This is a genomic window from Paenibacillus methanolicus, assembly GCF_008124765.1.
GTDB lineage: Bacteria > Bacillota > Bacilli > Paenibacillales > Paenibacillaceae > Paenibacillus_Z > Paenibacillus_Z methanolicus.
In genome coordinates this window covers 230,685-288,355 of sequence record NZ_VNHS01000003.1, presented here as the reverse complement: position 1 = coordinate 288,355, position 57,671 = coordinate 230,685, and the positions used below count along the sequence as shown (strand labels likewise).

Annotated in this window: 47 protein-coding genes and 4 pseudogenes (2 of these 51 cut by a window edge); 43 read left to right on the top strand and 8 right to left on the bottom strand. The window is 58.1% G+C overall.

Features of this window, described 5'->3' with window-relative positions; all coding sequences use genetic code 11:
* The 4 genes from BCM02_RS10170 to BCM02_RS10155 form a co-directional block, all read left to right on the top strand.
* On the top strand, positions 1 to 201 hold the final stretch of the coding sequence (locus tag BCM02_RS10170; RefSeq protein WP_148928965.1) for a LytR/AlgR family response regulator transcription factor. Its footprint begins 555 nt before the window's first position; only the last 201 of its 756 coding nucleotides appear in the window; its start codon lies off the left edge, out of view; the stop codon is at positions 199 to 201.
* Complete coding sequence (locus BCM02_RS10165) at positions 188 to 1,477, top strand: sensor histidine kinase (protein ID WP_148928964.1); 1,290 nt, start codon at positions 188 to 190, stop codon at positions 1,475 to 1,477. Before BCM02_RS10170 ends, BCM02_RS10165 begins: the two co-directional genes overlap by 14 nt.
* A 121-nt stretch (positions 1,478 to 1,598) precedes the next feature.
* Positions 1,599 to 3,644 (top strand): serine hydrolase domain-containing protein, encoded by a 2,046-nt coding sequence (locus BCM02_RS10160; protein ID WP_148928963.1) that lies wholly within the window; start codon positions 1,599 to 1,601, stop codon positions 3,642 to 3,644.
* Positions 3,645 to 3,793: 149 nt separating this feature from the next.
* On the top strand, positions 3,794 to 5,428 hold the full coding sequence (locus BCM02_RS10155; protein ID WP_246183299.1) for a DUF6138 family protein: 1,635 nt from the start codon (positions 3,794 to 3,796) through the stop codon (positions 5,426 to 5,428).
* Positions 5,429 to 5,578: 150 nt separating this feature from the next.
* Here the strand turns inward: BCM02_RS10155 and arfA are convergent, their stop codons facing one another.
* On the bottom strand, positions 5,579 to 7,087 hold the full coding sequence (arfA, locus tag BCM02_RS10150) for an arabinosylfuranosidase ArfA (RefSeq protein WP_148928962.1): 1,509 nt from the start codon (positions 7,085 to 7,087) through the stop codon (positions 5,579 to 5,581).
* Positions 7,088 to 7,236: 149 nt separating this feature from the next.
* Here arfA and BCM02_RS10145 point away from each other — a divergent pair, with 149 nt between their 5' ends.
* Positions 7,237 to 8,139 (top strand): ArsR/SmtB family transcription factor, encoded by a 903-nt coding sequence (locus BCM02_RS10145; RefSeq protein ID WP_148928961.1) that lies wholly within the window; start codon positions 7,237 to 7,239, stop codon positions 8,137 to 8,139.
* Positions 8,140 to 8,243: 104 nt separating this feature from the next.
* Here the strand turns inward: BCM02_RS10145 and BCM02_RS10140 are convergent, their stop codons facing one another.
* Positions 8,244 to 8,546, bottom strand: a complete 303-nt coding sequence (locus BCM02_RS10140) for a hypothetical protein (RefSeq protein WP_187434127.1) — start codon at positions 8,544 to 8,546, stop codon at positions 8,244 to 8,246.
* A gap of 236 nt (positions 8,547 to 8,782) precedes the next feature.
* On the opposite strand from BCM02_RS10140, the gene BCM02_RS10135 reads away from it, so the two are divergent.
* Together BCM02_RS10135 and BCM02_RS10130 are read left to right on the top strand one after the other, a co-directional pair.
* The gene (locus tag BCM02_RS10135) at positions 8,783 to 9,091 is read left to right on the top strand and encodes a helix-turn-helix transcriptional regulator (protein WP_148928960.1); all 309 of its coding nucleotides are present in this window, start codon (positions 8,783 to 8,785) and stop codon (positions 9,089 to 9,091) included.
* Positions 9,092 to 9,671: 580 nt separating this feature from the next.
* A complete protein-coding gene (locus tag BCM02_RS10130; RefSeq protein ID WP_187434126.1) occupies positions 9,672 to 15,554 on the top strand; it encodes a rhamnogalacturonan lyase family protein in 5,883 nt (1,960 codons plus the stop codon).
* Positions 15,555 to 15,647: 93 nt separating this feature from the next.
* Here the strand turns inward: BCM02_RS10130 and BCM02_RS10125 are convergent, their stop codons facing one another.
* Complete coding sequence (locus tag BCM02_RS10125) at positions 15,648 to 16,796, bottom strand: glycoside hydrolase family 88/105 protein (protein WP_148928959.1); 1,149 nt, start codon at positions 16,794 to 16,796, stop codon at positions 15,648 to 15,650.
* Between the two features lie 151 nt (positions 16,797 to 16,947).
* On the opposite strand from BCM02_RS10125, the gene BCM02_RS10120 reads away from it, so the two are divergent.
* The 16 genes from BCM02_RS10120 to BCM02_RS10050 all read left to right on the top strand — a co-directional run bounded on the left by BCM02_RS10120 (position 16,948) and on the right by BCM02_RS10050 (position 36,601).
* Positions 16,948 to 17,793, top strand: coding sequence for a helix-turn-helix transcriptional regulator (locus tag BCM02_RS10120; protein ID WP_148928958.1), 846 nt, complete (start codon positions 16,948 to 16,950; stop codon positions 17,791 to 17,793).
* A gap of 101 nt (positions 17,794 to 17,894) precedes the next feature.
* Positions 17,895 to 18,374: a DinB family protein gene (locus BCM02_RS10115; protein WP_148928957.1), complete on the top strand. Its 480-nt coding sequence runs from the start codon at positions 17,895 to 17,897 to the stop codon at positions 18,372 to 18,374.
* A gap of 525 nt (positions 18,375 to 18,899) precedes the next feature.
* Positions 18,900 to 19,127, top strand: a complete 228-nt coding sequence (locus BCM02_RS10110) for an alpha/beta fold hydrolase (protein WP_148928956.1) — start codon at positions 18,900 to 18,902, stop codon at positions 19,125 to 19,127.
* 151 nt (positions 19,128 to 19,278) lie between these two features.
* Complete coding sequence (locus tag BCM02_RS10105; RefSeq protein ID WP_148928955.1) at positions 19,279 to 20,433, top strand: GntR family transcriptional regulator; 1,155 nt, start codon at positions 19,279 to 19,281, stop codon at positions 20,431 to 20,433.
* A 445-nt stretch (positions 20,434 to 20,878) separates the two neighbouring features.
* The gene (locus BCM02_RS10100; protein ID WP_148928954.1) at positions 20,879 to 22,174 is read left to right on the top strand and encodes a glycoside hydrolase family 125 protein; all 1,296 of its coding nucleotides are present in this window, start codon (positions 20,879 to 20,881) and stop codon (positions 22,172 to 22,174) included.
* A 67-nt stretch (positions 22,175 to 22,241) separates the two neighbouring features.
* On the top strand, positions 22,242 to 23,564 hold the full coding sequence (locus BCM02_RS10095) for an ABC transporter substrate-binding protein (RefSeq protein ID WP_425466165.1): 1,323 nt from the start codon (positions 22,242 to 22,244) through the stop codon (positions 23,562 to 23,564).
* Positions 23,565 to 23,708: 144 nt separating this feature from the next.
* On the top strand, positions 23,709 to 24,596 hold the full coding sequence (locus BCM02_RS10090) for a carbohydrate ABC transporter permease (RefSeq protein ID WP_148928953.1): 888 nt from the start codon (positions 23,709 to 23,711) through the stop codon (positions 24,594 to 24,596).
* Positions 24,597 to 24,608: 12 nt separating this feature from the next.
* Positions 24,609 to 25,532 carry a carbohydrate ABC transporter permease gene (locus BCM02_RS10085; protein WP_148928952.1) on the top strand — a complete coding sequence of 308 codons (924 nt, stop codon included), beginning with the start codon at positions 24,609 to 24,611 and terminating at the stop codon, positions 25,530 to 25,532.
* Between the two features lie 150 nt (positions 25,533 to 25,682).
* Positions 25,683 to 27,224 (top strand): glycoside hydrolase family 76 protein, encoded by a 1,542-nt coding sequence (locus BCM02_RS10080; RefSeq protein ID WP_246183339.1) that lies wholly within the window; start codon positions 25,683 to 25,685, stop codon positions 27,222 to 27,224.
* An 82-nt stretch (positions 27,225 to 27,306) separates the two neighbouring features.
* Positions 27,307 to 28,467, top strand: a complete 1,161-nt coding sequence (locus BCM02_RS35215; protein ID WP_246183298.1) for a glycoside hydrolase family 76 protein — start codon at positions 27,307 to 27,309, stop codon at positions 28,465 to 28,467.
* Between the two features lie 28 nt (positions 28,468 to 28,495).
* A complete protein-coding gene (locus BCM02_RS35210; RefSeq protein ID WP_187434163.1) occupies positions 28,496 to 29,566 on the top strand; it encodes a glycoside hydrolase family 76 protein in 1,071 nt (356 codons plus the stop codon).
* Positions 29,563 to 30,612 (top strand): glycoside hydrolase family 76 protein, encoded by a 1,050-nt coding sequence (locus tag BCM02_RS10070; protein ID WP_148928950.1) that lies wholly within the window; start codon positions 29,563 to 29,565, stop codon positions 30,610 to 30,612. Before BCM02_RS35210 ends, BCM02_RS10070 begins: the two co-directional genes overlap by 4 nt.
* A gap of 223 nt (positions 30,613 to 30,835) precedes the next feature.
* Entirely contained in the window at positions 30,836 to 31,570 is a 735-nt protein-coding gene (locus BCM02_RS10065; protein WP_148929231.1) for a class I SAM-dependent methyltransferase, read from the top strand.
* Positions 31,563 to 32,219, top strand: a complete 657-nt coding sequence (locus tag BCM02_RS10060; protein WP_246183296.1) for a dienelactone hydrolase family protein — start codon at positions 31,563 to 31,565, stop codon at positions 32,217 to 32,219. Before BCM02_RS10065 ends, BCM02_RS10060 begins: the two co-directional genes overlap by 8 nt.
* 524 nt (positions 32,220 to 32,743) lie before the next feature.
* Positions 32,744 to 35,197 carry an excinuclease ABC subunit UvrA gene (locus tag BCM02_RS10055; protein WP_148928949.1) on the top strand — a complete coding sequence of 818 codons (2,454 nt, stop codon included), beginning with the start codon at positions 32,744 to 32,746 and terminating at the stop codon, positions 35,195 to 35,197.
* A gap of 183 nt (positions 35,198 to 35,380) precedes the next feature.
* On the top strand, positions 35,381 to 36,601 hold the full coding sequence (locus tag BCM02_RS10050; protein ID WP_148928948.1) for an MFS transporter: 1,221 nt from the start codon (positions 35,381 to 35,383) through the stop codon (positions 36,599 to 36,601).
* Between the two features lie 36 nt (positions 36,602 to 36,637).
* On the opposite strand, the gene BCM02_RS10045 is transcribed toward BCM02_RS10050, so the two are convergent.
* Positions 36,638 to 37,420 carry a helix-turn-helix domain-containing protein gene (locus BCM02_RS10045; RefSeq protein WP_148928947.1) on the bottom strand — a complete coding sequence of 261 codons (783 nt, stop codon included), beginning with the start codon at positions 37,418 to 37,420 and terminating at the stop codon, positions 36,638 to 36,640.
* Between the two features lie 128 nt (positions 37,421 to 37,548).
* On the opposite strand from BCM02_RS10045, the gene BCM02_RS10040 reads away from it, so the two are divergent.
* Together BCM02_RS10040 and BCM02_RS10035 are read left to right on the top strand one after the other, a co-directional pair.
* A complete protein-coding gene (locus BCM02_RS10040) occupies positions 37,549 to 38,685 on the top strand; it encodes a DUF2264 domain-containing protein (RefSeq protein ID WP_148928946.1) in 1,137 nt (378 codons plus the stop codon).
* A gap of 234 nt (positions 38,686 to 38,919) precedes the next feature.
* A complete protein-coding gene (locus BCM02_RS10035; protein ID WP_148929229.1) occupies positions 38,920 to 39,630 on the top strand; it encodes a response regulator transcription factor in 711 nt (236 codons plus the stop codon).
* A gap of 273 nt (positions 39,631 to 39,903) precedes the next feature.
* Here the strand turns inward: BCM02_RS10035 and BCM02_RS10030 are convergent, their stop codons facing one another.
* Positions 39,904 to 40,452, bottom strand: a complete 549-nt coding sequence (locus BCM02_RS10030) for a GrpB family protein (RefSeq protein ID WP_148928945.1) — start codon at positions 40,450 to 40,452, stop codon at positions 39,904 to 39,906.
* 175 nt (positions 40,453 to 40,627) lie between these two features.
* Here BCM02_RS10030 and BCM02_RS36580 point away from each other — a divergent pair.
* A pseudogene (locus tag BCM02_RS36580) lies at positions 40,628 to 40,777 on the top strand (hypothetical protein); the annotation flags it as partial.
* Positions 40,778 to 40,853: 76 nt separating this feature from the next.
* Here the strand turns inward: BCM02_RS36580 and BCM02_RS35205 are convergent.
* Complete coding sequence (locus BCM02_RS35205; RefSeq protein ID WP_187434125.1) at positions 40,854 to 40,991, bottom strand: hypothetical protein; 138 nt, start codon at positions 40,989 to 40,991, stop codon at positions 40,854 to 40,856.
* Positions 40,992 to 41,034: 43 nt separating this feature from the next.
* Here BCM02_RS35205 and BCM02_RS35665 point away from each other — a divergent pair.
* From BCM02_RS35665 to BCM02_RS10010, 5 genes and pseudogenes are all read left to right on the top strand, one after another.
* Positions 41,035 to 41,130: pseudogene (locus BCM02_RS35665) on the top strand (hypothetical protein); the annotation flags it as partial.
* 24 nt (positions 41,131 to 41,154) lie between these two features.
* Positions 41,155 to 41,426, top strand: a pseudogene (locus BCM02_RS10025) (pectate lyase); the annotation flags it as partial.
* Between the two features lie 167 nt (positions 41,427 to 41,593).
* Complete coding sequence (locus tag BCM02_RS10020; RefSeq protein ID WP_246183295.1) at positions 41,594 to 42,703, top strand: GerAB/ArcD/ProY family transporter; 1,110 nt, start codon at positions 41,594 to 41,596, stop codon at positions 42,701 to 42,703.
* A gap of 15 nt (positions 42,704 to 42,718) precedes the next feature.
* A complete protein-coding gene (locus tag BCM02_RS10015) occupies positions 42,719 to 44,323 on the top strand; it encodes a spore germination protein (RefSeq protein ID WP_148928944.1) in 1,605 nt (534 codons plus the stop codon).
* The gene (locus BCM02_RS10010; protein WP_148928943.1) at positions 44,320 to 45,546 is read left to right on the top strand and encodes a Ger(x)C family spore germination protein; all 1,227 of its coding nucleotides are present in this window, start codon (positions 44,320 to 44,322) and stop codon (positions 45,544 to 45,546) included. The genes BCM02_RS10015 and BCM02_RS10010 overlap by 4 nt, the downstream gene beginning before the upstream one ends.
* On the opposite strand, the gene BCM02_RS10005 is transcribed toward BCM02_RS10010, so the two are convergent.
* Positions 45,543 to 45,800: a YczF family membrane protein gene (locus BCM02_RS10005; protein ID WP_148928942.1), complete on the bottom strand. Its 258-nt coding sequence runs from the start codon at positions 45,798 to 45,800 to the stop codon at positions 45,543 to 45,545. The two genes, BCM02_RS10010 and BCM02_RS10005, sit on opposite strands and share 4 nt — an antisense overlap.
* Positions 45,801 to 45,892: 92 nt before the next feature.
* The gene (locus BCM02_RS10000) at positions 45,893 to 46,768 is read right to left on the bottom strand and encodes a LysR family transcriptional regulator (protein ID WP_148928941.1); all 876 of its coding nucleotides are present in this window, start codon (positions 46,766 to 46,768) and stop codon (positions 45,893 to 45,895) included.
* A 117-nt stretch (positions 46,769 to 46,885) separates the two neighbouring features.
* Here BCM02_RS10000 and BCM02_RS09995 point away from each other — a divergent pair, with 117 nt between their 5' ends.
* From BCM02_RS09995 to BCM02_RS09940, 12 genes and pseudogenes are all read left to right on the top strand, one after another.
* A complete protein-coding gene (locus BCM02_RS09995; protein ID WP_148928940.1) occupies positions 46,886 to 48,280 on the top strand; it encodes an MFS transporter in 1,395 nt (464 codons plus the stop codon).
* A 37-nt stretch (positions 48,281 to 48,317) separates the two neighbouring features.
* A pseudogene (ytxJ, locus tag BCM02_RS09990) lies at positions 48,318 to 48,655 on the top strand (bacillithiol system redox-active protein YtxJ).
* Positions 48,656 to 48,846: 191 nt separating this feature from the next.
* Positions 48,847 to 49,329: a nickel-responsive transcriptional regulator NikR gene (gene nikR / locus BCM02_RS09985; protein ID WP_148928939.1), complete on the top strand. Its 483-nt coding sequence runs from the start codon at positions 48,847 to 48,849 to the stop codon at positions 49,327 to 49,329.
* Positions 49,330 to 49,415: 86 nt separating this feature from the next.
* The gene (locus BCM02_RS09980) at positions 49,416 to 51,029 is read left to right on the top strand and encodes an ABC transporter substrate-binding protein (RefSeq protein ID WP_425466170.1); all 1,614 of its coding nucleotides are present in this window, start codon (positions 49,416 to 49,418) and stop codon (positions 51,027 to 51,029) included.
* Complete coding sequence (locus tag BCM02_RS09975) at positions 51,029 to 52,030, top strand: ABC transporter permease (RefSeq protein ID WP_148929226.1); 1,002 nt, start codon at positions 51,029 to 51,031, stop codon at positions 52,028 to 52,030. The genes BCM02_RS09980 and BCM02_RS09975 overlap by 1 nt, the downstream gene beginning before the upstream one ends.
* A complete protein-coding gene (locus BCM02_RS09970; RefSeq protein WP_148928938.1) occupies positions 52,027 to 52,842 on the top strand; it encodes an ABC transporter permease in 816 nt (271 codons plus the stop codon). Before BCM02_RS09975 ends, BCM02_RS09970 begins: the two co-directional genes overlap by 4 nt.
* A 19-nt stretch (positions 52,843 to 52,861) precedes the next feature.
* Positions 52,862 to 53,788 (top strand): ATP-binding cassette domain-containing protein, encoded by a 927-nt coding sequence (locus BCM02_RS09965; RefSeq protein WP_148928937.1) that lies wholly within the window; start codon positions 52,862 to 52,864, stop codon positions 53,786 to 53,788.
* Positions 53,778 to 54,407, top strand: coding sequence for an ABC transporter ATP-binding protein (locus tag BCM02_RS09960; RefSeq protein WP_148928936.1), 630 nt, complete (start codon positions 53,778 to 53,780; stop codon positions 54,405 to 54,407). Before BCM02_RS09965 ends, BCM02_RS09960 begins: the two co-directional genes overlap by 11 nt.
* Before the next feature lie 126 nt (positions 54,408 to 54,533).
* The gene (locus BCM02_RS09955) at positions 54,534 to 54,944 is read left to right on the top strand and encodes a DUF6157 family protein (protein WP_148928935.1); all 411 of its coding nucleotides are present in this window, start codon (positions 54,534 to 54,536) and stop codon (positions 54,942 to 54,944) included.
* 149 nt (positions 54,945 to 55,093) lie between these two features.
* The gene (locus BCM02_RS09950; RefSeq protein ID WP_148928934.1) at positions 55,094 to 55,792 is read left to right on the top strand and encodes a response regulator transcription factor; all 699 of its coding nucleotides are present in this window, start codon (positions 55,094 to 55,096) and stop codon (positions 55,790 to 55,792) included.
* Positions 55,793 to 55,795: 3 nt separating this feature from the next.
* The gene (locus BCM02_RS09945) at positions 55,796 to 56,731 is read left to right on the top strand and encodes a sensor histidine kinase (RefSeq protein WP_148928933.1); all 936 of its coding nucleotides are present in this window, start codon (positions 55,796 to 55,798) and stop codon (positions 56,729 to 56,731) included.
* A gap of 430 nt (positions 56,732 to 57,161) precedes the next feature.
* Positions 57,162 to 57,671 carry the 5' portion of an ABC transporter ATP-binding protein gene (locus BCM02_RS09940; RefSeq protein WP_148928932.1) on the top strand. The gene runs 414 nt beyond the window's last position, so only the first 510 of its 924 coding nucleotides appear in the window; its start codon is at positions 57,162 to 57,164; its stop codon lies beyond the right edge, outside the window.

Here is a 57,671-nt window from a genome sequence, read left to right as displayed (position 1 = left end):
GCCGCTCTACAGGACCATCACTTCTTGCAAATTCATCGGTCCATCATTATTAATCTGATTCATGTGCGGAAGTTCGCGAGCGGCGTCGTGTTAATGGTCAATGGGCTGGAATTGCCGATCGGCCGGTCCAAAGTGAAAGAGGTTAAAGATCGGTATACCAAATTTAGGATCAAAAAGGTCGATGGCGATGAGTCTGATTAATGCGCCGGTTATCGTTCTCTTTGTTCTTGTCATCGGTATTCAGCTGAACTTTTTCTTTAATTCGGTATTCGGCAAAGCCGCGAGAAAACAAAACCGGTTCCTCTACTTCCTGATCTACGGGCTGCTCGGCTACCCGTATATCGCGTTGTCGCTTCATCCGGCGATCTACGCTTCGCTGCCGCTGCTGTTCGTCTTTATCGTCGCGCACTCGTATCGCGTCGCCTTTCGCATCAAGCTCATTTTCACGCTGGTCTATGCCGTATTAGTGTCGCTGGCAAGCTCGATCTCGCTTTATGTTTTATACGCGCTGGACGATGTCGACTTTAAGCGGTTGGACGTTGTCGCGCAGCTGGATTCCGCCACGTTGACGAAGCTGATGTTCCTCTGCTGCTTGATCATGTTTGCCGTCATTCAGGTCATACGGCTCGTGGCCAAACGAAGAAGCTTCTCTTTGCCTTACCGGTATTATGCGATTTTTTTGGTCATCCCGTTTCTTAGCATTTATCATCTGAATATTTTAACGTTCAACAGCTTCTATTCCTTCCTCTCCGCCATCGGATTCGTGTTCCTGAACGTCCTGATCGTCTATATCTTGGAGACGATAACGGATAAACTGCAATTCATGCACGAGAACGTTCAGCTGCAGCAGCAAATGGACTACCAGGATGCGAATTACGAAAAAGTCGTGCATAGTTTCAAATCCATTAAAAGAATCATTCACGATACGAATCAACAGTTTCTGTATATTGACGAATGCATGAAGCGCAACGAACTAGAGGCCGCAAGGGAACACATCAAGACGACCTTAAGCAAGATTGAAGGCGCTTATCGGCGGGTGAATACGGGCAATCTGGCCATCGACGCCCTGGTCACCAACACGCTGGATATCGGTCAAGCCAACGGGATCCGCATCGATACGAAGCTTAGCCTAGGTTCGCAAGAAGTCCGTCTCGACCGGTACGACCTATGCGTCGTGCTCGGCAATATGCTGGATAACGCCATCGAAGCGTCCAAACAAATCAAGCTCGCGGAAGACCGGTACGTGCGGATTTACATTCATGTCCAGCAAGACGCGCTTCTCATTCACATCCTCAATCATATGGAGAGGGAGGAGGCGCGTCTTCGCAGCCAAAAGCCAAACCCGGAATATCATGGATTCGGACTCACCAATATCGCCCGAATCTGCGACAAGTACGGCGGTCATATGACCATCGAGACGAAGCATAAACAATTTCATAATATGGTCGTCCTGCCGTTCATGACGAGCAATCCCTAAGCAGCCTGCCGTTTAGGGATTGTTTTTTTCGTTTCGGGGCGATTTCTCATCGGGTCGCTTCTTACCTTGTATGCTGATGTCAGCAAGTCAATCCACTAGAGAAATCCAGGAGGTAGGAGACATGAGAAAGAAAGTGTTGTTATTCATGAGTACGCTGATTGCGGCCGCGCCCGTCGCTTCGGCATCTTCGCAATCGACGGAGGAGCCCGTGAAGCAAACGGCGAAGGAGTTGGCATTGAAGATCGTATCCGACTACGGCGTAAGCGGCATCCAATACGCGCTCCGCGATCACGGGGCCGTTGTCTTGTCGGACGGCGCGGGGGTCCATAATAAAGCGACCAAAGCCCCGGTAACGAAGGAGACGATGTTCGGCATCGGCTCGACGAGCAAAGTGTATGTGACGGCCGCGGCGATGAAGTTGGCCGATATGAAGCGAATAGATATCGATCAGCCGCTGACCGCCTATGTGAAGGATTTCAGAATGGCGGATGAACGGTACAAACAAATTACGCCGCGCATGCTGATGAATCATTCTTCGGGTCTGTACGGCAGCCACTTCGAAGACGGCTTCCTGTTCGATGATCCGGATACCGAAGCCCATGACGAATTGCTGGACCGTTTGCGGACCGGGCGCTTAAAGGCGGATCCCGGGGAATTCTCGGTTTACTGCAACGACGGGTTTCAGCTGCTGGAAATCATGATCGAACGCGTAAGCGGGCTGAGCTACAGCGAATTTCTTCGCACTCATTTTAGCGAGCCGCTCGGTCTTGACGCCACGATGACGCCGCAGGATTCCTTTGACCGCAACCGGCTTGCCCGAACGTATCTGCCTCCGTTGGAGCAGGCGCTGCCCGTAGAGAACGTCAATCTCATCGGAACCGGCGGTCTTTATTCCACGGCCGAAGAGGTAAGCCGGTTCGGGGATATGCTCATCGGCAATCGGACGGATCTCTTATCCGAGAAGTCGGTTAAGGCGATGCAAAGCCACGAGTATCGGAAGGGGATTTGGGTGCCGGAAGAGACCAATTCCTTCAATTACGGTCTCGGTTGGGATGCCGTCCAATTAGCGCCGTTCGAGGAGTACGGGATCACGGCTTTGTCCAAAGGCGGGGATACGACGATGTATCACGCGAGTCTCATTACGCTGCCGGAGCATGATCTATCCATGGCGGTCCTTTCGTCGGGAGGGGCCTCGATCTACAATAGCATTCTGGCAACGAAGACGTTGTTGGCTTATGCCAAGGCCAAAGGAATCATTGACGACATATTGCCCGACAAAACGTTCGAACCCGCCGTCAAAGCCGCCATGCCGGCAGACCTCCAGGCGTTCGCCGGCATGTACGTGACCCGAGGGCAATTGGTCGACGTGCAGTTCAAGAACGGGGAGATCGTGCCCGAGCTGAGCGATGGTTTCTCTCCGCCGCAAACATTCATTTATACGGGTAACGGTCAATTCACAAGCAAAAGCGGCAACGCGAACGTGAGCTTCGAGCGGGCGGACAACGGCAACACGTATTTAAAATTCATCGGCTATGCGAACGTTCCGGGAATCGGCCAATCGGCCATGGCGACGTATTCGCATCAGAAGCTGGATCGCAATCCGCTCGACAAGGCAACGAAAAGAGCATGGGAAGCGCGCAACGGGAAGACCTACTACCCGCTGGATGAAAAAATCACGTCGATCGGCTATCTCGTTCCGGCGTTCATGACTAAACAAATCGAAGTGAATACCGACTACGGCTATGCATCCGGCACGAAGATCATCAGCGGAAATAAAGCCGTCAACGTCGCCCAAATTCCGATTATGCACGGAAGAGACTCGTTCGATTTGAACTTCTATACCAAACACCAAAGAGAGTATCTGACGATCGGCGGGCAAGCTTACATCCGAGAGGACGCGATGCAGACCTTCACGCTTGGCAGCGGCTCGATCCGCCTCCACAATGATCAGGCGGCCTGGTTTAAGATCGACAAGAAGTTCGCGAATCGCGAGCTGATCGTCAAGACTCCGGCCAGCGGAGGGTTCGCCGTCTATGATGCGAAGGGGACGACCGTGCACTATTCCAAGGTGCACCATAAGGATTCCATCGTGCTGCCTGAAGGCGGAATTATCGTCTTTGGCGGCAAGCAGGGCGATGTTTTCAATATCAAGGTGAAGAATAAGTAGGTTCAGAACATGGCGCGATAATGGACGAAGGTTATCCCGGCGCTGGTACGCCTTGTACTTGTTAATTGAATCTAGCGAATTGGAATTCGCGCGAACCATCCACTATACTAGAAACGAGGTTATGCTGAGAAAATATACCGGAGGAGGAAATGATGGACAAGGCGGCCGAACAGCTATTGGATCAGATCTGGACCTTATTGATGTCGATTTACGAGAAAGAAAAAGCGAGAATCGCCGGCTTGAAGGGGCTCGGTCCGCTTCACCCGGGCATCATGGATTATATGAAAATCAGCTTGAAGCGAAGCCATTCCAGCTGGGAGCCAAGCGAGATCGCCCTTCATCTATACGAGCCGCTCTCCTTCAGCGACGACGCGTACAGGTTGGAGGCCGGCCCCGAACTGGATGAAATGTCCGACGACGTGCTGCTCCATGCGTTCTTTCCCGAATGGCGGTCGCGGGTGGAGGCGCTATTCCTATCGGAGGACTACGGCGCGCATTTCTTCGGCTATCGCATGCAACTTGTAATGGAGATTCAGTCCGAGACCGAGACCAAGGTTCATCGGGAGGATCTCCGCAATGAAGCGAAGCTGGAGAAGCTGAAGCAGCAGCTGAACCGATTCATTGAAACCAAGGTGTGGAAGGACCCGCCGGTGCTTCCGTCGGAGAACGATGATTTCTTCTTCGCCCGACATCTGATGAATCCGGACCTGATGGCGCAAGAGCCCGACGTGGTCGAACCGCTTCATCGCCGTCTGGTCGAGAAGATGCTCCCGTTCCCCAAGCGGCTGGAAAAGTGGCGGTACGCGTTCGTCTCGGCATGCAAGGAATGGGCCGAAGAGCGGTTTCTGGACCGGTATTCTGAACGTACCGGGCAGTATGAGTTGGAAAGCGAGCTGTTCCCGGACGACGAACGCCCGACGATCCAGCCGAGCGAAATGGCATTCTTCCTCTATATCGCGTTGCAAATCGGACCAAAGGAGCCAGACACCCGCAAACGGTATCTCGACTACGCTGTACTACTCGGTTCCGAGCAAGCTGCGGCCTATCTGACGGAAGGCAGCGGACAGTTCGCCGCCAGACATACCGGAAGCAGGATGTCCGGCGCGTGCAACGACGTGCTGCAAACGATTGAGATTCGAATCGGCGCGGAAGAAGAAGCGGCTTACCGGGAAGCGCTCGACTATTTGTGCGGTCTGCTGCGAGAAGGGTTTCCGCGAGGATACCAGCTGAAGCTGAAGAGCGCGGCGAAGCATTGGCTTCCGGTCGCGAGCTTGGCCAAATCCAAGCTGCATCAGTTCTTCGCCAATGCCCTGCAATATGAAGCGCTGCACCCGCTGATCGCGGACTATGCGGAGCTGGCCATGAAAGAATTCGAATGGTACGGCGATGTGGAGAGCAGCGTGAAGTCGGTCATGCCCGGAACGTACGCGGTCTTCGGGCTGGGCTTGGTTAGCGAGGCGTACTTCCCGCTCGTTCGCCGCTATATGGAGATCGTCGACAGCGAGCACCAGTCGGCGCAGGATAAATATGCGGAAGCTTTCGTCGCTCGGCATGGCGAGACCGTCGCGGGCATGCCGACCCTAGTTGCCATCGTGCTTGGCGCAAGCGACACGGCCAAACCGGTCAAAGGGATCGCGATCGATACGCCGGAGCTGGCGGAGGCGCTGAACCGGGCGCTCGCGGATAAGCCGGATCATCTGCGTGAAGCGGTCCTCTACCGGTTGTTCGGCAGCGAGAAGAAAGGGCTGGCGGTGCTGAAGCAGGCGGCGTCCCTGCGGAGTTAGAATGCAATCATTTGCCAATATAAATTCTTGTAGTTAAACAAGAGACGACTCCTTCAAGGTGATGGAGTCGTCTCTTTGCGTTCGCCCTGACATGGACTAGCCTACTGCCGGCCGCTTGTGCCAATCGTATGCATTCCTCGGTTGTCGGAACTATTTCGTCACTTGCAGACGAATGACGTTCCAAGAGGCGCGGCTTAATAGGGCGGTTACTTGGCCTTGATCGACGGTGGTCTGTCCGCCGGATCTCGGCACGACCCGGTTAGGGGTCTCCTTGGTGTTGACGGCTTTCAAATTATCGTTCTCGAGCACGAGATGCTCGATCAGGCGAAGCGTGCCGAAGCTGCGGACGTCGACGTCGAGCGCCATCGCTTCCTCCAGATGCCGGTTGACCGCGAAGATCGTCAGCTGCTCCGTCGCTTCGTCGAATACGCAGACCGACTCGAGGTAAGGAACATCCGTGTAGTCTTTGGAGTCATATTTCGGCGAGTCGACGTTTGATAGAAGCACGGTTCCCCGGCCGTAATTGGATGCGTGCAGGAGCGGGTAGTAGGTGGACTGCAACCATAGCGGCCCGCCCGTCTCCGTCATGATCGGCGCGATCGTATTGATGAGCTGCGCGATGCACGCCATTTTGACCCGGTCGGCGTTCTTCAAGATCGTAATCAGGAAGCAGCCGACGGCCAGCGCGTCTTCGTGCGTATACACATCCTCGAATTCGGGCGGCGCGATCTGCCAACGCTCGTCCGCGCGGCTAGAACCGATCGAGTTCCAGACATTCCATTCGTCGAGCGACAGCATGATTTTCTTCTTGCTGCGTTTCTTCGCCTGAACATAGTCGCAGATGGCGGCTACGCTTTGGATAAACTGATCGAGATCGAGCGAACGGGCGAGGAAGTTCGCCGTATCGCCCTCGTTGTTGTTGTAATAAGCGTGCAGCGACAAGTAATCGACTTGGTCGTATGTCAGATCGAGTACGGTTGCTTCCCAATCGGCGAACGTCGGCATGCTGCGGGACGAGCTGCCGCAGGCGACGAGCTCGATGGAAGGGTCCACCCATCGCATCGCTTTGGCCGTTTCGTTCGCCAGGCGGCCGTATTCCACGGCCGTCTTGGCGCCGATCTGCCACGGTCCGTCCATCTCGTTGCCGAGGCACCACGTCTTGAATCGATGCGGCTCCCGGTAGCCGTGCGCGATGCGAAGGTCGCTCCAGCGCGAGCCGGAAGGGTGATTGCAATATTCCACGAGCTGTCTGGCGGCGTCGATGCCTCGCGTTCCGAGGTTGACGGCCATCATCACTTCGGTTCCGGCCAGCTTGGCCCAATCCGCGAATTCGTTCGTGCCGACCTCGTTCGTCTCCGTCGTCCACCACGCCAGCTCCAGCGAGCGCGGCCGCTCCGACTTGGGACCGACGCCGTCCTCCCAGTTGTAGCCGGATACGAAGTTGCCGCCGGGATAGCGCACGATCGGCACACGGAGGGCGCGGATCGCTTCAAGCGCATCCTGACGGAAACCGCTGGCGTCCGCGGTCGGATGGCCGGGATCATAGATGCCGCCATAGACGGCCCGTCCCAGATGTTCGACGAAGGATCCGTATACGCGGGGATCCACGGCGGATACCGTGAAATGCTTATCAACGAGCATGTTGGCGCGAATTGTCATCGTAAAGTCCTCCTAGGCATTATATGGATTAAGTTAAAAGCGAATTCTTAATATTGTGTTTCCCTAATATTCGTATCATAATAGAGATTAACAAACAATATCGAACTTTAGGATTCGGTTAAAACGAAATTCAAGGAGGGGGTTCGTGTATGCGATTATCGACCGATGGCACATCATTGCGCGTCTATGAGGCGCTGGCTAGCGAAGTGCGCCTGCGCATTATCGAGAAATTGTTCGAACGCGAACGACACGTCAAGGAGCTGGCGACCGAGCTCTTCCTCAGCAATGCGGTCGTCAGCGGTCATATCCGAAAGCTGGAGGAAGCGGGGATTGTGGGGAGCCGCATGATTCGGGTGGATAACGGAACGTACAAAGTATGTTTCGTGAAGGCGGAGTTCATGCAGGTCAAGCTATCGCCCGAAGCGCCCGTCTCCTTGGGCTCCCATGAGTTATCCATTCCGCTCGGGCATTATACCGATTACGAGGCTTGGCCAACCTGCGGGATCGCCACGACCAAATCGGTCATCGGCCAGTATGACAACCCGGCCTGTTTCATGGACCCGGAGCGGGTGAACGCGGGCATTTTGTGGTTCGCCAAGGGATGGGTGGAGTATAAAATCCCGAATTATTCGCAGAAGGACCAGCGTCTGCAGGAAATCGAAATCTCGCTCGAGATCGGTTCGGAAGCGCCTCGGGTGAACGACAATTGGCCCTCCGATATCCGCTTCTACATCAATGACAAGCCGCTTGGCGTCTGGACGAGCCCCGGCGACTTCGGCGATACGAGGGGGCTGTTGACGCCGGAATGGTGGCATTCGGACGTCAATCAATACGGCTTGTTGAAGGTGCTTCGGATCAAAGAGAACGGCACGTACGTCGACGGGCAGCGAATTTCCGGCATCGGCCTTCGCGATTTGGCATTGGACGCGGTCAATTGGACGTTCCGAATCGCGGCGGAGGATACGGGCGGCGGTAGAGGAGGACTGACGCTGTATGGCAGAGGATTCGGCAATTACAATCAAGATTTGGTCGTCCGGAGCTATTATGCGTAAGGAGACGGCGAAAGGTGAGGGGGCATAGGTCTCCGAGCGTTTCCGTGCAAAAGACATCACGGCAAGTCGTCGCCGTGATGCCTTTTTTACTTTCTTGCTCGCCATTAATCCCATGACCGATAGACTTGCCTAACCTCCCGGAACGCTTGCTTTGGCTTGCGATTTTCGTTCACCAAGCCTTTATTATTGAAGCTGCGCGCCCGGTCGCGGAAGTGCAGGCCATCGCTCTTCAGATCGGTCTGAGCGCCCGCGAACTGCCAGACGTAAGCGCCGGCGATGTTCGGATCGTTCCGGAAAATAGTCAGCGCTTCGGTCACCAGCCGAGCCTGATAATCCTCGCTGAACAATCTCGGCTCCCAGCCGACGTCCCCGAACAATCCGGCGCCGCCGAATTCGGTCATCAGCACGGCTTGTCGCCGGCCCCCATCCGTTCAGCCCGTTCGTGAAATTGCGTCAACATCGTTTGAAAACGATCCACGTCGCCCTCGTACTTGCGGTAACGTATTCATTTCGTGATCGACAAAGTCACGTTCCCCGGCCGGGAAGATATACGGAATTTGGTGAATGTGCACAGCATGTACTGGATCCACGAAGGAGAAGGAACGTTCCTGACGACCAAATTCTGCTGCACAAGCTGCATCGGATGGAACGGGCGGAGTGGAGCTTCGCGGATTCGGGGACGTTCGCCGCCTTCGAACAGATCAAGAAACAGTTGGAGGACGGCTGCAAGGAAAGCCTGCGGATCGAACAGCTGGCCGCGAATCATGGCATTTCGGCTTCCTATCCGCGCAAGCTGTTTCTGAAGCATACGGGCAGAGGTCCCAAAGAATATCAGATGCAGGTTCGCAACGAGCTGGCTTGCCGCTACCTCGCGTATACGGATTACCCGATCAAGGAGCCAAGCGCTTACAAGGGCGAGAGGAGGAGCGGGGAGGACAATGGGGAAAGGTGAATGCAAACCATTCACTTATATCGATCACGAAGTGGATACGTTAATCAAAAACAAAGCAATTGAAAACAGGGGCGTCCCGGCGTCATCTATTGATGACCTAAGGGACGCCTCTTTCTATCGACTAATCGCGGCAGGGGGACGTTAGTTCGGAGCCACGACGATATTATCGAACACGGCCGTCTGGTCGAACGTACGCAGTCCGACGTAGCCGCTGGACAACCCGGAGTCCGTCGCGCTGCAGCGCATTCTAGAATACCGTTCATACAGCTGCGCCGAACGGACGTCAATTTTGCTACAGTCTATCAAATTTGATACAAAACGTATCTAATACTGCGCCATTCCGGCCTTAGAGTCAAAAGTGACCATGGATTATCAATACTAACGATTTACCGAAGGAAGAGCGAAGCAGTACGATGACTCTAGCCTCGCCGGCCTCAGGGCCGCGAATCATGCTGAAGAGCAAGTCGCCAGGAGGTGGAACTTTCAAAATTGTAAGCGCTTCACAGTTCGGTTGAGCGCTCCGGCAGCAGGTCCAGTCACGATCGGTTCACGATTGGAATTTCGGAAGAGGAGTGAGTTCATGGGTACAAAAGCGTTATCTCGCGGCAAATCGATTTGCGCGATGGCATTATCCTTTATGATGGTAGGTTCGGCGATCGTCGCGCCGGTTCCCGGTCATGCGTCTGCGTCCGCTTCGGACATTCTGCCTGCGCGTCAGGCGGAGAATCTAGGTCGAGGCTTGGTTGCGGTCTTGACCGATAACGGCGTCTTCTTAAGCTGGCGTTATCTTCATGCGGATCCGGATGCAATCGCTTTCAACGTCTACAAGAACGGCAATAAGGTGAATCCGACGCCGCTTAGCGACGTGACCAACTACGTGGATACTACCGGCGCGGATAGCTCGCAATACCAAATTTCCACGATCATCGCCGGCAAGGAAGAGATGCAGCCGGAGACGGTGTCGGTGTGGCATAACGATTATTTGCCGATCCCGCTCGATAAGCCGGCCGACGGCAGAACGAAGGACGGCGGCACCTACTCCTACACGGCCAGCGATGCGTCCGTGGCGGATGTGGACGGCGATGGCGAATACGAGATCGTCTTCTTATGGAATCCGACGAACGCGAAGGACAACTCCCAAGCCGGCTATACCGGCAACGTGTACATGGACGCGGTGGAGCTGGACGGCAACAAGCTGTGGCGGATCGACCTCGGGGTCAATATCCGGGCGGGCGCGCACTACTCGCCGTTCTTGGTCTACGACTTCGACGGCAACGGCAAAGCCGAGGTCGTCGTCAAGACGGCGGACGGCACGAAGGACGGCAAAGGCAACGTCATCGGCGACGGTACGAAGGATTACCGCAACGAAGGCGGTTATATTCTGTCCGGACCGGAATATCTGACGCTGTTCGACGGAACGACCGGAGCAGCCGTCTCCAACGTTGCGTACGAGCCGCCAAGAGGCAACGTGAGCGATTGGGGCGATGGCTACGGCAACCGCGTGGACCGCTTCTTGGGCGCGGTCGCTTATTTGGACGGCAAGAAGCCGAGCGTCGTCATGACCCGCGGCTATTATACGCGCACCGTGCTGGCTGCTTATGACGTGGTGGGCGGCGAACTGGTGAAGCGTTGGGTGTTCGATACGAACGAAGCGGGCAAACAATATGAGGCGCAAGGCAACCACGGGCTTAGCGTGCTGGACGTCGACGCGGACGGCAAGGACGAAATCATGTTCGGCGCGCTTGCGATCGACGACGACGGCAGCTTGCTGTACAGCACCGGACTCGGCCACGGGGATGCGATGCATGCCGGCAAGCTGGATCCGACCCGCGACGGCTATCAGATCGTCAGCGTCCACGAGCATACGAACGCCGCCTACGGCCTCGAGATGCGCGATGCCGCGACGGGCGAGATCCTATGGGGCGAGTTTACCGGCAAAGACACCGGCCGCGGCATGTCGGCGGATATCGATCCGACCTATCCGGGCTACGAGTCTTGGGCGACCACCATCGTCGAAGGTCAAATGGTGCCGCTGACGAGCGCTTACGCGGCAAACGGCGAATCGATCTATGGGGGAAGCGTGTCGCCGAAGAGCGCCAACTTCGCGATTTGGTGGGATGGCGATCTCGGACGGGAGTTGTTCGACCATGTCTGGGACAACGGCACGGGCAAAGGCATCCCGGTCATTTACAATTGGGATTACGAGAACAAGAAGCTGGATGAGATTTTCCGGGCGCAAGGGGCGCTGACCAACAATAGCACGAAAGGCAACCCGGCGATTCAGGCGGATATTGTGGGCGACTGGCGGGAGGAAGTGCTGGTGCGCAGCGAAGACAGCACGGAATACCGGCTGTATTCGACGACTATCCCGACGGCTTACCGGATTCCGGCGCTGATGCAGGATCCCGTGTACCGATTGGGCGTCGCTTGGCAGAACGTCGGCTACAATCAGCCGCCGCATACGAGCTTCCATATCGGCTTCGGCGAGACGACGTTCCCGAAGGCGAAGCTGGAGCTTGTCGGCGGTAAGGCGACGACCGAGTCGGTCTACCGCTTCGACTTCGGCACGGAATCCGCCGCAGACGCGACCAACGTGCAGGATACGCCATATGCGGAAGGCGCGGGCTACGGATTCGTGAACACAAGCGGCATTTCGGTGGGTGCGGAGAACGTGACGGTTCCAGCCGACGGCAAATTCGCGGTTGATTTGCCGAACGCCAACTACAAGGTGACGGTCAAGCTGGGGGATGACGCGAAGGACTCCAACGTCGGCGTCAAGTCCGAGTTCGTCCAGAAGATGGCCGTGACGAGCGTGAAGCAGGGCGAACCATTGGTCTATTCCTATGACATCGCGCTGGTCGACGGTCAGCTGGAATTCAACTTCTCCGGCGCCGCGATCCACGTGCAGGAAATCGCGATCGAGAAGTACCCGGCGAAGACGGCCGGCGCCGCCAAGACGGTCTACATGGCCGGCGATTCGACAATGCAATCGTACAGCGCCATGCAAGCTCCGCAAGAAGGATGGGGGCAGCAATTCGGCCGTTATTTCGCCAATGGCGTCGTCGTGGAGAATAACGCGATCGGCGGCAGAAGCAGCAAGTCGTTCATGGTCGACGGACGTCTGGATACGATCTTGCGCGAAATCAAGCCGGGCGATTACTTCTTCATCTCGTTCGGCCATAACGATGCGAGCGCGGGCATTCCGGAGCGGTATGCCTCGCCAGCGGACTACAAAACGTATCTGGCCCGTTACGTGAACGGCGCGAAGCAGCGCGGCGCGACGCCGGTACTGCTCTCGCCGGTCGGGCGCAGAGATTTCAACAACATTACCCAAGAGTTCAACGTAAGCTTCCCGGAATACGTCCAAGCGGCCAAGGAAGTAGCCCAGGAACAGAACGTGGCGCTGATCGATTTGAGCCAGCTCAGCATCGCGCAATACAACAAGGTCGGCCTAGCCGCCTCCGAGAAACTGTTCCTGTACGCGAATCCGGGTCAATATCCGAAGTACCCGAACGGCGTCAACGATAACACGCATTTCAGCGGCTACGGCGCGCAGGTGATTGCCGGCTTGGTCGCGGGCGCGGTCAAAGGCATGAATGTCGGGATTTCGCCATACGTCATCGATCCGGATCTCGTTGAGCCGGAGCCGGAGCCGGAACAGCAGCTGTATGAAGAAAACTTCGAGGGCGATCCGGCCGCCGTCCAATATGCGATGGTGAACGCCACCGGCATCGCGGGCACGATGACGGGAACCGTCGTGGAGCAAAGCGGCGGCAAAGCGCTGTCGGTCGTCGGCTCCGGGTCGGGCAATCGCGCGAAGACGTTCCGGCTGTTCGATGCCGTGAACGGGGATATCGTCCATGTAGACTTCGACTGGAATACGGGCAATGTGGGCGCGTCCCCGTCCGAAGGCCATCTGTCGCTGCAGGATGCGAACGAGAATTTGATTCTGACGTTGTACACGACGAGCGGCACGAACACGCCGATCGGCTACTTCCCGGGTCACTACGTGCCGGATTACGGTACGGGCACGACGGCCATTCCGGGGGGAACGGCAACGAATCTGACGAAGAACCAGCGGGTGAACGTCAAGGCGGACATCAACTTCGCCGAGAAGACGATTGATTTGACGTTGACGAGCTTGGCGGACCCAACCGTCACGCAGACGATCGCGGACATTCCGATGAGCGCCGGCACGGCCTATGCCGATAACGTTAGGGCGCTGCGTTTCCTCGGAACGAGAAAAGGCGGCGGCGGCACGCTCAACTGGACGACCCAGATCGACAACGTGCGCATCGAAGGCGAGAAGCTGGCTGCGACGGCAGGCGATCAGACCGCCCTTATCGCGCTGCATGGCGAGGTCAAAGCGATGGAGCTGTCGGCATACACGGCACCGTCCGTCGCCGTGTTGAATAAGGCGCTGGCAGCTGCCGAAGCGATCATCGGCACGGAGGCGACTCAGGCGCAGGTCGATCATGCGTTTAATATGCTGACCGTCGCGAAGGCATCGCTTACAAGCGAACCTGCCGGCGACGTTAACGCCTACCGCTTCGATTTCGGTTCCGGCACTGTAGCCGAAGGGTACGCGCAAGTCGACGCGAAGCGCGCTTACGTGGAAGGCAATGGCTACGGGTTTGCCGACACCGCGCTGGTCTTGGACGAGAACCGCGGCACCGGTAACGCGCTGACGGAGGATTTCGCACGCGTGAACGGCACCTCTTTCCTGGTCGAGATGGAGCCGGCCAATTACCGCGTCACCATGACGATCGGCGACGCGACGGAAGCGACGAACGCCGGCGTGACGGTCGAGCAGATGGCGAAGCTGCCGGTTACGACCGTGCCGGCGGGCGAGTTCAAAGAGATTACGTATGATATCGCGCTCATCGACGGCGTCTTCAACTTCGAGTTCGCGGGCAATACGCCGAAGATCAACGCGCTGACGATTGAACGTCTGCCGGGCAACGGCGCGGGCGAGAAGCCGGTGATCTACTTGGCGAGCGATTCCACAGTGGCCAATTACGCGGAGAGCTATCGTCCGCAAGCCGGTTGGGGCGAGACGCTGGGCAGCTACTTCGATCTGGAGCAAGTGGCGATCGACAACCGCGCGATCGGCGGGCTCAGCAGCAAAACCTTCCTGGCGGGCGGCCACTTGAACGACATCCTGCTCGGCATTCAGGAGGGCGATTATCTGTTCATGCAATGGTCCCATAACGACTCCACGCCTTCGCGTCCGGAGCGTTATCTGACGCCGGAGCAGTTCAAAGTGTATTTGAAGGATTACATCAACGGCGCGGTGCAGCGCGGCGCGATTCCGGTGCTCGTCACGCCGGTGAACCGCCGCGACTTCACGGGCGACACGTTGAACAAGAGCTTCCCGGACTATGTGTCGGCGATGAAGGCCACGGCGCAAGAAACCGGCACGCTGCTCGTCGACCTGAATCAGGCGAGCTGGGAATACTTCCAGCAGCTTGGTACGGAAGGCACGAAGGACATCTTCATGTGGGTCGACGGCAAAGAAGACAACACGCATCTGCAGATGAACGGCGCCGTCAAAGTATCCGAAATGGTGGCAAGACTGGTCGGCGAGCTGAACATTCCGCTGTCCGACTTCGTCACGCTGGAAGGCGAACTATCCGGCGCGATTGCCGGCATTCCGGCCAGCGTGGTCGGCGGCTCCAAATTTAATACGGATTACAAACTCCGCAACGTCGATGAGGGACTGTACGCGCAGGATATCATGGTCACCTACGACAAGGACGCGCTAGAATTCGTCTCGGCAGTTTCGCTCGCGGAAGGCTTCCAGCTGCTGAACGTGGAATCGGGCACGCCCGGTACCGTCCGCATCATTGGAGCTTCGGCTGGAGATAGCGGCGCGATTGACGAAGACACGACGCTCATTCGGCTGAATTGGAAGGCGAAGGAACTGGGCGAGACGGCTTCCGCCGCGATCTCGATCGCGGGCACGGCCGCGACGGGCGCCGGCGCGGAGAAGCCAATCGGCGCAGCTTCCAAAGCGGTGCAAATTCGGGTAGCCGCGGACAAAACCGCGCTCGTCTCGCTGCTCGTCAGCGCGCAAACGCAGTTCGACGCCGCGCAGGTCGGCGCGAAGCCGGGCCAATATCCGCAGCAAGCGAAGGATGCGTTCGGCGCGGCCATCGCGCAAGCGACGGCGGTAACGGCGGACGAATTCGCCACGGCGGCTCAGATCGCGCAGGCGGTCGACGCGCTGACGGGTGCGATGAACGCGTTCGCGGCATCGGTCGTCGTCGCGCAGCCTGGCGACACGAACGGGGACGGCGCGTACACGATCGGCGATCTCGGCATCGTCGCCGCCGCGTACTGCAAGACCGCCGACGATGCGCAGTGGAGCGCGAAGTACAAGAAGTACGACCTCAACGAGGACAATGCCATCGGTCTGGAGGACCTGGTTATCGTGGCGCAGGGGATTCTGACGAAGCCGTAATGAGGTAGCTCTCTAAATACAGCGCAAATAGCGACGCAGGATACAATAACTGCGTCGCTATTTGCCGTCTTGTTCTGTCTCGGCGTTCCCCGGTCAATGGTTCAATAAATCGCCTGATCCCCTTAGCTTCGCCAGGTTCATCTCCGCGCACATGAGAATGAAGGCGCCCGCGCCATGCAGATCGTTCTCGCTCGTCGGACGAGCGATATAATGGGCATAATCGCCGATGCCGGTGCCGATGCAGATCCGGCCGATAATGAGGTGCCCGCGTTCATCGTAGGTTAGCGTATCGATAACGCCTTCATACCCCTTCCAGGCATGGTCCATATAAGCGGCATCCAGGATCCCCATGCGTACGGCCTTGGCGATGGCGTGCGCGAACAGGGAGGTGCAGGAGTTTTCCGTCCAATTATCCGGGCGGTCGCCCTTGTCCACGACTTGGTACCACAAGCCGGTTGCTGCATCCTGGTACTTCGCGAGGGCGATCAACAGGTCCCGAACAATGTTGACAAGCTGCGGCTTATCCTGGTGATCCTCCGGCAGATGCTCGAACATCTCCAGCAGCGCCACCGGGTACCAGCCGATCGCGCGGCCCCAGAATTCCGGCGCGAGCCCGGTGGCCGGGTCGGCCCAGGAAGCTTGCCGCGTCTCGTCCCATCCGTGATACAGCAGTCCGGTGGCCGGGTCCTTCGTATGCTTCTCCATCAGAATGGCCTGATAGTTCATCAGATCGAAGTAGTCCGGATCGCCGAACGTCTTGCCGAACTGCACGGCGATCGGCCCGGCCATGTATAGGCTGTCCAGCCACATTTGGTTCGGATAACGTTCCTTGTGCCAGAAGCCCCCAGACGGGTTGGTCTTCCAATCCTTAAGCGGCGGAACGAGGTCGTACAACGCCTTCTTGTACCGCTCGTCGCCTGTCCGCTCGAAGAGCGGGAACAGCAGCACGCCGGGTTGAATATCGTCGAGCTCATCGGCATTGCGGTTCGAGATGCGGCCGTCTTCCGGTACGTGACTGTCCACCCAACGCTTGATGTAATCGTAGTAGCTGTCCTTTCCGGTCTGCTGCCAGCATTTCATCATCCCCGACAGGAATACGCCTTGATGGTAGTGGAAGCGGTCCGGCGGCAGATTCTCCGGTTCGAATTTGGCCATCAACGCCTCGCAAGCCTTCTCCGCCCATGCCAGGGGAGACGGCGCCTCCTGCGCGCGAGCTGCGGATGCGGGTAACTTCGCATTCATCCTATACATGCCTCCTTCCTAAGATAGCTTTATCGTAGCACCGGGAATATGTACATAAATTGCGCGAATGAACGATTTTTTCTTATATCTTGCGGACAATGGCCGCTTATAATGGAGTCAGGAGCAGGATTGGGAAGGAGGCGGGCGAACGATGAACGATTTTCATTACGAGAATGGCGCGGGGATGTTCGGCGTCTCTTACCGGAAGGCCAAAAGCCATCATATGCCGACCAGTCATTTGCATGGCACGTACGAAGTCTACTGCCTGATGTCCGGCCAGCGGGAGTTCTTCGTTCAAGACCGGACGATCGTCATGCGCGAGGGGGATATCGTGATCGTCGCTCCCCATGTGCTCCATCGGACGACGAATGCGGCCATGCCGGAGCATGAGCGGTTGATCGTCAACATTCATCCGAGCCGGGCGGGGATGACGGAGGGGAGTCTTCCCGACGTGCTGCTGCCGCTGGCGGAGCGGGCATATCTCGTCGTTCGCTTGCCGCTCCACGAACGGATCTCCGTCGATAGTCTGACAGGCGGGATCAGACAAGAGATCGCGGAACGGAAGCCGGGGTTCGAGCATTATGCGATGACCTTGACCCAGCAGCTGCTCATTCGCTGCTGCAGGCATATCGGTCAGGAAGCGACGGAACCGCCGGCCCCGCTAAGTCCCATGCATGAGCGGATTTCGGAAATCGTCCGCTACATTAATGATCGCTATATGGAGGAACTGTCGCTGCAGCTGGTGGCCGACCGATTTTACGTCAGTCCGTATTACTTGAGCCGATTCTTCAAGGAAGCGACCGGATTCACGTTCGTGGAATACGTGAACGGCGTCCGGATCAAGGAGGCGAAGCGGCTGCTGGAGGAGAGCGCGCTGAAGGTCGGGGCGATAGCCAAGAAGGTCGGGTTCGGCAGCGTGACGCATTTCGGCCGCGTGTTCAAAGAGGCGACCGGCTATGTGCCCCTGCATTATCGGAGAGGACGGCCGGAGCCATGAATGTAGAGAGTCGAGATGAAGTCGGAATGGTGCAGGTGTGTGGCAATTAATGGCGAATTATGGTAGTCGTACGTCAGATCGCATGGATAGGAGGCAATGCGATGTTGAAGCTATTCGAGTATAACTGGCAGGTGCGCAACGAGTGGTTGGAGTTGTGCGAGACGGTGAGCATGGAAGAGCTGATGAAAAAACGCACCGGCGGCCTGGGGTATATTCTTCCCACGCTGTATCATTTCGTGGCCGTCGAGTATGGCTGGATCTGCGGGGGAATTCAACAGAAGGCGATTCGCATCCCTTCGTTCGAGGACGTGATGGGTGTGCGTCAAATCCGGGATTTCTCTGCCAGCTGTCATGCCGAGCTTGCTCCCTTCGTCCGGGAATGGCACGAGGGGCTGGAAGACCTCGTCATGATCGACATTACCGATGAAGGGGTAGAGGAAGCTCATAAATACGGCGAGGTCATGCGGCACGTCATCGCCCACGAGATCCACCATATCGGACAGTTGTCGGTGTGGTCGCGCGAGATCGGTTTGAAGCCGGTAAGCGCGAATTTGATCGGGAGAGGGTTGTTCCCGATTTAGCCGATTGCGCCCACCCTTTATAATCTAGCGCAAATAGCGCCATGGGAACCTGCTCCCGTGGCGCTATTTGCCGTCTCGTTCGGCGCCGGCGACTGCATAATCAGGCTTGTACGGCTTAGACGCCGCATTTGAGGTAAATATAGGATGCAGGGCTTCATTGTTGAAGGAGGAGAAGGGATGTGCTTTACATATTTTACGACCGATGACCAGGTTCGACTGGCCTATTCGGTACAAGGAGAAGGGCGGCCGGTCGTATTTGTGTCCGGATACAGCGCGGCCGGGGAGCTGTGATTAACGTTAGCGCCGTCGTCGATTTCGATCAGACGCCGTAAATTATGAATGACGAGCACTGGAAGGACGGGATGTACGATTCGGAGCGGATCGACTTCGAAACGTATCTGGACCAAAAGCACCCGTCGCCATTCTATCGAGGCGTGCCGCCGCGCGTTCTCTTACGCCTGCTGCTCGTAAGCCGAAAACAGCCTAAATTCGATTTCGTCCGAACGAAACCGCTGTTCTTGGGCCATGTCCGTCAGTTCCGATTGGCGGCCGCTGCTCGAAAGGTTGACCATTTCCGTTCTGTTTCTGGCAGGCGAGAAAAATCCCATGTGGCCGCCCAGCCACGCCGAGGCGGCCACGAAGTTGTGCCGGCAGGGAACGGCGCGCATCGTGAAGAACGCGGGGCACGCGCTGAACCTGGAGAAACCGAAGGAATGCAATCAACAATTGCTGTCATTCATCCAAGGCGTGTAGGAAGAATCGACAGGGAAGCATGTGAAGGTTTCGCTTACGATGCCTATACTCCGCCTGATATGTCAGCCTAACTTGGCAAAACGCATATATCATGATATATTATTATATATAAATTTGCGACAACCGGTTGTTGGAAGGCGGAGGGACGAACATGTCGAACGAATCATCGAAGCCGATGTACGAGAAAATTTTTGAAGCGCTGCGCGACGAAATATTGGAGCGAAAGTATGAGCCGGGCGATCGCGTACCGTCCGAGAAGGAACTTGGCGACATGTACAATGTCAGCCGCATTACGAGCAAGAAGGCGCTGGAGCTGATGGCAAGCGAAGGGTATATCGTCCGCCAGCCGGGACGCGGCTCCTTCGTCGCCGATCAGCCTGCGGGCACGGCGAAGCCCGCGAGCGGCGGAGGAGCGCAGCAGCAACTCGCGCGCAGGGCGGATGGCAGATTGCTGATCGGCTTGGTCATTACGGATTTTGCCGACAGTTACGGCAACGGGTTAATCTATGGCATGGAGGAAGCGTCCCGCCAGCATAACAGCTACCTCGTTCTCCGCCGCACATTCGGGATGCCGGCGTACGAGGAAGAGGCGATCAAAGGTTTGTTGGAGCTCGGCGTGGACGGATTGATCATTTTCCCGGCGCAGGGCGAATACTTCAATGCCGAGATTCTGAAGTTGGTCATCAATCAATTCCCGTTCGTGCTGGTGGACCGCCATCTGAAGGGCATCTCGGCCGGTTCGATCGCGACGGACAATGCCGGCGCGGCCAAGGAAGGCGCGAACCATCTGTTCGAGCTCGGACATAAGTCGATCGCGTTCCTCACGCCGCCGCCGGTGGACACGACGGCGATCGAAGAACGGATCGAAGGCTTCATCCAAGCCCACGCGGAGAAAGGCGTCGTCGTCGACCGCGACATTTGGCTGGAGCTGACGTCGACGCTGCCGAAGGCGAATACGGAGGAGAACCGCGAGCAGGACATTCGGCGGGTCATGGCGCATTTGGAGCGGCATCCGCACATTACGGCGCTGTTCGCCACCGAATACAATATCGCGCAGCTGGCCGTCCAAGCGGTACAGCGGCTGGGCCGCGACGTGCCCGAGGATATCTCGATCGTTTGTTTCGACTGCCCGGAGGTGAACGGCAAGTTCCCGTTCACCCATCTGCGGCAAAACCAGACGGAGATGGGCCGGCTCGCCTTCGAGAATGTCTTGAACCTGCGCGAGGGCCAGTCCGTTCCGAGCAAAATTCTGCTCGACGCCTCATTGATCATCAGCGAATCGACCGGCCCGGCCAAGTCCGTCTAACCGAAAAGCCCCCGCGAGGGGCTTTTTTTGTTGTCGAGGAAATTATGATGATTGAAGATTTGAGGCTAAAGTAAAGCGTGTCCGCGCAAGCGGACGAAAGCGAAGGTCAGCACGTAGCCGCAAGCCACGGTATTTCCTGGTGTCTTGAAAAGATGCTCCCCCATGCGCATGAAGCTTTGTCCGCTAGGACAAAAGCGTGCCCAGCTCAATCCATACCGCCGACCGCGAACAAACGTGTCAGCACGAAGAAGGGAGTCCAGAGGGCAAAGCCCTATGGTTCCCCTCGGCGGAGGGGGAAGGGGAAGCGAATCTCGGTTGATATACTTAAATGATATATTCTATCCAAAAATACATATTGACATACCATATGCATGCCAATATAATGACAATATGAAATGTAAGCGGTTTACTTAACGCGAAGATAGGATGGAAGGGGCGGTCAGGCGTGGTTCAATCAACGGAAATTCCGGCATCCATCGTGAGTTTGCTGGCGCGTATCAAGTCTTGTATACCGGATAAACCGCATCTTGCGGCGATATTCGAGAACGGGTTCAGCAATACGCTGCAGACGACGGTCAAACGCATGCCGGATGGCACGACATTTGTTATAACAGGTGATATACCAGCTATGTGGCTCCGTGATTCGGCGGCGCAGGTGCGGCCCTATTTGGTGCTGGCGCAAGAGGACGCGGATTTGGCGGATATGATCGAAGGCTTGGTCCGCAGACAGCTCGCCTGCGTGCTGCTTGACCCGTATGCCAACGCCTTCAATGAATCGGCGAGCGCGAGCGGCCATCAACAGGATTTGACCGAGATGAGTCCTTGGCTGTGGGAGCGCAAATACGAGATCGATTCCCTCTGCTATCCGCTGCAGCTAAGCTATCTGCTCTGGAAGAACACGGGCAGAACCGCGCATTTGGATCAGGCTTTCCGCCAAGCGGCGGCTGCGATTATCGAACTGTGGACGACCGAGCAGCGTCATGAGACGGAGTCGACGTACCGGTTCCAACGGCTCGATTGCCCGCCGACGGACACGCTGCCACGAGAGGGCAAAGGCTCGCCGACGGGGTACACGGGCATGACGTGGAGCGGATTCCGGCCGAGCGACGATGCATGTACCTACGGTTACCTTATCCCTTCTAATATGTTCGCGGTCGTCGTGCTTCGTTATGTGGAGGAGATTGCGAAGGACGTGTTGGACGATGCGGCGCTCGCCGAACAAGCGGCGCGGCTAAGGGCGGAGATCGATCTCGGCATTCAGACGCACGGCATCGTCGATCACCCCGAATACGGCCGGATGTATGCCTACGAGACGGACGGATTGGGCCAGTACAACCTGATGGATGACGCCAATGTGCCGAGCTTGCTGGCCATTCCTTACCTCGGTTATGCCGGCAAGGACGATCCGATCTACCAGAATACGAGACGATTCATTCTAAGCCGCGAGAATCCGTACTTCTATGAAGGTCAAGCGGCCTCGGGAATCGGCAGCCCACATACGCCCAACCGGTATATCTGGCACATCTCGCTCGCCATGCAGGGGCTTACGGCTTCCGATAAGCTGGAGCAGGCGCGGATGCTGGAGATGCTGGCGGCCACGACGGCGGATACGGGACTCATGCACGAGGGCTTCCATGCGGACGACCCGCATCGATTCACCCGGCCGTGGTTCTCCTGGGCGAACATGATGTTCGGCGAGCTGCTGCTCGATTACTGCGGCATTGCCGTGCGAACCAAGTAAAGCGGTTTCAAAAAGGCTTGGCCTTTCGAATCTTATAGAGGCGAACGATAAAAGGGAGGCATGAAACGTGAAAAAATGGATGACGGTCATGACGATGAGCGCGGTATTGCTTGGCGCGGCTACGGGTTGCAGCAATAACGGGAATTCAGGTGCCAACGGCGGAGGCAATGCGACGAACGATAACGGAGAGGCGAGCGGTAATTCGGGTTCGGGCAAGCCGGTCGAGCTGACCTTCTGGGGCGATTGGGGCGGCGAAGGGCAGAAGCAGTTCGAGACGATGGTCGACGCGTTCAACAAATCCCAAGACAAAATTCGCGTCAAATACGTGCTGCAGCAGGACATGATTACGAAGTTCCTGACGGCATCCACCTCAGGCGGCGCGCCGGACATCCTGTTCTGGGACAGATGGCGCACCTCGCTCTACGCGCCGAAGAACGTCCTCCATCCGATCGACGACCTGCTCGCCGCCGACGGCCTGAGCCGGGACGACTTCTACAGCGAGGCGCTTAAGGAGCTGACCTATGGCGATAAGCTGTACGGCTTGCCATTAACCGTCGACGCGCGCGCCTTGTTCTATAACAAGAAGATTCTTGCCGACGCCGGCGTCGAGCCGCCTACAACGTGGGACGAACTGGAGCAGGCGGCGATCAAGACGACGAAGTGGAACGGCAGCAAGCTCGAGGTGGCCGGCTTCTCGCTCGGCGATCCGGGGCTGTTCAATATGTACTTGCAACAGGCGGGCGGATCGATGATGACCGAGGACGGCAAGACGAACTTCAATAATGAGCAAGGCAAAGCGGTGCTCACCTTCTGGGATCGCCTGTTGAACGAGGATAAAGTGTACAAAACCGGGTTCGAACAAGGCTTGGGCGAAGGTACGGACGCGTTCGTGACCGGCAAGCTGGCGATGCAGTACACCGGTCCTTGGATGCTCAGCACGTACAAGAAGTACGGCAAGGATCTCGAATTCGGCATCGTGCCGCCTCCGGTTGGACCGAGTGGCGACAAGGGCAGCGTCATGGGCGGCTTCGGACTCGTTATTCCGGAGGGCGGCAAGCATCATCAGGAAGCATGGGAATTCATCAAGTGGTGGACGGCGAACAAGGACAACGCCTTGCTGTGGGCCAAAACCAGCCTTAACATTCCGGGCTACAAGCCGGCGCTCGAAGACCCGTTCTTCAAGGACGATCCGTTCTGGAAGCCGTTCCTCGACACGCTCGAGTTCGCGAAGATTCGTCCGGCGCATCCGGGTTACTCCGTCATGGAGAACGACGCGCTCATTCCGAACTTGCAGCTGTTCCAGCAGAAGAAACAGAGCATCGAGGATACGTTGAAGAAGTCCCAGCAGCGCGGCGATCAGCTGCTGCAGGATAACGCGGACGTGAAATAGCACGCTCGGCATGAAGCAGGCGGCATAGTCGGGAATCGTTTTCCCGGCCGCGTGCGGCAAAGGGGGGAGTGCCCGAAGCGGCGTCCCCCTTTGCGCTGCCGGCCTTCAACAGGCATCAACCGATGAAAGAGAGGAGGAGCGCTGATGTCCTCGATGGGGAAATTGAATCAACATCAGGCTCGAACGGCGTATCTGTTCATTACGCCGACCATGCTGCTATTCGTCGCCTTTACGATCGTTCCGGTCGTGATGGCGCTCTACTTGAGCTTTACGAATTACGACGTAGTCAGCCGGATGGACTTCGTGAAGCTGGACAATTATAAGCGGCTGCTGCAGGACGAATTGTTCTGGACGACGTTCAAGAACGTCGCCTTTTACTCGGTCATCTTCGTTCCGCTCAATATTCTAATCTCGCTCGGGCTCGCCATGCTGCTGAACTTCCGGCGCTACGGCGTAAAGCTGTTCCGGACGATGAACTACTTGCCGACGTTGACCTCCGCGGTCGCCGCGGCCACCGTATGGATCTGGCTGCTGCATCCCGAATTCGGCCTCGTCAACAATTTGCTCGGCTATGTAGGCGTGACGGGTCCGGCATGGCTGGCGCAGACGGAGACGGCGATGCTCTCCATTATTCTCGTCACGCTGTGGCAGTCCGTCGGCTCGAATATGGTGATCTACATCGCGGGCCTTCAAGGGGTGCCGGATTATCTGTATGAATCCGCGAAGCTGGACGGAGCCACCGCTTGGGACCGCTTCCGGTACATCACGTGGCCGCAGCTGCGTCCGACGACGTTCCTGGTCAGCACGATGTCGATCATCGGCGCGCTTCAGCTGTTCGATCAGGCGTTCGTCCTGACGCAGGGCGGGCCGGGCAACGTGACGAAGACGCCGGTGTACCTCATTTACCAGCAAGGCTTCAATCAGCTGCAGATGGGCTACGCATCCGCGCAGGCGTTCGTGCTGGCGCTGGCGATTCTCGCGTTCTCGTTCATCAATATGCGTATATCCAAATCCGAAGAGCCTATCGTGTAAGGAGGAATGGACATGGCTCAGCCATCAATATCCGCGGCAGCGGGCAAGAGAACCAGGCCGGCCTCCGTTACGGCGAGGAAGGCGCTGGGGGCAATCGCATTCTATGCGGTTGCGATCATTATAGCGATTTGCATGTTTCTGCCGTTCTTCTGGAGTCTGATCACCTCCTTCAAGCCGAGCGACGAAATTTTCTCCGTCCCGATCAGCTGGCTGCCGTCGCGCATCACGTTCGAACACTACAAGGCTGCCTTCACGACGGTGCCGTTCGGCCTTTATTTCTACAACTCCTTCGTCCTTGCGGCGGCCGGGGTGCTGTGCAATCTGTTCTTCGGCTCGCTCAGCGGGTATGCGTTCGCGAAGCTGGATTTCAAGCTGAACAAGCCGCTGTTCCGCGTGCTGCTCGCGGCCATGATGATTCCGGGCATCGTGACGATGATCCCGAGCTTCTACGTGCTGAAGCACTTCCCGCTCATCGGCGGCAACGATCTGATGGGCGACGGCGGCAACGGCTTCCTGAACTCGTTCTGGGGGATCATCCTGCCCGGCGCATCCGGCTCGTTCGCGGTGTTCTTCATGCGACAATTCTTCCTGACGCTGCCATCCGACATGATGGAGATGGCGCGGATCGAAGGGTGTCCGGAATTCCGCATCTTCTGGAACATCTATCTGCCGCTGACGAAGCCGGCGCTCGCGACGCTCAGCATCTTCACCTTCCAGGCGGGCTGGAACAGCTTCCTCTGGCCGATGATCATCCTGAATGATCCGGACAAAGCGACGATTCAGATGGGCTTGCAGGCGTTCTCGTACAATTACCAGACGGATTACGGACCGATGATGGCCGGCGCGCTCATCGCGATTCTGCCGATTCTCATCCTGTTCCTGCTGCTGCAAAAGTACTTCGTGCAGGGCATCGCGTTCACCGGCACGAAGGGGTAACGCTCGCATCGCCATTCGGCGCGTTTCCTTGAGAGGAGGTGGTGACACTTTCGGCGGAGCGAATTCCGCAATCGGAAAGGCGGCTCCGCCTAGCGCATTCGGGCTTTCGGCAAGCGAATCTCGATTCGGAAAGAGGGCGAGCGAATAGTGATGACGAGGCAATCCCGCAAGTTGGCAGGAGCAGGCAAAAGGTGGGTAGGCGCGATCCTGGCGGCGGCAATGTTAGGCGCAGGTTTCAGCGTGCCGCAACGTGCGGAGGCATTCACCGCCGCGCAGGCGGACACGGCGATGAACGGATTCGTGAACACGTTCTACGACGCGTCGGCCAAATATTTCTACACGAACAGCGACCATCAGATTCATACCCATGCCCACGGTCCGAACGGCGGGTTGTACACGGATTTCTGGTGGGAGGCGCAGCTGTGGGAGACGGTGATGGACGCCTACGAGCGGACCGGCAGCCAGACGTACCGGACCATGATCGACGATATCTATACCGGCTTCAACGGCAAATATACGAACATGATGGACAACGACTTCAACGACGATCTGGGCTGGTGGGCGCTGGCGTGCATGCGGGCATACGAGCTGACCGGAACGGCGGAATACCGCAATCGGGCGTCTTTCTTGTTCGATCAGATCTATGCGTTCAATGACGCCACGTACGGCGGCGGCATCTGGTGGAAGCGGGACGGCACGTCGCCGCAGAAGAACATCGCGACCAACGCGCCGATGGTCATGACGGCGATCAAGCTGAAGAATGCAACGGGCAATAATGCCTATCTCACCAAAGCCGAAGGGCTATACGGTTGGATCAAGTCGCGGCTCGTTTCGGGCAGCAAGCTGAGCGACCATGTGGAAGGTACGGGTAACGGCACGGTCATCGGTTGGGAGTTCTCCTATAATTACGGCAACTTCCTCGGGGCGGCGCTGGCGCTCTATCAGGCGACGGGCAATGGCAGCTACTTGACGGACGCGAACAATGCGGCGAATTATGCGATCAACAACCTGACCTTGTCCAACACGCTGATGTACGAAGGAGAGAACGACGGCGCCGGGTTCAAAATGATTTTCGCCCGCAACCTCAACAAGCTGCGGATCGCCACCGGCAACGCCAGCTACCTTAACTTCTTGCAGCAGAACGCCACGCAGGCGTTCAACCATCGACGTACGTCGGATAACGTCATCGGCAGCGATTGGTCCGCGCCGACGGGCTCCGGCTACGTGCAGAGCCTCGCGGCAGCTGCCGGCGCGTCGATTCTGCAGCTCGTGCCCGCGGACAATTACACCGGCTACATTGCGGGTAACGGCAACTACGAAGCGGAGAACGCGCGTCTGAGCGGCATCGGGTCCGAGTCGACGCAAGCTGGTTATTCGGGGCGCGGCTATCTCGCGGGCTGGAATGCGACCGGGACGAACGCGACGTTCTACGTCAATCAGAACGCGGCCGGCACGCGGACGATCACGCTGCGCTATGCGGGCGGAGCGGGCAATGCGAGTCGGTACGTGTCCGTGAACGGCACGGTCGTGGCCGCGAATCTGAATTTCCCCGGCACGGGCAGCTGGGGGACGTGGAGCACGGTGACGCTGAACGTCAACCTGAACGCGGGGCAGAACACGATCGTCGTCGGATACGATAGCGCCAAGGGAAACGGCAATTATTTGAACTTCGATAAAATGTACGGTTTGTAGTATAGGAGCGGCGGGTGTCGGCATGCATCGGTTACATGCGCATCGTTCGGCACCCGCTAGCACCAATGACGAGGTGAAGGGATTGAAGCGAAATCGCGCGATCGGCTTAGCCGCGGCGACGATCATGATTGTCGGCATCGTCCTCGCCGTTCTGCAAGCGGATCGGCTGAAGGAGGCCTTCTCGCCTGCTTCGAGCGAATGGCAGAACCGGGCTGACGCCGCGCAAGCGGAGCTGGCGAAGTCCTTCTGGGACGAGAAGCGGGGCTTGTTCAACAATGCCGCGCCGTGCATCGCCCAGCTGTGCACCGATCCGTTCAATTATTGGTGGCTGGCGCATGCCGTTGACGTGCTGGTAGACGGTTATGAGCGTACCGGCAACGAGGCCTATAAGGAACGACTGTCGAAGCTGTACCAAGGCATACTAGACCGCAATGCCGGCGTCATGATCAACGATTATTACGACGACATGGAGTGGATGGCGCTTGCCTGGCTGCGCGCGTACGACGTCACGAAGGAGGAGCGTTATAAGCAGGCTGCGCTCGAGCTGTGGGCCGACATCAAGGCCGGCTGGAACGAGGAGATGGGCGGCGGCATCGCTTGGCGCAAGGAGCAGCTCGATTACAAGAATACGCCGGCGAATGCGCCAGCCGTTATATTGGCTGCCCGACTGTATCGGCATTTCGGCAACGACGAGGATTTGGCATGGGCGAAGAAGATCTACGACTGGCAGACGAAGACGCTCGTCGATCCCGAGTCGGGTCTCGTATGGGACGGTATCAACCGGACGGGAGACGGCGCGGTCGACAAGGAATGGAAGTTCACGTACGGGCAAGGCGTGTACATTGGCGCGGGCGTCGAGTTGTATGATGCAACGAAAGAGTCGCGTTATCTGGACGATGCCCGCAGGACGGCCGGCAACCTGAAGACGGACTTCTTGTCGCCCGCGACAGGCATGCTGCCTTCCGAGGGAGACGGCGACGGCGGACTGTTCAAGGGCGTGCTCGTTCGTTATCTTGGCGAGCTGATCGAAGCCGACCCGAAGCGGCGGGAACCGATCGAGCTGCTGAAGACCAACGGCGACAGTCTATGGGAATATGGCAAGTCGAGCGAGAGCGCGCTGTTCAGCAATTCGTGGGCGCAGTCGCCCGATGCGGTCGTGCAGCTGAGCACCCAGCTGAGCGGCATGATGCTGCTGGAGCAGTTGGCGAAGTTCGAGAAGAACGGTACCTTGGACGAGAGATAAAAGGATACGGAGAGTGAAGCATATGGGCATGACGTGGGCATCCCGCGCCGAAGCGGCGCAGCAAGCGCTGGAACAGTTATATTGGAACCCTTCCATTCGGCTGTATGATATCGAAATTCCGTGCGAAGACGGCGCGTGCAACACGATCTTCCACTACTGGTGGATGGCGCATGCGGTCGACGCGTTGGTCGACGGCTTGGGGCGGACGGGCGACGCGGCTTATAAGGAACGGCTGGCCGCGATCCACGACGGTCTGCTCGCCCGTAACGGCGGCGCGTTCCCGAACGAGCTGTACGACGACATGGAATGGATGGCGATCGCGTGGCTTCGCGCGTATCAAGCGACCGGCGAGGAACGGTACAAGGACGCGGCGCTCGTGCTATGGGAAGATATCCAGACCGGCTGGAACGACCATATGGGCGGGGGCATCGCGTGGCAGAAATCGCAGCTGGACTACAAGAATACGCCGGCGAACGCGCCGGCCGTCATCTTGGCCGCGCGGCTGTACCGGGAGTTCGGCCGCGACGAGGATTTGCATTGGGGGCTCCGCATCTACGCCTGGCTCAAGTCCAATCTCGTCGATCCGGCGTCCGGGTTCGTCTGGGACGGCATGAATCGGACCGGAGACGGCGCGATCGACAAGGACTGGAAGTTCACGTACTGCCAAGGCGTGTTCATCGGCGCCGGCGTCGAGCTGTACCGATGTACGGGCAATGAAGCCTATATCACGGATGCCGTACGTACGGCCGAAGCCGCGCGCGCGGAGCTCGTATGCCCGGAGACGGGCTTGCTGCCGGATGAAGGGGACGGCGACGGCGGTTTGTTCAAGGGCATCCTCGTCCGGTATTGGGGCGAGCTGACCGAAGTCGCGCCGACGGAGACGAAGAGCATCGAGCTGCTGGTTCAACAGGCCGACATGCTGTGGCAGGAAGGCCGCGATGCGGAGCGTAATGTGTTCAGCACAAGTTGGGGCAGCAAGCCGAGCGATCGCGTGACGCTGAGCACCCAGCTGAGCGGCATCATGCTGCTGGAACAGCTGGCGCTTCTGGAGAAGCGCGGTCTGCTGGCCGAGGCGAAGGGAGAGGTGCGTCAGGGATGAGCGGGAGCGGGCTGTGGGCCGATCGGGCCAAGCAGGCGCAGGCGGAGTTCCGGCGTCTGTTCTGGAACGAGGAGCGCGGCGTCATGGATCAAGCGGTACCGCGAGGAGATGCCAACGAGCATTGGATCTATTGGTGGCATGCCCATGTGATCGATGTCCTCGTGGATGAGCTGCAGCGCGACGGGAACGCGGAGCGGGAAGTCTTCCTGGAGCGGGTGCTGCGCGATACGGTCCGGTGGAACGGCGGTACGCTGCTGCATAACTACTACGACGACATGGAATGGATGGCGCTCGCTCTGCTCCGGGCATACGAGACGACGGGGCAGGACGTCTATAAGCAAGGGGCGCTCGAGCTGTGGGACGATATCAAGACCGCATGGAATGATCATATGGGCGGCGGCATGGCCTGGAAGAAGGATCAGCTGGACTACAAGAACACCCCTGCGAACGCGCCGGCCTCGATTCTCGCTTCGCGTCTGTACCGTCTGGTTGGCCGCGCGGAGGATCTGGAATGGGCGCAGCGCATCTACCGGTTCAACCGGGAGCGGCTGGTCTGTCCGAACACCGGCTTCGTCTGGGACGGCATGAACCGGCTGGGCGACGGGAAGATCGACTACGACTGGAAGTATACGTATTGCCAAGGCGTCTTCCTCGGCGCGGGCATCGAGTTGTACCGCTGCACGGGTGATGCCGCTTATCTCGCGGACGCGCAGCGTACCGCGCAAGCGGCGGCGAGCGAATTGGTCGATACGTCGACCGGCATGCTGCCTCGGGAAGGAAACGACGACTGCGGCTTGTTCAAAGGGATACTCGTCCGCTACCTCGTGGGTCTTATTCGCGTTCAGCCCGAACTGGCGGAGCCGTGGCTTCGACTACTGCTCCATAACGCCGAGATGCTGTGGCGGGAAGGTCGATCAGATGCCGGCTTGATTAGTTTGTCCTGGATGGACGCTCCGGAGCCGGTCGTGCAGCTAAGCGGCCAGCTGAGCGGCGTCATGCTGCTCGAAGCGATAGCCGTGCTGGAGCGGGAGGGGTTATTGGAATAGCGGTAATGGACCGATAACGTTAAATGACGCCACGGGGAAAGAACCCTGTGACGTCATTTTTTGTGTAATACAAGGACTTCAGCGTTAGAAAAGTACCCGAAAGTGCACTAGCCACGCGCCCCGGACTCGATTAACATAGGTAATGAACGCCAATGGCGGATGCCCGGTTCTCTCGGTCATCCCGGCATAATGGATCAGATCCCAAAGCATTGGAGTGAGCATGCTGAAAGACAACATAACGAGAGCCTTCAATCTATTATCGAGCGACTATGAGAAGCATGTCGATAAGCAAAGCGGACATAACGCGTACTACGAAAGACCGGCAATGATAAACCTTATGCCGACGGACATGCGGCAAATGAATATCCTGGACGCCGGCTGCGCGGCAGGCTGGTATACGGAGCATTTCATCCATCAAGGAGCACAGGTGAGCGCGATCGACATCAGTCCGGACATGACGGAGGCTTGCAGGCGGCGCATTGGGAACAGGGCGACGATCATCCAGGGCGATCTTTCGGAGACGCTTCCTTTTAGCGATCGCACCTTCGACCTTATCGTAAGTTCGCTTACGCTTCACTATCTGGAAGATTGGGCGTCGACTTTTCGAGAATTCCATCGGATTATGAAGCCGGGCGCAGGCCTGATTTTCTCCGTGCATCATCCGTTCATGGACTATACGCACTTTTCCCGTCCGGACTATTTCGCCCGCGAATTATTGACGGAAGTATGGAACAAGCCCGAAGCGGGAGCGGTGGAGGTCTCCTTCTATAGAAGATCCATGCAGGACATCGTGAATGCGACATCGGAATGCTTTGTACTTGAATCCATCGTAGAGCCGCAGCCCGTGCGCGGCGATATGAACGACCTGGACTATTCGCGCTGGCATGCGAAGTGGTTTGATAAGCTTGCGACGACCCCTCATTTTTTGATCGTGAAGGCTCGCAAAGCCGATGAATAGTTTAAAGGTAGACGGGTCCGATGCGATGATCTGTATAATCAACGGCTCCGATACGGCCGTCATTGTGCTGCATGAAATCTACGGCATGAATGAATATATGCAGCATCTCTGCCGACTGCTCGCGAACCGGCAATATGATGTAGTCTGTCCGAATCTTCTGGATCGTCGCGAGCCGTTCGCGTATGACCAAGAGGAGGAGGCCTACGCGAACTTCATGACCACGGTCGGCTTCGCTCGGGCTAAGGACAAGGTCGATCCCTTGCTGAGCCACATGCGACAGCGCTACGAACGACTATTCGTAGTGGGGAGCAGCGTCGGCGCCACGGTGGCTTGGCTGTGCGGCGAGCGTGACGGCATCGCCGGGATCGTGGGATTTTACGGGTCGCGCATCCGAAGCTACGCCGACATGACGCCGCGAGCGCCGACGCTGCTGTTCTTCGGACAGGAAGAGCGCTCGTTCCATGTGCCTGATCTGACGGCGACGTTGAACCGGAAGGCTGGGGTGCAGGCTTTGATTTTGCCGGGCAGACATGGGTTCGCCGACCCGTTTTCCCCCAACTATGCGGAGCCGTCGGCAGCGGAGGCCCTTCATCGCATGCTCGATTTTCTAGCGGAGCAAGAAACCTCGTGCAACGGTTTGAATCCATAGCCCTCCTCGATATTCGCAGCAACCCTTGGCTCGGACCATTGCCAAACCAAGGGTTGTTCGTTGTTTTTGTCGGTTTGCCGCTGCGCGTTCGGCGTATTTCTAGCAGCTCTTTCATCATGAAAAAACGCTTCCTCCCGAACAAAGACGCGTGTTCAAGCGTGCCGGCAATACGATAGCCGCGCTTGAGATAGAAATCAGGCGCCTTTCCCGCTGCTCCATCTGCAGCTCCAGCGGTAGTGCCTTCAAGCGCGATGAGCCTAATCTGATCATGGATATACCGGCATTCGATCTCTAGTCGGCAGCGGCAGTGAGTAGCGAGGTTGGACGAAAGAATGCGAAATAACGAGCGTTTATCCCTGATTCGCGGGGAGAGGCGCTCGTTTTTTTATTTCGGGATGGATTGCGTTTAACTACGACAAGATTTGTCATAGTTTTGTCCTACAATGATGAGTGTCCGAAGCAGTTGTGCGGAGCGCCGCGGCCGCCGGACGCGAATTCAAGCATAGATAGGGAGGCAGCCATCCATGGACGAAACGAAATACATTGAGCTGCTCGGCGTGACCGAACGAAACTTGAAGCATGTCGATTTCAAGGTGCCCAAGCGCCGGTTGAGCTTGATTACCGGCGTATCCGGCTCAGGGAAATCGACCTTGCTGTTCGACGTGCTGTGCAAGGAGTCGGAACGGCAGCATCTGCTCGCCGTCGGGAGAGTGGCCGAGCAGGTGCAGCGTCCCCAATTCAAGGAGGCGAAGAATCTGGCTCCGGTAGTCGCGGTCTCGCAGCGAAGGACCAATCCCTCCCCTCGGTCGACGCTAGGGACATATAGCGAAATTTATACTCATCTGCGGATTCTCTACCTCTCCGCGGGCGACCGCCCATGCCCGGCGTGCGGCGCGCGCATTCCGGGAGGGGAGGCCGACGGCCGTCTGTCTTGTCCCGCCTGTTCCGCCGACATGATGCCGCTAACGTTGGCGCACCTGTCCTTTAATACGCCTCTCGGGGCATGCGAGGCGTGCGGCGGTCTGGGAGAAGAGCTGCACCCCGATCCGGAGAAGCTGTTGGACTTCGACGCCTCGATCGCGGGCGGGGGGATGCTCGCTTGGAAGAAGGGGGTTGGCCGATTCTTCGAGCTTACGCTCGTTCAAGCGGCCAAGCATTACGGACTTGCGTTCGCCCCGGAAGACATGGGCAAGCCGATCGGCGAGCTGCCCGAGCTCGTGCGCGAACTGCTGCTCTACGGAACCGACGACGAGCGGCTGCGTCGTCTCCGGCCCGAGCTCGCTCCGCCCAAAACCGCCGAGGCGGGTCGGTTCGAGGGGGCCGTGCCGGCCGTAAGGCGTCGATATTTCGAGCAGACGGACGAAGCCGCCAGGGAATCGTCGGACCTCAAGCCGCTGATGAGTCGACGCGTCTGCATCGCCTGCGGCGGCTCGCGGCTGAATGCCGTCGCACGCGGGTTGTCGATCGGCGGCGCGTCGATCGACGAGGTGACCGGGCTATCGCTCGATCGGCTTCGGGCGCGGCTGGAGGCGTGGGACCGCGTCTTCGCGAATACGCCGGCGGCGTCGGCCGTCAAGCCGCTGCTGCACGAGCTGCTGGCGCGTCTGCAAAGTTTGGCGGATGTCGGCTTGTCGTATTTGACGCTGGACCGTCCGATGAGCAGCTTGTCCGGCGGCGAAGCGCAGCGCGTTCGACTAGCCTCCTCGCTGCATTCGAGCTTGACGGATATCGTGTTTGTCTACGACGAGCCGACGTCCGGGCTGCACCCGAAGGATATCGAGAACCTGTACCGCGCGCTGCTTCGGCAGCGCGATCGCGGGAATACCGTCATCGTGGTGGAACATCAGCTTCAGCTTGCGAAGCTGGCGGATCATATCGTCGAGGTGGGACCCGGCGCAGGTGCGTTCGGAGGGCGTATCGTCGTTCAAGGCGGGCTCGGCGACATCTTGCGCTGCGAGCATTCGCTGACGAGACGTTATCTGAAGGAGGAAGAGGGCCGGAGCAGACGCGACCGCGCGCCGTTCCCTAATTATGATCGATGTCTGACCGTGAAGGGGGCCTCGCAGCGGAATTTGAAAGGGATCGACGCGGTCTTCCCGCTAGGGGCTCTCACGGCCGTAACGGGCGTGTCGGGTTCGGGCAAGACGACCTTGATGTTCGACGCGCTGCTGCCCGCGGTCAAGGAGGGACGGATGACCGGATCGGGGTTGGTGGAGCGCGTCGTCGTCATCGATCAAGACGACATGGGACGAAGCGCCCGGTCCAATGCCGCGACGTACACGGGCTTATTCGACGACGTGCGCGACTTGTTCGCGAAACAAGCGCGAACGGGGGGCTATGCCTTTAAGCCCTCGCATTTCTCCTTCAACGTCAAAGGAGGGCGCTGCGAGCATTGCCTGGGGCTCGGCGCGACGAAGACGAACATGTATTTCATGCCGGACGCCTACGTGCCTTGCGCGCAATGCGGGGGCAAGCGTTATCTGGACGCGGTCTTGCAGGTGACGTATAGGGGCTATTCTATTGCCCGCATTCTGGAAGCCAGCCTGCAAGAAGCGGCGGCGATCTTTGACGGCGAGCCGGCTATCCGGCGCCGTCTGGAGTGGCTGCTTCGATTGGGGCTGGGGTATTTGCCGCTGGGACAGCCGGCCCATACGCTGTCCGGCGGGGAAGCGCGCCGCATTCAGCTCGCCAAAGAGCTGCAGCGGACGGAAGGCGGGCATGCTTTGATCGTGTTGGACGAGCCGTCGACGGGACTGCATCCGCAGGATGCGGATCTGCTTGGAGACGCCATCGAAGAGATTGTGCGGCGCGGAAATACGGCGATCATGATCGAACATAAGTCCAGACTGATCCGGCGTGCGGATTGGGTCGTCGAGCTTGGCCCCGAAGGAGGGGAGAGAGGCGGGTATCTGCTGAGTCAGGGGACGGTCTCGCGCGTGCGGGAGGAGGCTTCCTCTCAAATCGGCCCTTACTTGTGAGGGTCATGTCCGAATACGCTCCACAACGCTTGCCATTTCGTTCTGGCAAGGTACTCGGCCTACGCGAAGTCGTCAGACATTGCGAATCCTGGTCAAATATGGAAATGGATGGCTGGACGCGCGACGTCCGTCGTGGTTAGGATGGAAGGAACACATCAAACGCCTTAGGAGGATCCTCGTTTCATGCGTACCTTTTTCCCGCGATTGAAGGGCAACAGCAGAGGCTGTCTTGCTTTCGAGCCGTTGTTCTTGATTCCTTACAGCATGTTCGCCACGTATGCTACCATCTACATGCATGAACTCGGCCTGAGCGAGACGCAGATCGGATGGGTGACGACGTTGACGCTCGTCGTCCAAGTGTTCTCGTCGTTCCTCAGCGGTTACTTGACCGACCGGATGGGGCGGAAGGCCGCGCTGCTCGCGTTCGATCTCATCAGCTGGTCGGCGGGCACGCTGCTCTGGGCATTCTCGCAGAACATCTGGTTCTTCATCGCCGCCGCCTTCATCAACGGCTTGCAGCGCGTACCCCATACCGCGTTCTATTGTCTGCTCGTCGAAGATACGGAGCCGCGGGAGCGTACATACGTATTTACATTGCTGCAGGTGATCGGCGTCATCGGCGGACTATTCGCTCCGCTGGGCGGGTTGCTCGTACACGAGTACGGCATGGTCACGGGCGTCCGGATCATGTATGTGTTGGCGTTCGTCTTGATGACGGCGCAATTTCTCGGGCGGCATTATACGACCCGCGAGACGGAGATCGGGCTGCGCAAGAAGCGGGAGGCGCGCGATCTCGGAATGCAAGCGAGCTTGCGAGATTATATGGCTACGCTGCGCGTCGTATTGGCCGACAGAGGCCTGCTGCTCATGTTCGGCGTCTATATTCTGTTCAATTTCCAAATGACCATCAAAGGGACGTACCTCTCGCTCTATTTGGCCGACGATCTCGGCATGGACGAGAGCTTGATTTCGATGGTGCCCGCCGTCTCTTCGGTCGTGATGCTGCTCGTGCTCTGGCTCGTCATGCCGCGCATTCCGGAGCGGCTGACGAATCGCACGATGATAGGGGGATTCATCCTGTCGGCCGTCTCGAACGGCATGCTCGCGCTGACGCCGGCGGGCTCCCTCGGTTGGATCGCCGTTAGTACCGTGTTGTCCGCCGGGGCGACGATGGTGACGGCGCCTTATCTCGAGGCCGCCGTCGCCAACGCCATCGACGATGAGCGCCGAGCGAAGATGTTCGCGATCCTGTCGGTCCTCGTGCTGCTTGCCGTGTCGCCGTCCGGCATTATCGGCGGCTGGGCGTATTCGCTCGATCCGGAGCTGCCAATCTGGCTCGCCGCGGCCGCGTTCGCGCTAAGCATTCCGTTGCTTGCGGCAGGCGGGAAGCGGGCGCAAGCCTGACGCAGGCGCAATGCCGCGGAGACTGTTGGCCGGCGCTCACCCTTCGCTCCCATATCTATACTGTCTAGGCGTAAGGCCGACGAATTTCTTGAATTGGCGCATGAAATGGGTGTCGTTCTCGTAGCCGCACAAGCTCGCGATGCGCGTAACGGGCAGCTCGGTATGATCAAGCAAATACTTGGCATGTTCAAGCCGGGCATTGATCATATCCGTCACGACGGAACATTGGAAGAGGTCTTTATAAATATGCTGGAAATAAGACTTGCTCATATGGAAGCGCTTGGCGAGCGCCGTTACCGAGATGTGTAATTGCGGAGACCGATACAGCTGATCGCGCAGCTCTGAGAACGGGACGTAATACCGGCCGAGCTTGTCCGGCGCGGTCCGTTCCCGCAAATCGCTCAGCTTCATGAAGAAGGAGCGCAGGTCGCAATCCAGGATGCGGTCGCGCAGCGGTCCGCCTAGACGAAACGTATGCTGCAGGTCCATGATGCCGCGCGAGAGCAGCATCGGGTCCGAGGCGACGATCGGCGTATCCGCGGGGAAGTTCAACTCCTGCAGGAAGGCGGGCAATTCATCGCCCGCGCAATGAAACCAATCATTGATAAACGGACTCTCCAGCTCGCGATATGCATGCGGCGTGGTAGGCCGGAACAAGATGAACGTATGGCTCGGCACCGAGAATGCGCTGCCGCCAAGCGTAACTTCCGCTCGGCTCTTGAACAGCACAAACGTGTAGCTTCCCGAGCCGCTCGGCCGGTTCCTTAGAATGCCGTCATGATGAATGCTATGATATCCGCACGAAAGCAATGTCAGCATACGCTCGCTCCTCTTCTTCTAGAAAAGCACGATAGGTCAGTTTTTGACCATTATAGGGCATTGGACCGGACCGAACAACCGTCTATACTTGTGGGGAATGACCGACGTGTGGTTGGGGGGCTATGAGGATGGCGAAGGACAGAACGTACTGGGTCGAGACGATGGTCCGCATTGCGCGGCCCGTGCTGGAGGCATTATCCGCCAGACGGCTTCGTCGCGATATGCCGATCGAAGCGGAGCGGGACGACCGTTTGGATTACACGCATCTGGAAGCGTTGGGGCGTACATTGGCCGGCATCGCGCCGTGGCTGGAACGGGGATCGCGCGCCGGCGACGAAGGCGAAATTCGGCTGCGGATGGCGGACATGGCGAGGCAGGCGATCGAGGCGGCCACGGATCCGTCATCGCTGGACTACATGAATTTCGACCGGGGCGGTCAGCCGCTCGTCGACGCGGCATTCCTCGCGAACGCCGTGCTTCGCGCGCCAAACGAGCTGTACGCGAGGCTCGAACCGCATGTCCGAGCTAACTTAACCTCGGCTTTGCGCGCGACGCGGGTTATCCGTCCGGTATTCAGCAATTGGCTGCTGTTCAGCGCCATGATCGAAGCCGCCTTGCATCGGATGGGCGAAGACTGGGACCGCATGCGCGTGGATTATGCGCTCCGGCAGCACGAGCAGTGGTACGAGGGAGACGGAGCCTATGGCGACGGACCGGCTTATCACTGGGATTATTACAACAGCTTCGTCATTCAACCGATGCTCGTGGAGGTACTGGATGAGCTGGGCGATCAATACGGCGACTGGACGGAACTCCGCGCCAAGACGCTTCCTCGCGTCGTTCGTTATGCTGCCGTTCTGGAGCGGCTCATCTCGCCGGAGGGGACCTTCCCGCCGATCGGGCGGTCGCTGGCGTATCGGTTCGGCGCGTTCCAGCATTTATCCTTGATGGCGCTTCGGGAGCAGCTGCCGGAGGAGCTGGAACCCGCGCAAGTCCGCTGCGCGCTGACGGCCGTCATTCGGCGGCAGGTCGAGCTGCCGGGGACGTTCGACGAGGGAGGCTGGCTGCGGATCGGGTTCGCCGGGAGCCAGCCGCAGATCGGCGAAGCGTATATATCGACGGGGAGCTTGTATTTATGCACGACGGTTTTTCTCGCGCTGGGACTGCCCGAGGAATCGGCCTTCTGGCAGGGCGAGGCCGAGTGGACTTCGCGTAAGGCCTGGTCCGGAGCGGCGTTCCCGATCGATAAAGCCATATCGGGCTAATATCAGGGTCATATCGAAAGACTGCTAACCAGCGAATGCTGCGGTGGCAGTCTTTCTTTTTGTCATGTTTTCGTCACGAATACGGTCATCTTGCCCCGACACCTGAACGTAAGATTTTCCGTATAGGAGATTGTGCCTAAGACGCGAGAGATTAGAGAGAAACCATGCCCTGCAATTCAACCGCCAGCGAGAACCTACAAAGAAAAGGCTGGAAAAGAGTGAAGAGCGATGAACATGCGACAACCAGAGCGGATTTTGCTAGTCGACGACGAGAAACGGATAAGGAACCTGCTGAGACTTTATTTGGAGAAAGAAAGTTTCTTGATCGAAGAGGCGGCCGACGGCATCGAGGCGATTCGGAAAATACGCGCCAACGACTATCAGCTGATCGTATTGGATCTGATGCTTCCCGGCATGAATGGGATCGAGGTGTGCCGCTCGATCCGGGAGATGAAACGAACCCCTGTCATGATGGTGACGGCGCAAGGGGACGAATTCGGGAAGATCAAAGGATTCGAAGCGGGGGCGGACGATTACGTGACGAAGCCGTTTAGCCCGCGCGAGCTCGTGCTCCGCGTCAAAGCGATCTTGAACCGGACTTCGGGCATGAATCCCGAGATTTTGGCCATCCCGGCGAATAAATTGGTGTTTCCGTTCCTGTCGATCGATACGCTGGCGCGACAGGTTCTTGTTCAGGATACGGAGATCCGGCTCACCTTAAAGGAATACGAGTTGCTGTATTTTCTGGCCCGTAATGCCGGCATCGCGTACACGAGAGAAGATCTATTGCGAGCAGTGTGGCGCAACGAGACCGCGAACAAGAGCGAGTACCGCACGGTGGACACTCATGTGAAACGTATTCGAGAAAAGCTTAACGCCGCCGCGGACGAAGCCGGCAAGATGGTGTATACGGTGTGGGGGCTAGGCTACAGCTTGCGTCCGTAGGAGGTTGCGACGCGCAATTCATGGCTTTCTTGCGCAGATCGGCGTGAAGGTCGCAGACTATGCGAACGAATTCGCGAGGTTGAACGCGAACGCGGTAGCCTCCATCTGATGAGCCGCGATCGACAAAAAGACATTGGACAACCGCCGAGGCTGCCAATGTCTTTTTGTCTTCTTATGAGGTGCATGCGAGTTGAGAGTTATTAACTGCAGTATTATCCAATTACCTGTTCCGTTAAGGTATCGGGATAAAACTAGCGGAGGCTAGTGGCGCAACTAGTCCCATACATTTCTAAGCGGGAGCCCGCGTTCTGTTCTAGCCAGGTCATCTACTCGTTGTATAAAGGCGGTTTTTGCGCGTGTATAACCGTCAGGGTCGGAAGGGTATTGTTTGGCCAGTACCTGTTTAAGTTCACTGTATTCCTTGACTAGATCGGGATGTTCGCGGAGGTAGTCACGAAAGAGCAATTCTTTTCTTTCGTAAAATCCCTCGATTGGCAAGATGTGCAAATGATGCGTTCGCTCGCCTGCGATTTCTTTTGCAAAAAAATGTCGCCCGGTCATACCGGTTACAACGTAGAAGTAACCCGAATTACGAAACAAGTCCGCATAAACCTCTTCATGATACAAAGCCGGAACGCAGGCGTACATATCGATAATTGGTTTGGCTGCTTGGTTCGGGATGGAAGTGCTGCCGGTATGCTCGATTGTGACGATATGCGAACCTGGAATATCAAGCAATTGCTGCTTCTCGCTTTCAAATTCCAGAGGCCATTTATCGTTGTAAGGCACGATTTTGACCATATGACGTCGTTGCGCAGACATTTGATCCTCTTCCTTTCCAAGATAAACGACTTACAACGGATGCGATAGAACGCGGAGCGCCGATATATGCCGGACGGGCTGTACGCCGCGCTTGCGGGCAAAGAAGGCCTGCAGTCGAAAGCGCATGGGGAAGTGGTCACGATGATCACGACGCTACATTCGTCTGTTGCCGAAGATGTGCGGCATGACGGCCATCGCGCACGCTTTCGCAATGGAATTCTCAGATACTTATGCGCTGCCGGTCGTGCGAATGCCACTGAACCAGCTGCGGGGGCGTTCCGACCGCCAAGACGAACCGGGTGCCTCCTTATTTTACATCGGCTTGGAGGACGAGTCGAGGTTTCGGTACGGCATCCATAAAGCATTTTTACACGAAAAGAAAAAGGCTATTATGTTCAACGTTATGCGCCGCCGTCGCCATGCTGCTCACCTTCGCGCCGCTCGCGGAGAAGGCCGAACGCGAACAGCGGCCAGGCGCTCGAGGTATACGGCTGGTCGACCACCGACGGCGGCAATATCTCGCCATGGTAGAATTTCAACAATACCACCCAACTTTGGAAGATCGAGGACAGCGGAGGTTACGTGCAGTTGAAGAACCGGTTCAACGGCGAGGTAGCCGAGGTGTTCGAATATTCCAAGACGCCGGGCGCCAACATCGTGCAATGGAGAGACCAGGAAGGTACGAACCAGCAATGGACGCTCGTGAAGGTATCGCCAAGCTCGGTAACGGTCAACTCGACGATCATCGTCAAGGCAGGGCAGGTGTTCGATGGCAAAGGGAGAACGTATATTGCCCGCTCGGCGATGGCGGCCAGGGCGAGAATCAGAAATCCGTATTCATGCTGGAGGATGGCGCGGCGCTGAAGAACGTCGTGCTCGGCGCGCCGGCCGCGGACGGCATCCACACCTATGGAGACGCCTGCCTGTCCAACATCGTCTGGACGGATATCGGCGAGGACGCGCTGACGATGAAGGCTACCAGGACGATGCCGCCAATCGAATGGGATAACGCGAGTTGAGGCCGCTCCGTCTGGGGGCGGTCTTTTCTCATTTCGCTCCGATCATAGCCGGATAAAAACAACCTTTTTCTGGAATGCTAACGCGACATGGAACGAATCCCCGTTGAAGGAGGCCGGTTAGGTTGAGAACGCCATTCATCAGTCCGACGCAGCTGTTTGCCATGATTATATTATTCGAATTAGGAACGGCGCTCGTCCTGCCGATCGGTTTATCGTCGGCGCAGAACTCCTGGCTATCGATTCTGTTGGCGCTTCCAGGCGGGATCCTGGTCTATCTGTTGTTCACGTATTTCAATAAGCAGTATCCGTCGATGATTCTGAGCGGGTATATCCGGCAAATCGTCGGGTCCTACCTCGGCTGGCCGCTCGCGTTGTTTTACGCGGTGTATTTCATCTACATCTCGGGGCGCAATTTGCGGGAGGTAGGCGATCTGCTCATCACGACCTCGTACGACCAGACGCCGATCGTCATCGTCCATGCGGCCATCATGGGGACCAGCATGTATATGATATATAAAGGCATCCAGGTCTTGTTCCGTCTCGGCGAGATCTACCTGGTCTTCATCTTGGTCCTCGGACTGTTGAGTAATTTGGCCGTGGCGTTATCGGGCGCCATCGAGATTCGCAATCTGCTTCCCGTCTGGGGAGAAGGGATCGGCGTGACGCTCCGAAGCGCGTACCCAAACATTTTCTTGTTCCCATTCGCGGAATTAATCGCCTTCTCGGCGTTCCTGCCCTACCTGGCGCAGCGGCAGTACGCGCGCAGAATCGGCATTCTCGCGATACTGGTCAGCACGGTCATGCTCAGCATCACCCATGCGATGGAAATTTCGGTTATCGGCGAAGACATGTATTCCCGTGCGACCTTCCCGTTGTTCACCGCGATCACGACCGTGGAAGTGGCGGAATTCGTGGAACGGTTGGATGCGCTGGTCATTCTGGCGCTCATTATCGGCGTGTTCTTCAAGATGACCGTGTATGCCTACGCGGCGACGGCCATCGCGGCGGATATTTTCAAGGCGGCGGAGCCCAATCGGCTGGCCGTTCCGATCGGCGTATCGGTGTTTTTCGTCTCCATGATGTCGGCTTGGAGCTTTCCGGAGCATGGATTGGAAGGGGCGAAGAGCTTTTTGACGGTACAGCCGATCTTCCTCGTCTATATTCCGATTCTGCTGCTGCTTGTTCACTTGATGAAGAAGCGGTTCGGCCATCGCGGCATAACGAGCGGATGAGAAGGAGGTGGGAGCATGTTCGTACGGCCATCGCGACTGCAGCCGGATGGAGACGCTCCGGGTCCGGGAGCTGCCGGGCAGCGCGCTTATCTTGCGCAAGCGCCTTCCGCGCAGCTTGAAGATAATCTTGCCTACTTGAAGGCCGAGCTTGGCGGCAGTCCGGATATCGTCTTTCGTCGCATCCAGATCGGCGCGGCCCAAACCAAAGCGGCGGCGGTCTATACGGACGGCATTACGGATAAACAGACGGTCAACGAGTTCATCTTGCGCACGCTCATGCTCGAGTTGGACTCGTCCGCCGAGCCAGGCCGAAGTTTATTGCACGATATTAACTTGCATGCTCTACCGGTTGGGGACGTGCGGGTTCTGACGGACTGGGACGGTATTCTGCTGTGCTTGCTGTCTGGCCACACGATCATTTTCGTCGACGGAACGGCGGAGGCGATCAGCGGCGATACCAAAGGCGGGGAGTATCGGGCGATCGAAGAGCCTTCTTCGCAGGTGGTCATTCGCGGACCGAAGGACGGGTTCACGGAATCGATCGGCACGAACGTCGCGCTGGTCCGGCGAAGATTGAGAAGCCCGAATCTTCGCTTGGAAGCTTTCCGGCTCGGCGCCAAATCCCCATCCAACGTGGCCATCATGTATGTGCAAGGGATAGTTGAGGATAAATACGTTCTTGAGCTCAGTAGCAGACTGTCCCGCATACAAGTCGATGCGTTGAGCGGGTCGGAACAGCTGGAAGAGCTGCTGGCCGACCAGAAGACGCCTTTCCCGACGACCATGAATACGGAACGTCCCGATATGGTGAGCAACAGTTTGCTGGATGGCCGAATTTCGATATTCGTGGACGGCACGCCTTTCGTGCTCATCGCGCCCTTCACGTTCTTCATGGGATTTCAATCCGCGGAAGACTATTATCAGCGCCCGGAAGCGGCTTTCGCGATTATGATGCTGCGCTACGCGGCACTGATCATCGCCTTGTTCGGACCTTCCATTTATATTGCGGCCATCACCTTTCACCACGAGATGATCCCGACGCCGCTGTTGCTCAGTCTTGCCGCCCAGCGGGAAACCGTGCCGTTCCCTGCATTTCTCGAAGCCTTCTTGATGGAATTCACGTTCGAGGTCATCCGCGAAGCCGGGATCCGCATGCCCCGCGCGATCGGTCAAGCCGTATCGATCGTAGGCGCGCTCGTGCTGGGACAAGCGGCGGTCGAAGCGGGAATTATCTCATCCGCGATGGTCATCGTCGTGGCTATCACGGGCATCTCGAGCTTCGCGAACCCGTCGTACAATATGGCGACAACGATCCGGATCGTCCGGTTCACGATGATGGTGGCCGCGGCTATACTCGGGTTCTATGGGATCGCGATATTCAGCCTGGTGATCATCGGCCATATGTGCGGTCTCTCGTCTCTGACGGTCCCGTACATGTCGTTGAAATTCCCCTACACGCCCGAGGGAGAGAGGCGGACGGTCTACCGCATTCCGTTGGCGACCCGCCGATCCGCGGAACGAAACAACGAAGGGGCGGCGGTCGGTCTTGGCGCGCGGGATGCGGCCTTGGCGGATAAGACGGCGTCGCAAACCGAACAAGAAGGAAAAGATGCGCAATGACGAAGCGAATCTGTATTCTATTGCTGATGTTTCAGTTCTTGTTGGTTACAGGCTGCTGGAATAGCCGCGAACTGCGGGATTTGGCGATCGTCGTCGGCATCGGAGTGGATCGGATCGAAGGATCGGATCAATATCGCGTCTCCTTCCAACTCGTGAACCCAAGGGCGGCGACGGGCGGCAAAGTCGGGGGCAGCAGCATAAGCGAAATTCCGAATATCGTGTTTACGTCCGATGACCATTCCATGTTCAGCGCTCTCCGCAAGACAACGCAAAAAGTGCCGAGACAGCTGTTCTTCGCGCATTCCCAGCTGCTCGTCATCGGAGAATCTCTCGCGAAAGAAGGCGTGAGCGACGTGCTCGATTTCTTCGAACGCTCGCACGAGATGCGGCTGAATACGTCGGTAGTTATCGCAAGAGGCGCAAGCGCGGAATCGATTCTCAAAGTGATCACGCCGTTGTCGCCGACGAGCGCGACCGCCATCATCGGCAGACTGAAGGTGGCTACGGATGTATGGGCGCACAATGTCAACGAAGATATCGGCTCGGTGATCAAAAAGTTGGCGGGCGGGGGAGAGCCGGCGATCAGCGGTATCCGGATTCTCGGCAGTCCGACGCAGGGCAGGGCGAAATCGAACCTCGATTATTCGAAGCCGCCGACCATCCTGGAACTAAAGGGAGTGTCGCTGTTTTCCGAAGGCAAGCTCGTCGGCTGGGTCGAAGGCAAGAGCGCGCGCGGCGTCGTATGGGCGTTAAATCAGATGAAAAGCACGAACGTCTCCTTCCCGTGCGAAGATGGGGAAAAGGGCGTGTCGATCGAGGTGATCCGGTCTTTCACCAAGATACGCTCCCGAATCGTGGACGGCTCGCCTCGGCTGAGCGTGAAGGTGAAGGAAGAGGGGAGCTTAAGCGAGGCGCAGTGCAAGGTGGACCCCGGCTCGAACGAGGATATGATGAAGCTGCGGCGCCACTTGGCGGAAGAGACGAAGGCGGAGATCAGGATGGCGCTGAAGGCGGCACAAGCGAAGAAGAGCGACATCTTCGGTTTCGCCGCGGAGGTGAAGCGGACGTCGCCGAAATATTGGAAGACCATCGAAGGCGATTGGCCGTCGATCTTCGCGGATTGCGAGATCGACGTAGACGTCGAAGCGTATGTCCGGCGCACGGGTATGCGAACGAAATCGCTAATGAAGACGAACGGCGCGCGAACATCGTCTTCCGACTAAGAACCTTTACGACGAGAGGGTTTCGTTCTGCTGAATCGTCTTCGGAGAGGGGTGGCGAAAGGGAGGGCAATGGCGGTCGCGATGATCAGTTTCTCCGCCGCCGTCGTCACGGCGAACGAATGGTATAACGTCCGAAGCGCGTCGGCGAGACTGTAGCCGTTCATCAGATCGGCCCCGATCAAGAAAATCAAGCATGTCCCGAAAATCGTAACGAATACGAGCGACTCTTTCACTTGCGCATCCCTCCAATTCATGTCGTGCGTTCCCTCAGTTTTCCCAATGGAGGGGCTTCCTACGCCGCCGCGCGCTTGCTGGAGCCTTGAGGTGAATACCTATATATGGACCGCTATTGCAGCGATCCGAAATAATCCAGCACCACCTCGCGGAATTCCAACGCGGCGCGCGAAAGATAGCGGCTCCGATGCGACAACAGCGCGATCTCTCGCGACAATTCGCGGTCCTCCACCTGCAGGTAGCGAATATGCTCGCGCGCATGTCTGGCCGTGGCCGGGATGAAGGCGATGCCGATCCCGGCTTCCACGAGCGCGGTCAACCGGGCGGGCTCGTCGCCCTCGTACACGTAGTAGGGCTCGAATCCAGCCTGCTTGCACATGCCATCCACAAGATCGCGCGTGCCATAACCCCGTTTGACGCCTACGAACCACTCCTCCCTCAATTCGGCTAAGGAGACGCTGCGGCGGTCCGCCAGCCGATGTCCGTCCTGAACGGCCACCAGAATCGGGTCGACGTACACGATCTGGCAGTCGATATCCTCGCCTTGAATCGCGGGGGAGGACAGGCAGAAATCCACCTCGCCCCGATGCAGCAACGCGATCATTTCCTGCGTGGTCAGCATTTGCACATGAAACTGGATGCGAGGGCGTTTCTTGCGGAACTCCCGCAGGATATGGGGCAGCGTGCTGGCGGCGGTCACCGCCAACCTGAGCGTGCCTTGTTCCGGACCGGAGAAATCCCGAATTTCTTGCCTCCCTTGCTCCAGCTCGAATAACGCTCGCTCGGCGCGGCGAAGGAACCGGACGCCGAAGTCGTTCAAGCGGAGCTTCCGCCCGACTCGGTCGAAGAGCGGCACGCCGAGGTCTTCCTCCAGCCGCTGAATGGTTTTGCTAAGCGACGATTGCGTCACGTGCAGTCTTCGCGCCGCTTCGGTCACATGCTCCGATCGCGCGACCGCCAGAAAGTACTGCAGCTGCAGCAACTCCATGCGCAAGACTCCTCTCTCATTCCTTTAAAGTAATTAAATCATAGCATAGAATGCGTTGGAATAAATGAGCAAGTTCCCTTAAGATGTCATCAACACCGATTGAAAGGGGACTTAAATATGAATGCAGGCAGCAGGGGATTGATCATGGCCGTCGGGCTCGGGATTATGCTGAACCCGCTGAATTCTTCGATGGTATCGGTCGCGATCGCGAGACTGCAGCAAGCGTACCGGCTTGATTTCACCATCGTTTCGTGGATTATTTTCTCGTTCTATATTGCAAGCGCGATCGCGCAGCCGGTGATGGGCAAGGCCAGCGATCTATTCGGCCGCCGGAACATTTTCCTGCTCGGACTTATCGTCGCCTTCGCGGCGTCCATGCTCGCGCCGTTATCTCCGAGCTTCGGATGGCTGATCGCGCTGCGGATCGTGCAGTCCGTCGGCACGAGCATGATGGTCGCGGTCGGGATGGCGTTGGTGCGCATCCATATGACGGAGAAGCAAGCGGCGGCCTTGTCGATCTTGTCCATCTTCCTGTCCGGGGCTGCCGCGGTCGGGCCGTTCGTCGGCGGCGTGCTGCTCTACTTCTGGGATTGGCAAGCGATCTTCCTGGTCAACATTCCGTTCGCGTCGGCGAGCTTCCTGTTGGCTTGGCGGCATATCCCCAAGGATAGAAGGGCGACAGCGGCCGAAGGGAGCATGTCCGTCCGCCGATGGTTCGCGATGATCGATACGCCGGGCATTCTGCTGTTCGCCGCGGGTATGGTCGCGCTGCTGGTTGGTTTGCTGTCGGCAAAGTCGTCCGGCCATATCACGATCATTCATGCCATGGTCGGATTGAGCGGTTTCGCGCTGCTGGCCTTCTTCGTCCGCCATGAACTGCGCGCCGCATCGCCGTTCATTCCGCTGCGCGCCTTCGCGAAATACCCGGCGATGACGTGGGTCAACGTGGAGTTCCTGCTCGTGAATTTTCTGTTCTACTCGATCTTCTTCGGCCTGCCATCCTACCTGCAGTCGGTGCGCCAGGTCAACGAATTCGATACGGGGATGCTCATGCTGAGTCTGGGGGCGTGCTCGCTCGTCGCATCACCGATTGCAGGACGTTGGATCGATCGGTCCGGACCGCGCCCGGCGTTGCTGCTCTCCGCGATCCTCATGACGTTCGGGTCGGTATGGCTCATGACGCTCCGGCCGGATTCGCCCGTTATTAGCGTGTGCATCGCTTTGGCGGCGTTCGGCGTCAGCAACGGGCTGAACAGCGTCGGCATGCAGGCGGCCTTGTTCGCAAGCTCGCCCAAATCGATCATCGGCGTGGCATCCGGACTATTCAATACATCGCGATACCTCGGAACGATTCTCTCTTCCTTGTTGATCGGCATTGTCATGGGAGGATCGTTCAGCTTCGCGGGTTTTCGGGTACTAAGCATCATCCTGGCGGTGACTAGCCTGGTCTTGGTCGGGATGAGCCGGCGGCGCCGCGAACCGGGGCGGCTGCAGGAGACGAATAGCATGTAACGCCGAATAAGCGGCGAATCGAAAGGGGAACGCATGCATGAATTGGAACGAAATCACGACGATGGAACAATGGCAAGCGGTATTGGAACGTTCTGCCGAACGCGGTCAAGTGGTGTTGAAGCATAGCACGATCTGCCGGTTAGCTCGAACGCGCTGAAGGAGTTTTATCAGTATATGCAGGACGATCCGAATCGCGAGGTCGATTACGTTCTCGTGAAGGTAATCGAATCACGGCCGGTCTCGAACCGAATCGCCGAAGATCTCGGCGTCAAGCATGAGTCGCCGCAAATCATCTATGTGAAAGATCGGGCGAAATATTGGACCGCTTCGCATTCGGCCGTCACGTCCGCGCATATGGCGGCCGTACTCAACTAATCGCGGTGCAGCCGGTATGACGATAAGGTCAATCTAGAAGGGTCATTCCATCGATGGGATGACCCTCTTGCTTGTATATAACATCGAATGTAACTAAATCGAACATGTATGGTAAAATTCGCTACAAATCTCCAGGCTCGTGTGTTACGATGATCCCAATTCGTGCTACGACCGACGCGGGAGGAGGGGTAATGATGCTTCATGACGAGCTGAGCAGGTTCGGCGTCTCGATTCCAAGCGACCTGCTGTTGCAGTTCGACAAGCAAATCAAGCGGCAAGGTTACGGCAACCGATCGGAAGCGATCCGGGATTTGATCCGCCGATCGCTGCTCCAGCCGCAGCAGTATCCGGCGACGCTGTGCGTGGCCGGCACGATCGCGATGGTCTATAACCATCATGCGAGCGAGCTTCCTCTGTCGTTGACCGGGCTTCAGCATGCCTATCATCATGACATTATCTCGACCATGCACGTCCACCTGAATCACGACCAGTGTCTGGAAATACTCGTCGTACGCGGCGAGGTACGGCGGCTTCGGGAGCTCGGCGATCGCATCCGCGCGTTGAAAGGGGTGTTGTATGCGGAACTGTCGGTGACGCATCTCGAACCGGGGAACGGCGACGAGCGGCGCGGACATCCGGGCAGTCTGCATGACGAGGAGCGTAAGCATACATAATTTCTCGCGAAACAACAGTGGGCTGCGAGGCGACTCGCCGGGTTCCCAACGCAACATGACAGGTAGGAGTGGGGGAGTTGACCTTGATTACGGCACAATGGATGCCTGTGAAAATCGCGCTATCGTCGCTGCTGGTCCTGCTTGCGGGATGCTCGGCGGCGAACGATGCCGGAGAGACCGCCGCCGGCGATTCGTCAAAGCCCAAGCGCGAGCTCATTCTGGCGGTAGGCGGCGAGCCGGACAACGGCTTCGATCCGACTACGGGTTGGGGGCGATACGGATCGCCGCTGTTCCAGAGCACGCTGCTCAAGCGCGATAGCGGCATGGCGATCGTGAACGACCTCGCGACGAAATACGCCATCAGCGAGGACGGCCGCACGTGGACGGTGGATCTGCGCGGCGACGTCCGCTTCAGCGACGGCGAGCCGCTGACGGCGGACGATGTCGTCTATACGTTCGAGACGGCGAAGGCAAGCAGTTCCGTCGTCGATCTGACCAATCTCCGGTCGGCCAAGGCGGCGGACGGCGATACGGTCGAGCTCACGCTCGGCCGGCCGCAATCGACGTTCGTCGATATTCTGGCTTCGCTCGGCATCGTGCCGAAGCACGCGCACGCCGGCGATTACGCGGAGCATCCGATCGGTTCGGGACCCTATGCGTTCGTCCAATGGGACAAGGGGCAGCAGCTGATCGTGGAACGCAATGCGACTTACTATGGCGAGCTGCCGAAATTCGAGAAGTTGACGTTCCTCTTCCTCGACGAGGACGCGGCGTTCGCGGCGGCCAAGGCGGGCACGGTCGACATGGCCTACATCCCGTCCGCGTTCAGCAAGGAGCAGGTCGCCGGCATGCGGCTCGAATCGCTGCCATCCGTCGATAACCGCGGCATTATGTTCCCTTACGTGCCTGCCGGCGGCACGACGAAAGACGGCCATCCGGTGGGCAACGACGTCACGGCGGATCTGGCCATTCGCCAAGCGATCAACTTCGGCATCGACCGTCAATCGCTGGTCGAGGGCATTCTCGAAGGGCAGGGGACGCCGGCTTATTCGATCGCCGACAAGCTGCCATGGTGGAATCCGGACACCGTTCTAGCCGATGGCGACGCGGCGAAGGCGAAGGAAATTCTGGCCGAGGGCGGCTGGAAGGACGCAGACGGAGACGGCATCGTGGAGAAGAACGGGACGAAGGCGCAATTTACGCTCCTCTATCCTTCGGGTGACGTCACCCGGCAGTCGTTGGCCATCGCATCGGCCGACATGATGAAGCCGCTGGGCATCGAAGCGCTCGTGGACGGCAAGAGCTGGGACGAGATCGGCAAGCTGATGCATGCGAACGCGGTGCTATTCGGCTGGGGCAGCCTCGACCCGCTCGAGATGTACAATGTCTATAGCAGCAAGTATGCCGGCGTCGATTATTTCAATCCCGGCCATTACGGCAACAAGGCGGTGGACGGCTACATGGAGCAAGCGCTGGCCGCGGCCGACGAAGAGCAGGCGAACGCCTTCTGGGAGAAGGCGCAGTGGGACGGAACGACGGGCATGAGCGGCGCCGGCGACGCGCCGTGGGCGTGGCTGGTGAACGTGAATCACCTGTACCTAGTCGACGAGAAGCTGGACATCGGCGAGCAGCCCATCCATCCGCACGGCCATGGCTGGCCGGTTACGAGCAATATCGAGCAGTGGACGTGGACGGAATAATGGCGGCGGGAAGACAGTCCGGCATCGGCAAATTCGCGCTTCGGCAAGCGGGCAAGCTTGCGCTGCTGCTCGCCTCGGCTTGCGCGGTCACGTTCGCGCTGATCAGCCAATCGCCGATCGATCCAACGCAGGCCTACATCGGCGCGGACCTGCTGCGGGTAGGAGCGGAGCAGCGAGAGGCGATCGCCGCGTATTGGGGGCTAGACGACCCTCCGCTGCAGCGGTTCTGGGCATGGATGGCTTCCCTGCTCCAAGGGGATTTCGGAACCTCCATGATTCATCGGGCGCCGGTAAGCGAAGTGATCGTCGAACGATTCCTGAGTTCGTTTGCCTTAATGATCGCCGCGTGGCTCCTGTCCGGCATCTTGGGCTTCGCAGCCGGCGTCGCGGCCGCGATGCGCAGAGAGACGTGGCTGGACCGCGCGATCAAATGGTATTGCTACGCGTTGTCGTCGACGCCTACCTTCTGGGCGGGCTTGCTGCTGCTGATCGTCTTTACGGTATGGCTGCCGATTTTCCCGGTGGGGCTGGGCACGCCGGCTGGCGTGCCGGCCGGGGACGTTACCTGGCTGGATCGCGCGCGGCATATGATCCTTCCGGCGCTGACGCTATCGATCACGGGCATCTCGAATATCGCGCTCCATACGAGAGCGAAGCTGGTCGACGTGCTTGCCAGCGATTACGTCCTGTTCGCCAGGGCGAAAGGAGAAGAGGGCTTCCTGCTCTTTCGCCGCCATGGGTTGCGAAACATTCTGCTCCCGGCGGTCACGCTGCAATTCGCCTCCTTCAGCGAATTGTTCGGCGGAGCCGTTCTGGTCGAGCAAATTTTCTCCTATCCGGGACTCGGGAAGGCGACGGTGGAAGCAAGCACGCGGGGGGATGTCCCACTGCTTCTCGGGATCGTGCTGTTCAGCGCGTTGTTCGTCTTTGCCGGCAATTTGCTGGCGGAGCTGATCTACCGATGGGTCGATCCCCGCATTCGGGAGGGGCAGAGCGAATGAACCTTCGAACGAGAACGTTGATTTATGCGGCCGTTGCCCTCGTCCTGCTGCTGCTGCCGGCGGCGCTGTCGCCGATGCTGGGCGGCGACCGGCTGGCTACGCATCTTGCGGAGCGGAACGAACCGCCTTCCTGGACTCATCCGTTCGGGACGGATTGGCTTGGCAGAGACATGTTCGCGCGGTCGATGAAGGGGCTCGCCTTGAGCCTTGGCGTCGGGCTGACCGCCGCGCTTGCCAGCGGCTTGATCGCGGGGGCGCTCGGGTTGATGGCGGCTGCGCTGGGCAAGGCGGCCGACCGGTTCATTACCTGGCTCATCGATCTGTTCCTGAGCGTGCCTCATCTCGTGCTGCTGCTCCTGATCGCCTTCGTGACGGGAGGCGGCGCGAAGGGCGTCATTATCGCCGTCGGCCTTACGCATTGGCCCAGCCTGGCACGATTGATCCGGGCGGAGCTGCTGCAGCTGAAGTCCAGCGAATTCGTCCTCGTCTCTCGGCATATGGGGCGCTCCAATTGGTGGATCGCCACCCGGCATCTGCTGCCGCATCTATGGCCGCAATTTATCGTGGGCACGCTGCTGCTGTTCCCGCACGCCATTCTGCACGAGGGTGCGATTACGTTCCTCGGGATGGGTCTGTCCCCGCATCAGCCGGCGATCGGCATTATCCTGTCCGAGTCGATGCGCTACTTGTCGACCGGCATGTGGTGGCTGGCCTTCTTCCCGGGGCTCTGCCTGGTTGTCCTCGTCCGTTCGTTCGACGTGCTGGCGGGCGGCGTGCACGCGCTCGTCGACCCGAGCCGTTCGCAGGAGTAGAAAGGAGGCTTGACGCGGGATGCCGCTGCTTGAAGTGAAAGAATTATCCGTTACGTTCACGCAATACGACAGAGGGCTTCGGCGGAAGAAGGCGACGGCGATCCAAGACCTCTCCCTCTCCGTGGAGCGAGGCGAGATCGTCGCGGTGGTGGGCGCCAGCGGTTCGGGCAAAAGCCTGCTTGCCCACGCCATTCTCGGCATTCTGCCGCGCAACGCGTCGGTCGGGGGGCAGATGGCCTTCGACGGACAGCCGCTTACGGCTTCGAGAATCCGCCAGCTCAGAGGCAAGCGAATCGCCTTCGTTCCTCAGTCCGTGCAGTCGCTCGATCCGCTCATGCGCGTCGGACGGCAGGTGAGGCAGGCGGTCCGCGCGGGCGACCCGGCCGAAGAGCAGCGCATGGCGTTCGCCCGGTACGGTCTCGCGCCGCTGACCGAGAGGCGCTATCCGTTCCAGTTGTCAGGCGGGATGGCCAGGCGCGTCCTCGTCTCCATCGCCACGGTGAGCGGCGCGGAGCTGATCGTCGCGGACGAGCCGACGCCGGGCATGGACCCGGCGGTCGTGCAAGAGACGCTGCGGGCGTTCAAGACGTTCGCGGAGAACGGCACGGCCATCGTGTTCATCACGCATGACTTGGAGGCCGCGCTGGCGATTGCCGACAAGGTCGCGGTATTCCATGCGGGGACGTCGCTGGAGGTTGCGCGGGCGGCGGATTTCGAAGGCGCTGGCGATCGGCTTCGCCACCCATACTCGCGGGCGTTGTGGCGGGCGCTGCCGCAGAACGGCTTCGCCGTCCCGGACTTGGGGGCAAACGAGCCGCTCTCCCGGTCGGCCGTAGGCTGCTCCCACGCGAGGGGGTGCGCGCTGGCGACGATCGAGTGCGCCAAGACCGCGCCGAAGCCGCGCGAACTTCGCGATGGGATGGTGAGGTGTTATCATGCGACTTGAAGCACGGAACGTCAGTAAGCGCTACGCTCGGGAGGCGTGGCTCTTCCGGCAGGCGAGCGCCGCCTTCCGCACGGGCGATACGGTCGGCTTGCTGGGCCCGAGCGGGTGCGGCAAGTCGACCTTCTGCCGATTGCTGGCCGGCTACGATGCCTGCGACGAAGGAGAGGTGCTGCTCGACGGGGCGACGCTGCCGACGTCCGGCTACCGGCCGGTCCAGCTGATCTTCCAGCATCCGGAGCGGGCCGTCAATCCGCGCTGGAAGGCCGGCGCCATCATTAGCGAGGGATGGCGGCCGGATGAGGCGCTGCTTGATTCGCTCGAGATTAGACGGGAGTGGCTGAAGCGATGGCCGTCCGAGCTGTCCGGCGGCGAGCTGCAGCGGCTGTGCATCGCCCGCGCGTTGGCGCCGCAGACCCGGTTCTTCATCGCCGACGAGATGACGACGATGCTCGACGCGATTACCCAGGCGAGAATATGGCGGACGGTGCTTGACCTTGCGCAGAGCCGCGGGATGGGCATGCTGGTCGTCAGCCATGACCGTCATTTGATCGACCGGATCTGCACGCGCGTCATCGATTTCCGCGAATTAGCCTATGGCCGGCACGCCGTCGAAGAATAGGAATCTATGGTCAACGGGGCGATGATTCGGCTGTAAACTTATGGTATTATTGGACTGGGTATTCATGCCTCGCCGATTAATCGCTGATGACCCGGCGCGAACGGATATTGACGAGGAGGCTACGCGATGAAGGACAATAATTACTATGGTACGTTTATTGAAGTCGCCGAGGATTGCCCCGTGGCGGCCGCGGAGATTCCGAAGGCCAAGGGGGATGCCAAGACGGTGCCGGTCATGCAGTATGAGCTGATCGCGAACCATCCTTACCGCTACACGCAGGAAGACGTGCTGTTCGAAGTATTCGCCGTTCGCGGCGAAGTACCCGAGTCCGAGAGATCGGCCTCGCGCGAGACGTTCTTCTCCAAAGGGCAGCCCTGCCTCCGCGCTTCTTCGCTGGGCAAGCGTTACGGGTGGGGCATCCATCACGATGCCGAAGGCAAGATGGCCCTCTATGCGTTGGAATCGGCGGAGTATCAAGCGTTCCTGCGCGATGAGACGGTCAAAAAAGTAAAAGCCATGCGCTCCAAGCGTGTTTAACGGAGCCGGCGTCCCTCGAGCAGTCCGCGTCCCGCGGCTGCTCTTTTTTATCCATTTCATCCCAAACCTTCTGCCGTATGATAAAATGAAGCGACGATGAGGGAGGCCGCTATGGGGCGGGATACGGCGGAATGGGAGGAAACGAAGAGATGTCTAAGCGAATTCTGCTCGCCGAGGATGACCTTGAGATCAGCCAGTTAATCGAAGGTCATCTGACACAGGAGCATTACACGGTCTGCACGGCTGGCGACGGCGAAGAAGCCGCGCGTCTATTCGCGCAGGAGCCGTTCGATTTGATTTTGCTCGATTTGATGCTCCCCAAGATGAGTGGCATGGAGCTGCTCAAGCAAATCCGAGAATCGAGCGTCGTCCCCGTCTTGATTATTTCGGCGAAGGGCAGCGATCTGGACAAAGCGCTGGGCCTTGGCTTCGGGGCGGACGATTATTTGAGCAAACCGTTCTCCATGATCGAACTTACAGCCCGGGTGCAGGCTGCCATTCGCAGGGCGACGCGATATACGCAAGCGGAGAGCCAGCCGGCCGCTCCGCCTACGATGTCGTTCAAGGACCTCACCTTGGATTTGCATACGTTCGCCGTGAACGTCCGAGGGAAGAGCGTGCAGCTCACCGCCAAGGAATTTCATATTCTGAAGCTGTTTCTCGGTCATCGCAACCGGGTGTTCACCAAGGAGCAGATTTATCAGCTCATCTGGGAAGACGATTATTACGGGAACGAGAACGTCATTAACGTCCATATCCGCAGGCTTCGGGAGAAAATCGAAGACGATCCGTCGGCTCCGCAATACATCCGGACGATCTGGGGCATTGGCTATAAGATGGGTGAGTAGGTTATGGTTCTAATACTATCGATCATCATCGGCATCATGGCCGCGGTTATCGGCTGGCAATTTTACGCGAAGCGGCAATTAAAGCGCACGGTGGATGAGATCACGGAGAAGATCGCGGACATCATCGCGCAGGAGACGGCCGAGAAGGTGCTCGTGCCGACCGGTCTGGAAACGCTTCAACGTCTGCTCGTGCAGGTCAACCGTCTGTTGGATTACAACCAGAAGGTCATCGCCGATTATGCCAAGGCGAAGGACAGCCAGCGCAAAATGATCTCCAACATGTCCCACGATTTGAAGACGCCGCTGACCGTCATTTTGGGCTATGCGGAGAAATTGAATCAGCCGAAGACGTTGACCAGAGAAGATGAGACGCAGATCATGCGCCGGCTGAACGATAAAGTGAACGCGCTGATCGGCCTGATCAATCAATTTTTCGACCTAGTCAAGCTCGAGTCGGAGGACTACGATATCCCGCTTGGCAAAATATCGCTGAGCGAAGTAAGCCGGCAAAGCGTGCTGGAATTTTACGATCTGCTATCATCCCGCAATCTTCGGGTCGAGCTGGACATTCCGGAGCGTCCCTTCTACATATTGGGGAACGAGCAGGCGCTGCAGCGCATCTTGAGCAACCTCATCTCGAATTCCATCCGGTATGGCAGCGAAGGCGGCGTCCTCGGCGTAACGGTTCGGGAGGAAGGCGAGTATGTGGCCGTCGACGTGTGGGACCGGGGAAAAGGGATCGCGGAAATCCATCAAGAGCGCGTGTTCGACCGGCTCTACACGCTGGATGACGCCCGGAACTTGCAGTTCCAAGGAAGCGGCCTGGGTCTAAGCATCTCCAAACGGTTGACCGAGGAAATGAAGGGAACGATCCGCTTAAGCAGCACGCCGTTCGAGAAAACGATCTTTACTTGCAAGTTCAAGCCTTTGACCTACTGAAATGACTACAGGAGACGTTCGGCTGCCGCTGAACGTCATTTTTTATTACATAGAGGAAATAAAACGTAAAGCGTGTCCGCCAAGCGGACGAAAGCGAAAGTCAGCACGCAAACGCATCAAGCGCACACCAACATCAGGATACCACCCAAGGCAAAACGAGACGTACGAAGCTCGAACGAAAGCTTTGTCCAAAGGACAATCGCAAGCCTACCTCGAAAGGACACATCGAAGACGGCCGCGAACCGAGTCACGCTCATTAGCAGAGTCCAGAGGGTGCTAACCTTCTGGTGCCTCTCCTTTGGAGGGGGAAGGGGCGAGGGAACAATCTTAAGAAACGTGTAAGAAACGGGAAAGGAAAAACTCGATTCTCCGGTCTATTATAAAAGTAACAAAACGAACGCGAAACGAATCGCGAGGAGGCTCGATTAAAATGAATGCAATCATTCAAACGCACGACCTGACAAAAGCGGTGAAAGGAAAAAGCATCGTATCGAACGTCAATCTGAACGCGAGGAAAGGCGAAATTTACGGGCTGCTCGGACCGAACGGCGCGGGCAAAACGACGATCATGAAAATGCTCACCGGACTCATCATTCCGACCTCGGGCGAAATCATGCTGTTCGGCAAGAAGCTCGACGAATCCGCCAAGGATGGCCTGAAGCGCATCGGCAGCATTATCGAATATCCGATTTTCTTCGAGCACCTCACGGCGATGGAGAATCTGCGAATACACTGCGAATATTTAGGCTTTTATGACGAGCGGGCCATCCATCAAGCGTTGGATATGGTGCAGCTGCAAGGGATCGAGAATAAACGCGTGAAAGATTTCTCGCTTGGCATGAAGCAGCGGCTGGGCATCGCGCGGGCGGCCATCACGAGACCGGAGCTGATCGTATTGGATGAACCGACTAACGGCCTGGATCCGATCGGCATTAAAGAT

What these genes read in the sequence shown, in the direction of transcription:
- BCM02_RS10030 (WP_148928945.1), bottom strand. Translation starts at nt 40,452, where the DNA reads ATGTCTGCGCAACGACGTCATATGGTCAAAATCGTGCCTTACAACGAT.
- arfA (WP_148928962.1), bottom strand. Translation starts at nt 7,087, where the DNA reads ATGACAATTCGCGCCAACATGCTCGTTGATAAGCATTTCACGGTATCC.
- BCM02_RS10160 (WP_148928963.1), top strand. Translation starts at nt 1,599, where the DNA reads ATGAGAAAGAAAGTGTTGTTATTCATGAGTACGCTGATTGCGGCCGCG.
- BCM02_RS10070 (WP_148928950.1), top strand. Translation starts at nt 29,563, where the DNA reads ATGAGCGGGAGCGGGCTGTGGGCCGATCGGGCCAAGCAGGCGCAGGCG.
- nikR (WP_148928939.1), top strand. Translation starts at nt 48,847, where the DNA reads ATGATGCTTCATGACGAGCTGAGCAGGTTCGGCGTCTCGATTCCAAGC.
- BCM02_RS10115 (WP_148928957.1), top strand. Translation starts at nt 17,895, where the DNA reads ATGTTGAAGCTATTCGAGTATAACTGGCAGGTGCGCAACGAGTGGTTG.
- BCM02_RS09995 (WP_148928940.1), top strand. Translation starts at nt 46,886, where the DNA reads ATGAATGCAGGCAGCAGGGGATTGATCATGGCCGTCGGGCTCGGGATT.
- BCM02_RS10110 (WP_148928956.1), top strand. Translation starts at nt 18,900, where the DNA reads ATGTCCGTCAGTTCCGATTGGCGGCCGCTGCTCGAAAGGTTGACCATT.
- BCM02_RS10120 (WP_148928958.1), top strand. Translation starts at nt 16,948, where the DNA reads ATGAACGATTTTCATTACGAGAATGGCGCGGGGATGTTCGGCGTCTCT.
- BCM02_RS09945 (WP_148928933.1), top strand. Translation starts at nt 55,796, where the DNA reads ATGGTTCTAATACTATCGATCATCATCGGCATCATGGCCGCGGTTATC.
- BCM02_RS10090 (WP_148928953.1), top strand. Translation starts at nt 23,709, where the DNA reads ATGTCCTCGATGGGGAAATTGAATCAACATCAGGCTCGAACGGCGTAT.
- BCM02_RS10000 (WP_148928941.1), bottom strand. Translation starts at nt 46,768, where the DNA reads ATGGAGTTGCTGCAGCTGCAGTACTTTCTGGCGGTCGCGCGATCGGAG.
- BCM02_RS09960 (WP_148928936.1), top strand. Translation starts at nt 53,778, where the DNA reads ATGCGACTTGAAGCACGGAACGTCAGTAAGCGCTACGCTCGGGAGGCG.
- BCM02_RS10155 (WP_246183299.1), top strand. Translation starts at nt 3,794, where the DNA reads ATGATGGACAAGGCGGCCGAACAGCTATTGGATCAGATCTGGACCTTA.
- BCM02_RS10005 (WP_148928942.1), bottom strand. Translation starts at nt 45,800, where the DNA reads ATGAATTGGAGGGATGCGCAAGTGAAAGAGTCGCTCGTATTCGTTACG.
- BCM02_RS09970 (WP_148928938.1), top strand. Translation starts at nt 52,027, where the DNA reads ATGAACCTTCGAACGAGAACGTTGATTTATGCGGCCGTTGCCCTCGTC.
- BCM02_RS10130 (WP_187434126.1), top strand. Translation starts at nt 9,672, where the DNA reads ATGGGTACAAAAGCGTTATCTCGCGGCAAATCGATTTGCGCGATGGCA.
- BCM02_RS10105 (WP_148928955.1), top strand. Translation starts at nt 19,279, where the DNA reads ATGTCGAACGAATCATCGAAGCCGATGTACGAGAAAATTTTTGAAGCG.
- BCM02_RS09955 (WP_148928935.1), top strand. Translation starts at nt 54,534, where the DNA reads ATGAAGGACAATAATTACTATGGTACGTTTATTGAAGTCGCCGAGGAT.
- BCM02_RS10015 (WP_148928944.1), top strand. Translation starts at nt 42,719, where the DNA reads ATGTTCGTACGGCCATCGCGACTGCAGCCGGATGGAGACGCTCCGGGT.
- BCM02_RS10050 (WP_148928948.1), top strand. Translation starts at nt 35,381, where the DNA reads ATGCGTACCTTTTTCCCGCGATTGAAGGGCAACAGCAGAGGCTGTCTT.
- BCM02_RS09950 (WP_148928934.1), top strand. Translation starts at nt 55,094, where the DNA reads ATGTCTAAGCGAATTCTGCTCGCCGAGGATGACCTTGAGATCAGCCAG.
- BCM02_RS10085 (WP_148928952.1), top strand. Translation starts at nt 24,609, where the DNA reads ATGGCTCAGCCATCAATATCCGCGGCAGCGGGCAAGAGAACCAGGCCG.
- BCM02_RS10010 (WP_148928943.1), top strand. Translation starts at nt 44,320, where the DNA reads ATGACGAAGCGAATCTGTATTCTATTGCTGATGTTTCAGTTCTTGTTG.
- BCM02_RS10040 (WP_148928946.1), top strand. Translation starts at nt 37,549, where the DNA reads ATGGCGAAGGACAGAACGTACTGGGTCGAGACGATGGTCCGCATTGCG.
- BCM02_RS10125 (WP_148928959.1), bottom strand. Translation starts at nt 16,796, where the DNA reads ATGAATGCGAAGTTACCCGCATCCGCAGCTCGCGCGCAGGAGGCGCCG.
- BCM02_RS10045 (WP_148928947.1), bottom strand. Translation starts at nt 37,420, where the DNA reads ATGCTGACATTGCTTTCGTGCGGATATCATAGCATTCATCATGACGGC.
- BCM02_RS10055 (WP_148928949.1), top strand. Translation starts at nt 32,744, where the DNA reads ATGGACGAAACGAAATACATTGAGCTGCTCGGCGTGACCGAACGAAAC.
- BCM02_RS10165 (WP_148928964.1), top strand. Translation starts at nt 188, where the DNA reads ATGAGTCTGATTAATGCGCCGGTTATCGTTCTCTTTGTTCTTGTCATC.
- BCM02_RS10060 (WP_246183296.1), top strand. Translation starts at nt 31,563, where the DNA reads ATGAATAGTTTAAAGGTAGACGGGTCCGATGCGATGATCTGTATAATC.
- BCM02_RS35210 (WP_187434163.1), top strand. Translation starts at nt 28,496, where the DNA reads ATGACGTGGGCATCCCGCGCCGAAGCGGCGCAGCAAGCGCTGGAACAG.
- BCM02_RS09975 (WP_148929226.1), top strand. Translation starts at nt 51,029, where the DNA reads ATGGCGGCGGGAAGACAGTCCGGCATCGGCAAATTCGCGCTTCGGCAA.
- BCM02_RS10135 (WP_148928960.1), top strand. Translation starts at nt 8,783, where the DNA reads ATGGAACGGGCGGAGTGGAGCTTCGCGGATTCGGGGACGTTCGCCGCC.
- BCM02_RS09965 (WP_148928937.1), top strand. Translation starts at nt 52,862, where the DNA reads ATGCCGCTGCTTGAAGTGAAAGAATTATCCGTTACGTTCACGCAATAC.
- BCM02_RS10035 (WP_148929229.1), top strand. Translation starts at nt 38,920, where the DNA reads ATGCGACAACCAGAGCGGATTTTGCTAGTCGACGACGAGAAACGGATA.
- BCM02_RS10080 (WP_246183339.1), top strand. Translation starts at nt 25,683, where the DNA reads ATGACGAGGCAATCCCGCAAGTTGGCAGGAGCAGGCAAAAGGTGGGTA.
- BCM02_RS10145 (WP_148928961.1), top strand. Translation starts at nt 7,237, where the DNA reads ATGCGATTATCGACCGATGGCACATCATTGCGCGTCTATGAGGCGCTG.